Genomic DNA, 49,252 nt, shown 5'->3' on the forward strand with positions numbered 1-49,252 from the left:
GCCCGTCGCAACCGCGGCCTGAACTCCAGCTTCATCGTGCGCAAGATCTCCAACGGCGAAGGCGTGGAGCGCACCTTCCCGCTGTACAGCCCGCTGATCGCCAAGATCGAAGTCAAGCGCCGCGGTGACGTGCGCCGTGCCAAGCTGTACTACCTGCGCGAGCGCAGCGGCAAGTCGGCCCGCATCAAGGAAAAGCTGGGCGCCAAGGCCGCGTAAGGCCTCGCCTCACGGCTCCCTTGAAGAAAGCCGCTCCCCGGAGCGGCTTTTTTGCGTCTGGCCCTGCCACAGCGCGGGGCACGGCCTGTCGCTATGCTCCAGCCCACATGACCCAGCTCCTGCCCGCCTTTGACCCCCGCCTTGTGCCCATCGTGGCCGACGAGGACGACGAGATGCTGCAACCCGCGCAGGCGCAGCGCCTCACGCCCGCGGGCCTGCGCGAGCTCTTCGCCCGCCCGCCGGTCTGGACGCCCGAACTGCGCCGTGAGCCGAAATTTGCCGATCGCCCGCCCGCCGAAGCCGCCGTGCTGCTGCCGCTGGTGATGCGCAAGGAACTCACACTGATCCTGACGCAGCGCACCACACACATGTCCACTCACTCGGGGCAGATTGCCCTGCCGGGCGGCAAGCTCGACCCGGAAGACGCCGACGCCACGGCCGCGGCGCTGCGCGAGGCACACGAGGAAATCGGCCTGGCGCCCGAGCGGGTGGAGGTGCTGGGCACGCTGCCGGTGTACGTCACCGGCACCTCGTTCAGCGTCACGCCGGTGGTGGGGCTGGTGCAGCCCGGTTTCGAACTGGTGCCCAACCCGTACGAGGTGGACGATGTGTTCGAGGTGCCACTGGCCTACCTGATGAACCCGCTGCACCACCGCCGCCACGCGCTGGCGTTCGAGGGCGTGGTGCGGCAGTGGTACTCGATGCCCTACCAGGACGGCGATCGCGAGCGCTTCATCTGGGGCGCAACGGCCGGCATGCTGCGCAACTTCTACCGCCTGCTCAGCGCCTGACACCGGCGAGCTCGCCACTATGATGGCGCCATGAGTTTTTTCGCCATCCTCGTTGCCCTGCTGCTGGAGCAGGCGCGCCCACTGGCTTTCGACAACCCGGTGCATGCCGGGCTGCGCGGCTGGGCGCGCACCGTGCGGCGCAACCTGGATGCCGGCCAGTCCTCGCACGGCTGGGTCGCGTGGTCGCTCGCTGTGGGTGTGCCGGCCGCCATTGCGGGCCTGGTGTACGGGGGCCTGTGGCAGTTCAGCTCGGTGCTCGCGTTTGCCTGGGCCGTGGCCATCCTGTACGTCACGCTCGGGTTCCGCCAGTTCAGTCACCACTTCAGCGAGATCCGCCAGGCGCTGGACGAGGGCAACGAATTGCTGGCGCGCGAGAAGCTCGCGCGCTGGCTGCGGGTCGATGCGTCCAGCCTGCCGCGCGCGGAGCTGCTGCGCCAGGTGATCGAGCAGTCGGTGCTGGCCGCGCACCGACATGTGTTCGGCGTGCTGGTGTGTTTCGTGGTGTTCTGGGCACTGGGCATGGGGCCGGCGGGCGCCGTCTTCTACCGCCTGGCCGAATACCTCTCGCGCAACTGGCGCGCGCGGCCCGACGGCACGCCTAGCCTGGGTTTGCAGCACGCCGCCGCACGGGCCTGGGCCTGGGTCGACTACGTGCCGGCGCGTGCCACGGCCCTCGGCTTTGCCGTGGTCGGCAATTTCGAAGAGGCGCTGGCGAGCTGGCGCGGCGATGCCGAACGTTTCGCGCCCGGCAGCGACGGTGTGGTGCTGGCCGCCACCTCGGGTGCGCTCAACGTGCGACTGGCACCGCAGCCCGACGCATTCGCCTTGCCGGAAGAAGGCGACCCGGGCCACCGGCCCGAACCCCAGCTGGCCCACCTGGGCAGTGTCGTGGGTCTGGTGTGGCGCTCGGTGGTCTTGTGGATGCTGCTGCTCGCACTGCTGACCCTGGCCGGGCTCTAGTACCGGCGCTTGTCCGAGAGCTCTGCGAACAGTTCGCGATAGAGGCGGTAGCGGTTCTCGCTGATCGCCAGTGCGTCGGCGCCAGGCTGATCCGCGTCGCCCGTCTGCACATGCGCCACCACGGCGCAGCCCGGTTCGTGCAGGTGGGTGCAGTTGTAGAACCGGCAGTCCCCCAGCGTGGCGTTCAGGTCGGGCATGAGCTGGGCGAGCTGCATGGGCTCGATGTGGTTCAGGCCGAATTCCTGGAAACCCGGCGAATCGATCAGGGCGGTCTGGCGCGCCGCGTCCACCCAGTACCAGGTCGTGCTGGTGGTCGTGTGCTTGCCCGAGTTGAGCGCGCGAGAGATCTCGCCTGTTTGCGCACGCGCTTCGGGCACCAGCCGGTTCACCAGCGTGCTCTTGCCCACGCCCGACGGGCCCAGCACCAGTGTGCGTTTGCCCTCCAGACGCTCCTGCAGTGCGGCCAGGCCGTCATCCGGTCCTTCGCCGGCCTTCAGGCGCAGGGGCAGCACCGCGCAGCCCATGCGCCGGTAGGGCGCCAGCCGTGCCCAGGCGCGGTCGAATGCGGGTTGCAGGTCGCTCTTGTTGAGCACGATCAGCACGTCGATGCGCTCGGCCTGCGCCGCGATCAGCGCGCGTGTGAGCTGGCTCTCGGAGAACTCCGGGTCGGCCGCGACCAGCACCAGCACCTGGTCCAGGTTGGCGGCGAACGACTTGGTGCGCATCTCGTCCTGCCGGTAGAACAGGTTGCGCCGCTCGTCCACGCGTTCGATGCTGCCCTCGTCGCCCGTGACCTGCCATTGCACGCTGTCACCGACCACCACCGCGTTCTTCTTGCCGCGCGGGTGGCAGATGCGGCGTGTGCCGTCGGGGCTTTCCACGAGGCAGTGGCGCCCGTGGGCGGCCACCACCAGTCCGGGTTGCAGGCCGGCGGCCATCAATCCTTCTGCAGTGCGTCCACCGCGGCGGCGCAGTGGAAATCGCTGACCGAGATGCCACCCACGTCGTGCGTGTTGAAACGCACCGTGCAGCGGCTGTAGCTCACCGCCAGATCGGGGTGGTGGTCTTCGCGGTGCGCGATCCAGGCCAGCGCGTTCACGAAGGCCATGGTGGCGTGGTAGTTGGCGAAGGTGTAGGTCTTCTCCAGGGCGCCGTCGATCAGCTTCCAGCCCTGGGCGTCGTCGCCGTTGAGCTGGGTGAGACGGGTGACGATTTCGGTGGCGGAGAGGGCGCGGCGGTTCTGGTGGATCGGGTTCATGGCAGGGGTGGTCGTGCGGTCAGGCAGCGGGTTGCAGGCGCGCAATGCGCTCGCTGGCAGGGGGATGGGAGTAGTAGAAGCGGGCGTACACCGGGTCGGGCGTGAGCGTGCTGGCGTTGTCCTTGTAGAGCTTGAGCAGCGCGCTGGCCAGATCGGTGCCGCTGGTGTGCGCGACGGCATAGGCGTCGGCCTCGAACTCGTGCTTGCGCGAGAGCTGCGCCATCAGCGGTGAGAGGAAGAAGGTGAACAGCGGCACGACCATCAGGAACAGCAGCAGGGCAAGCGCGTCGTTGGGCGTGTCCATCGAGGGTGTCACGCCCAGGCCGCTGTAGAACCAGGCCTGGCTGGAGACCCAGCCCAGCGCGGCAAAGCCGGCCAGGCTCAGCGCGAACATCAGCCCGATGCGCTTGAGGATGTGGCGGCGCTTGTAGTGGCCGAGCTCGTGCGCGAGCACGGCGTCGATCTCGTCCGGGCTCAGCTGCTTGAGCAGGGTGTCGAAGAACACCACGCGCTTGGCGGCGCCGAAGCCGGTGAAGTAGGCGTTGGCGTGCGCGCTGCGCTTGCTGCCGTCCATGACGAACAGGCCTTTCGCGGCGAAGCCGCAGCGCTGCATCAGCGCATTCACGCGGGCCTTGAGCGCCTCGTCCGACAGCGGCTCGAACTTGTTGAACAGCGGCGCGATCACCGTCGGGTAGAGCACCAGCGCGAGCAGGTTGAAGACCATCCACACGCCCCAGGCCCAGAGCCACCAGGCCGGGCCCGCCGCGCCCATCAGCCACAGCACCACCGCCGCGATCGGCAGGCCGACCAGCGCGCCCACCAGCGTGCCCTTGAGCAGGTCGGCCAGCCAGAGCGAAATCGTCATCTTGTTGAAGCCGAAACGCTCTTCGATGCGGAAGGTGGCGTACCAGCTCAGCGGCAGCGTGATCAGGCTGCCGATGAGCACGAAGGCCGCGATCAGCGCGAGCTGCTGCACCAGGCCGCCGCCCAGCGCACCCAGCAGCGTCTGGTTCAACCAGTCCAGGCCGCCGAGCAGCGTCCAGCCCAGCAGCAGGGCTGCCTCCAGCGCGGTTTCCAGCAGGCCGAAACGGGTCTTGGTGAGGGTGTAGTCGGCTGCCTTCTGGTGCGATTCGACCGAAATGGTGTCGCTGAAAGCGGCCGGCACCGCGCCCCGATGGCGCGCCACATGGCGGATCTGGCGGCTGGCGAGCACGGTGCGCACGACCAGACCCAGCACCAGCAGGGCGCAGAAGAGGGCGGTGAAAGAGAGCGAGGCGGTGTCCATGGGGCCGAGTCTATCGAAGACGGCCACGGCGACCCGCTGTCAGGGCCAAGCGGCGGATCGGCGAAAATCCCCGCCATGACCTCTGCCAACCCCCCGGCCACCGCCGCCGCGGCGATGCCCGCCACCGACACTCCCACCCCCACCCTCGCCAAGAGCGACCAGAACCTGGTCTGGCTCGACTGCGAGATGAGTGGCCTGGACCCGGAGAAAGAGCGCCTGCTGGAGATCGCGGTGGTGATCACCGGCCCGCTGCTCACGCCGCGCATCGAAGGCCCGGTGATCGTGATCCACCAGAGCGATGCCCTGCTGGGCGCCATGGACGCCTGGAACAAGGGCACGCACGGCCGCAGCGGGCTGATCGACAAGGTCAAGGCCAGCACGGTGGACGAAGACGCCGCGCAGGCCGAACTGCTGGCCTTCATCGGGAAATACGTGCCGAAGAACGGCTCGCCCATGTGCGGCAACACCATCAGCCAGGACCGGCGCTTCCTGGTGAAGTACATGCCCAAGCTGGAGGCGTATTTCCACTACCGCTGCCTGGACGTGAGCACGCTCAAGGAGCTCGCCAAGCGCTGGCGGCCCGAGGTCTACAACGCCTTCAAGAAGCAGCAGAAGCACACCGCGCTGGCCGACGTGCACGAGTCCATCGATGAACTCGAGCACTACCGCACCCATTTCCTGCGTTGAGCCTGCATCGGGCGCCGCCCGGGCCGGGCAGGGCGCCACGTGCCTGGCCGGGTGCCGCATGCCAGAATCGTGACAAATCCGTGATACCTGTATGACAAAAAAATCCCGCTCCCGCTTCGTCGCGAAACACCAGGACGTGCTCCAGCTCGGTGCCGCGCTGCTGTTCCTGCTGCTGGTGGGGGTGTACGCCTCGCTCACCGGCGCCTCCACGGTCGGCCTGGCTTCCTCGGCGGTGTGGCTGCTGATCGTGGCCGCGGCCGTCGGCGCCTACATGGCCATGAACATCGGCGCCAACGACGTGGCCAACAACATGGGCCCGTCGGTGGGATCCGGGGCCCTGACCATGGGCTGGGCCATCGTGGTGGCCGCGGTGTTCGAGGCGCTGGGCGCCATCGTGGCCGGTGGCGATGTGGTGGGCACCATCAAGGGTGGCATCATCGATCCGGGCCAGATCGGCGACCCGGCGCTGTTCGCCTCGGTCATGTTCTCCGCACTGCTGGCCGGCGCGCTCTGGCTCAACCTGGCCACCGCGCTGGGCGCGCCGGTGTCCACCACCCACTCCATCATCGGCGCGGTCATGGGCGCTGGCATCGCGGCCGGCGGCTGGGGCCTTGTCAACTGGGGCACCATCGGCGCCATCGTGGCGAGCTGGGTGGTATCGCCGCTGCTGGGCGGTGCGCTGGCCGCGGCCTTCCTGTACCTGATCAAGCGCAGCGTGACCTACCGCAGCGACAAGACCGACGCCGCCAGCCGCGTGGTGCCGGTGCTCATCTCCCTGATGGTCTGGGCCTACACCACCTACATGCTGGTCAAGGGCGTGAGCCAGATGGTCAAGGTCGGCTTTCTGGTGGCCCTGCTGGCGGGCGCGGTGGTGGCGGCCCTGGTGTGGTGGCTGATCCGCAAGCCGATCGCGCGCATGGCCATGCGCCAGCACAACAGCAAGGACGGCGTCAACCGCCTGTTCACCTGGCCGCTGATCTGCTCGGCCGCGCTGCTGAGCTTCGCGCACGGCGCCAACGACGTGGCCAACGCCATCGGTCCGCTGGCAGCGATCTACGAAGCGGTGAAGGAAGGTGCGATTGCCACCAAGGCCGGCACGCCGCTGTGGATCATGGTGCTCGGTGCGCTGGGGCTGTCGATCGGCCTGGCGCTGTATGGCGCGCGCCTCATCCGCACCGTGGGCAAGGAAATCACCGAGCTGGACAACATGCGCGCGTACTCCATCGCGATGTCCGCCACGCTCACGGTGATCATCGCTTCGCAGCTGGGCATGCCGGTGTCGACCACCCATATCTCCATCGGCGCGGTGTTCGGTGTGGGCTTCCTGCGCGAGCTGCTCAAGGTGAACTACGCCAAGATGGAAGCGGTGGTGTTCGCCGGCCACCAGGGCGCCGACCGCGACGAGGTCGAGGCCTACCTGAACCGGTTCGAGGCCGCCGAGGTCAGCGAGAAGAAGCGCATGCTGGCCGACATGAAGCGCCGCGCCAAACAGCGCGAGGCGGCCGAAACCGCCCTGGGCGCGGTGTTCGCCAAGAAGGAACAGAAGGCGTTCCGCAAGGCCTACAAGAAGGAAATCGTCAAGCGCTCGGTGGTCATGCGCATCGTGGCCGCCTGGATCATCACCGTGCCCGCCACGGCGGTGGTGGCGGCGGTGCTGTTCCACATCGTTCGCGCCGTGTTGAGTTGAGGGCGCAGAAAGATTCAGGGTTTTCCCTGAATCTGTGCCATAATCGCAGGCTTCGCAGGCAACTGCGATGATTTGTGCATCTGCCTCACACACCAGGCCCCCCGCATTGCAGGACGGGGCCTTCGCTCCCGGCGTCACGTTCTCCCTTTTTGTGACCCATGGCGCGTCGATCGTTTGATGGTTGATGTTTTGTAACCACGAACGGATCCGACGCCCCCGGAGCTGCCACCCTGTCAGGGTCGGCCGTCATCCCAGCGTTTGCATTCGATCAGTTGCGCCTTCTGGCGCATGGACGAACATGAGCGACTCTTTTGAAGCCCGCGGCGATTTCTCGCCCGAAACCCTGTCTGCCGAAACGGACGCGGACACCTCCACCCCCATGACCACCGAGCCCGTGGTGCCCGCCGGCCCCAACGGCTTCGAGTTGCTGGGCCTGGCGCCCGAGCTGGTGCAGGCCTGCGTGGACCTTGGCTACGTGCAGCCCACCGGCGTGCAGAACAACGTGATCCCCAAGGCCATGGTGGTCGGTGGCGAACAGCGGTTTGCCGACCTGATGGTCTCCAGCCAGACCGGCAGCGGCAAGACCGCCGCCTTCCTGCTGCCCGTGCTGCACACCCTGCTGCAGCAGCGCGCCGAAGCCGACGCCAGGGAACGCGCCGCGCGCGAACAGGCCGTGGCCGACGCCCTGGCCCGTGGCGAAGCCCCGCCCAAGGCCCCCAAGCGCAAGGACCCGACCAGCCCGCGCAACTTCAAGGCCGCCACGCCCGGCGCCCTGATCCTGTGCCCCACGCGCGAACTCGCGCAGCAGGTGGCCAACGACGCCATCGACCTCGTGCGCCACTGCCGCGGCCTGCGCATCGCCAACGTGGTCGGCGGCATGCCTTACCAGCTGCAGATCGCGCGCCTGCAGAACGCCGACCTCGTCGTCGCCACGCCCGGCCGCCTGCTGGATCTGCAGCGCTCGCAGCAGCTCAAGCTCGACCAGGTGCAGTTCCTCGTCGTCGACGAGGCCGACCGCATGCTCGACCTCGGCTTCTCCGACGACCTGGCCGAAGTCAACGCACTGACCAGCCAGCGCCGCCAGACCATGATGTTCAGCGCGACCTTCGCGCCGCGCATCCAGCAGCTCGCCATGCGCGTGATGCACGACGGCGGCAAGCACGTGCAGAAGGTGCAGATCGATTCGCCGCAGGAACAGCACGCCAACATCAAGCAGGTGCTGTTCTGGGCCGACCACGCCGACCACAAGCGCAAGCTGCTCGACCACTGGCTGCGCGACACCACCATCAACCAGGCCGTGGTGTTCTGCAGCACGCAGATCGAATGCGATGGCCTCGCCACCGACCTGCAGCAGGCCGGCTTTGCCGCAGTCGCGCTGCACGGCGCGCTCAACCAGGGCATGCGCAACCGCCGCCTGCAGGCGCTGCGCGCCGGCCAGGTGCAGATCCTCGTGGCCACCGACGTCGCCGCGCGCGGCATCGACGTGCCCACCATCACCCACGTCTTCAACTTCGGCCTGCCGATGAAGGCCGAGGACTACACGCACCGCATCGGCCGCACCGGCCGCGCCGGCCGCGACGGCCTGGCCGTCACGTTCGCCGAGTTCCGCGATCGCCGCAAGATCGGTGATATCGAGGCCTACACGCGCCAGCGCATCAACGTCGAGACCGTGCCCGGCCTCGAGCCGCGCCAGCGCGCGCCGCAACCCGAATTCGGCCGTGGCCGCCCGCCCGGCCGCCCCGGTGGTTACGCCGACCGCAGCGGTTTCAACGACCGCCGCAGCGGCCCCGGCCCGCGTGGCCCGCGCTTCGAAGGCCGCCCCGAAGGTGGTGGTCGTTTCGACGCACCCCGCGTCGACCACAGCCGCCCCGAATCGCGCTTTGACCCGCGCTTCGAAGGCCGTTCCGACCCGCGCGCCGAACAAGGCCGCTTCGAGCAACAACCGCGCAACGACTACCGTGGCGGTGGTGACAACCGCGGCTTCGGCGGCGGCGACCGTGGCGCACCCGCGCGCAAGCCGGGCGGCTTCTCCAGCTTCGGCCGCAGCGACAAGGGCGGCGAACAACGCGGTGGCTTCAGCGACCGTGGCAACGCCGAACGCGGCGCCATGCGCGGCGGCGAATTCGCCCCGCGCCGCAACGAAGGCGGCCCGTCCCGCCCGATGGCGCGCCGCACACCGCGCTGAGCCCGTTCAGCTCCACACAGAAAACCAGGCCGTGAGGCCTGGTTTTTTTGTCTGTGTCGCAGTACCGTCGATTGCGCGGCGGCCTGATGGTCCCAACACGATGCAGCCATGCCAATGACCCACTGGAAAACCCAGCAAATGCTCAAAGCCTCCGGCTGGCCCCTCGCCCCGGAGCTGCTGGCCGCGCCCGGTGCCGACTTCAACGCCCGGCTGGAAGGCGGCCTGGTGCCGCTGCACTGGGCGTGCACCGAAGGCAAGGCCGGGGTGTTGAAGTACATGCTGGAGCACGGCGCCAATGTGCTGGACGCGGCGGACGGCGCCGTCAGTGTGGCGGGGCGCACGCCGCTGTACATGGCCATCCATTCGGGCAACTTCCAGACCGTGATGCTGGTGATCGACCAGCTCAAGGCCATCGGCGCGCCGCCGGCGGACGAGGCGCTGAAGAAGCGGCTGACAAGCGCTTTCAGCAAGAGCCACGCGGACGCGAAGAACCGCCTGGCGCAGACGCTGAAGGACTGGGACCGCCTGGGCAGGAAGGCACCGCCATCTCCACCGCCGCCGCCCAGGGCGTCGTGACACTTCCGCCCATGCAATCCTCGCCGCCCCCTGCCGGCATGCTCGGCATCGACTTCGGCACGTCCAATTCGGCCGTGTCCTGGGCGGCGCCCGGGGGTGTGGCGCGGCTGATTCCGCTGGAGGGGGATGCCACGTCCATGCCCACGGCGGTGTTCTTCAATGTGGAGGACCGGCTGACGCACTTCGGCCGCGACGCGGTGGCGCAGTACCTGTCGGGCACGGAGGGGCGGCTGCTGCGTTCGCTCAAGAGCCTGCTGGGCAGCCCCTTGCTGCGCGAATCCACGGAGGTGAACCACCAGCAGGTGAGCTTCCAGCAGATCGTGGAGATTTTTCTGGACGGGCTGCGCGAGCGCGCCGCACAGGCGCTGGGTGGTCATGCGCCGCGCCGCGTGGTGATGGGGCGGCCGGTGCATTTCGTGGACGACGACCCGGAGCGCGACGCGCTGGCCCAGCAGTCGCTGCACGACGCGGCGCTGGCGGTGGGCTTTGACGAGGTCTCGTTCCAGTTCGAGCCCATCGCCGCCGCGCTCGACCATGAGCGCCGCCTCACGGCCGAGCGCCTGGTGCTGGTGGTGGACCTGGGCGGCGGCACGTCGGACTTCACCGTCGTGCGGCTCGGGCCGCAGCGCATGCAGCGGGCCGACCGCAGCGGCGACGTGCTGGCCACGGCGGGCGTGCACATCGGTGGCACGGACTTCGACCAGCGCCTGAGCCTGGCGCAGGTGATGCCGCTGCTGGGCTACGGCCACCATGGGCCGCAGGGGCGCGAGGTGCCCAGCCGCGTGTTCATGGATTTGTCCACCTGGCACCTGATCCACTGGCTGTACCTGCCGCGCGCCATGAGCCAGGCGCAGGCGCTGCGCGTCAACTACACGGACCGCCACCTGCACCAGCGCCTGATGCAGGTGCTGCAGCAGCGCGACGGCCACCGCATCGCGCACGCGGTGGAGCAGGCCAAGATCGGCTGTTCGCAGCAGGACGCGAGCGCGCCGATCGATCTGGCATTCGTGGAGCCCGGCCTGGCGGCGCACATCGCCCCGGCCGACATGGCGCTGCACCTGGGCACCCTGCTGGATCGCACCGTGCAGTGCGCGCGCGAATGCGTGCGCCGCGCCGGGCTGGCCGGTGCCACGCCTGACGCGATCTACCTCACCGGCGGCTCCTCGGCCCTGCGGCCGTTCCAGCGCGCATTGCAGGCCGCGTTCCCCGGCGTGCCACTGGTGGAGGGTGATTTGTTCGGCGGTGTGGCATCGGGGCTGGCGTATTCGCGGTTGTGAGGGTGCGGCCTGTTCTGGCATTCTGCGGACATGGCGCGTGGGGACGGACCCGGTGCGTGTCAATCTCTGGAGCACCCCAACCATGTCACTGAAGGGAACAGCCTGCCTGGCCATGTGGTGGAACATGGCGGCCGAAATGCGGTCCGAGTTCGAGCACTGGCACACGCACGAACACTTTCCCGAGCGGCTGGCCATCGCCGGTTTCGAGCGCGCCACGCGCTGGACGAGCGCCACCGGGGGCGAGGGCGTGTTCGTGATGTACGAGCTGGCCGACTGGGAGACGCTGGCCTCGCCGGCCTACCTGGCCGCGCTGAACGCGCCGTCGCCGTGGTCCAAGCGCATGATGCCGCACCACCGCAACATGGTGCGCAGCCAGTGCCGCGTGCGGGAGAGCCGGGGCGCGGCGGTGGCGCGGCAGGCGCTCACGGTGCGGCTCTCTCCCGCCGAAGGCCAGGCCGAGGCGCTGCACGAGGCGCTGAAGGCGCTCGCCGCCGAGCTGGTGGTGCAGCCGGGGCTGGCGGGCATGCACCTGTTGCAGCACCAGCCACCGGCCATTGCCGAGACCACCGAACAGAAGATCCGCGGCAGCGCCGACCAGGGCGCCGACTGGGTGCTGGTGGTCTGCGGTTACGAGGCGGCCGAGCTCGAGGCGCTGGCGCAGAAGCAGCTGGACGACGCCTCGCTGGAGGCGATGGGCGCGCGAGCGGGTGCGGTGCGGGGGCGCTACGCGCTGTCGCTCTCGGCCGTCACGGGCGACATGCAGTAGGCCGGCCTCGCGTGTTTCAGTGGCCCTCGGGCTCGGCGTGGCCCGAGAGCGCGCGCCGCAAACCGCCCGGCGTGACGCCGAAGGCATTGAGGAACGCGGTGGTCATGTGGCTCTGGCTGGAGAAGCCGCTGTCTTCGGCAATGCCGGCCAGCGGCTGCATGCTGCCCTGCACCAGTGCGCGCGCACGCTGCAGGCGCGCGTTGAGGATGTAGTGGTAGGGCGTGCAGGTGAAAGTGTTCTTGAACAGACGCACGAACTGCGTCTTGCTGAAACCGGCCGCTTGCGCGAGCTCGCCGATGCTCAGGTTCTGCGCCAGCCGCGCCCGCACCAGCGCCTCGACGCGGCCTGCCTGCGCGGCCGAGAGCCGGCCACGTTCGCGCGGCGTGGTGTAGCGGCTGGCCGCGCGCTGCTGCAGGCGCATGGCCACGCCCAGCGACAGCGATTCGGCGTAGAGCGCGCCACGGGGGCAACCGTCGGCCACCTCGTGCACCATCGCGCGCAGCACGCCGGCGAGGTCGTCGTCGTGGAATTCGATTTCGGTGCGCAGGGGCATGCGGGCGAGCTGCTCCGACAGCACCGTGTCGTCCAGTTGCGCCTGGTCGAACTGCAGCATGATGCGGCGCACCCTGTCGCAGCGCCAGCGCGAGACGTCGGCGTGCCCGCCGGGCGCGAACAGGCCGATGGCGCCCGCGCCCAGCTCGTGCTCGGTGGAGCGGTGCCCGTAGTGGAATTCGGCCCGGGCGCGACCGCAGTCCAGCATGGCCAGCAGCGTGTGGCCGGCCGTCTCGCACGAACCCGAGAGATCGGGCACCGCTTCGACCCAGCCGAGAGAAAGGCCGGCCCAGCGGGACACGGCCTCGGTGCTGAGCAGGTTGCGTTCTTCCAGCGGGTTGACCGGTGCTGCGCGCGCGTGCGTTCGTGCCATGCGATGTCTCCTGTGCGCGTTCGCCGATGAGGCGATGGATGCGACCACCGAGTCTGACACCTGCAGCCCCTTTGCGGCATACCACTTCGCTATAGCTGCTAGCGCGATTCCTCTTTGGGGGTATCCCTAGGTTCGTGGTGCGTTGCTGAAAACCTGGTCCGATGTTGAAAGACGCGCCAGGGCACGCGCGATGCAATGCGGTCTCCCGATCCACCTACAACGAGGAGACACACGTGAACCAGGACAACAAACACCAGCCCCTGCGGCGCCGCGGCTGCGCGGCGGGTGCGGTGGCCGCCCTGCTGCTGGCCGCCTGCGGCGGCGGCGGCGGTGGCGACGCGGCCAGCACCCCGACCACGCCGGGCGTGGACTTTGACAACATCTCCATCAACCCCAGCAACACCTGCGACATGGCCGGCATCGGCGCGACCGTGCTGACAGCGGACGCGCCCGTCACGGTGCTGGAGGTGTCCACCGGCACCACCGCCAGTGGCGATGCGCGCGACCGCGACTACTGTCTGGTCAAGGTGCGCGTGGACCAGGCCGTCAACATCTGGGTCTCGCTGCCCACATCCAACTGGAACGGGCGCTTCCGTGCCGAAGGCAATGGGGTGTACGCGGGCTCTTCGCAGCTTGGCGTGGCCACCGACTCGGTGCGCCAGGGCTTTGTGGGCGTGAAAACGGACACCGGACACCCCGACTTCTTTCTCTCGGGTGCCTTCGGCATGCTCTCGCCGGGCAACCCCAATGTGCCTTTGCAGGAAGACTTTGCGCACCGCTCGATGCACCTGATGGCGGTGATCGGAAAGCAGCTCACCAGGGCCTACTACGCCGCAGACCCGGTGCGCTCCTATTGGTATGGCTGCTCCACCGGAGGGCGCCAGGGGCTGATGATGGCGCAGCGCTACCCGGAGGATTTCGACGCCATCCTGGCGGGCGCACCGGCCATCCACTGGGACCGCTTTCAGGCGTACCACATCTGGCCGCAGATCGCGATGCGCGAGGACGCGGGCGGACCGGTTGCCACCGCCAAGCAGACCCTGGCCACCGAGCGCGCCGTGGCCGTGTGCGACGCAGCCGACGGTGTGACGGATGGCGTGATCGACGACCCACGCACCTGCGACTACGACCCCACCAACGACCTCACCATCACCAACGCGGCCTGCGCGGACAACACCTGCCTCACGCCCGGCGAAGCCAGCGCCATCAAGAAGATCTGGGGCGGTGCGCGCGGCGCGGGCGGCAACCTGCTGTGGCCCGGCCTGGAGCGCGGCACCAGCCTGGCCGCCCTGGCGGGCGCCACGCCGTTCCCGATCCCGATCGAGCAGGCGCGCTACTGGGTGTACTTCGACCCGGCCTGGGACTGGAACACGCTGGACTACCTCAACTACGAAAGCTTCTTCAGCGACAACATCGCCCAGGTGGGCCCGCGCATGGCCACCGACAACCCGGACCTTTCGGCCTTCCAGGCGCGCGGCGGCAAGCTCATCCTGTACCACGGCTGGTCGGACAACCTGATCATGCCCAGGGGCACCACGCAGTATTACGAGCGCGTGAAGCAGACCATGGGCGACGCGAACGCCAGCGACTTCTCGCGCCTGTACATGGTGGGCGGCATGGGCCACTGCAGTGGCGGGACCGGCGTCAACCAGTTCGGCCAGGGCTCCAGCGGTGCAGTGCCGATGGAGCCGAAGACCGACATCTTCCGCGCGCTCATGGCATGGTCCGAGAAGGATGTGGCGCCGAACGAGATCGTGGCCTCGCGCATCGACGCTGGCGTAGTCACCCGCACGCGGCCACTGTGCCCTTATCCCCAGGTGGCGAAGTACACCGGATCGGGCAGCACCGACGAGGCGGAGAACTTCCGCTGCGAGAGTCCCTGAACAACAGAGGCAGGAGGGGGAGATGGGGGCACAGGCACACCCGGCCGAGCGGATCGTTCACGCCCTGGCGAGCGCGCAGACCCTGGGCGTGGCACAGGCGGCCCGGGTTCACGGGGTCAACGTCTCCACCGTGTACGCCTGGCGCCGCCGCTTTGGCGGCATGAGCGCGGCCATGATCGAGCGCGTGAGAGGGCTGGAAGCCGAAAACGTGCGCCTGATGAACGCGGTGGCCGCGCTGGAGCAGGCGCTTCACGAACTGCGCAACGCCGCCGCCCCGGCTGACGCGCCGGTGTTCGGCAGGCGGCACTGATCAGGCCGCCCTGACGCGCCCCGGCGCGCGGCGGTTCAGCCGCCCCTGCGGTGCATGCCGCCCTGCATGCCTTCCATGCACTTCGCCGGGTCCATGCCCTCGTGCATGGCCTTCATGTGCGCGTTCATCAGGGCCTGCCGCTCTTCGGGCGTTTTCGCATTCTTCATCTGCTCGTGAAAGGCCTGCATTTCGGGCGTGTGCTGCATGCGACCGTGCATGCGGCCCTGCATGGGGCCGGGCATGCCGTCCGCTGACGCGGCGGCCTGGTGGGCGGCGTGGTTTCCGCCGAAGGTCGTTGCGCCAGCGCCCGCGCATGCCGTGAGCAGGGCGGCGCTGGACACGGCCAGAAGGGTGTAGAGAGGTCTCATCGGTGGCTCCTTGTGTTGCAGGTGCCGGTTGGGCACTGTTACCGGGCCATTGGTTCCGGCCTGGCTCGGGGATCTCGTGCGGAGTTGACGCAGGTCAATGGGTGGTGCGTCACGGCGTGCCGTGGGGAACTTTGGCCCCGCGCAGCCGCAGCGCATTGCCGATCACCGACGCCGAACTCAGGCTCATGGCCAGCGCCGCGATCATGGGCGAGAGCAGCCAGCCGGTGAAGGGGTACAGCAGGCCCGCAGCCAGGGGAATGCCCAGCGCGTTGTAGAGGAACGCAAACGCCAGGTTCTGCTTCATGTTGACCACGGTGTCCTCCGACAGGGTGCGGGCCACGGCGATGCCGCGCAGATCGCCCTTGATCAGCGTGAGCTGCGCGCTGTTCATCGCCACGTCGGTGCCGGTGCCCATGGCAATGCCGACATCGGCGCGTGCCAGCGCCGGCGCGTCGTTGATGCCGTCGCCGGCCATGGCTACGACGCGGCCTTCTGCCTGGAGCTTTTCGACGAGTGCGAGCTTGTCGGCCGGCTTCACTTCGCCGTGCACCTCGTCGATGCCCAGGCGCTCACCGACCGAACGCGCGGTGGTCAGGCCATCGCCCGTGGCCATGATCACGCGGATGTGCGCCTCGCGCAGCGAGTCCAGCGCTTCGGCCGTGATGGCCTTGACCGGGTCCGACACGGCCAGCAGGCCGGCCAATGCCTCGTCCACCGCGAGGTGCATGACGCTGGCGCCGCGTGCGCGCAGGGCCTCGGCCTCGCGCGCCAGGGGCGCCACGTCCACACCGATCTGCTGCATGAGCGCCGTGTTGCCCAGGGCCAGCGACTTCGATTCCACCACGCCCTTCACGCCGATGCCGGAGGCCGAGTCGAAGCGCTCCGGTGCCACCAGGGTCAGCCCCTGGTCCTTTGCGGCGGCCACGATCGCGGCGGCCAGCGGGTGTTCACTGCCCTGGTCCAGGCTGGCCGCAAGGCGCAGCACCTCGTCTTCGGAGAAGTGCCCGTGGCCCACGGCGCGTTCGAAGCGCGGCCGCCCCTCGGTCAGGGTACCGGTCTTGTCGACGATGAGCGTGTCGACCTTGCGCAGGTTCTCGATGGCGGCGGCGTCGCGAAACAGCACGCCGCGCGTGGCGCCGCGCCCGGTGGCCACCATGATGGACATCGGCGTGGCCAGCCCCAGCGCACAGGGGCAGGCGATGATCAGCACGGCCACCGCGTTGATGAGCGCGTACACCCAGCTGGGTTCGGGGCCGAACAGGCCCCAGCCGAAGAAGGTGAGCAGCGCCGCCACCACCACGCCGACGACGAAGTAGCCCGCCACCTGGTCGGCCATGCGCTGCATGGGCGCGCGCGAGCGCTGCGCCAGGGCCACCATCTGCACGATCTGCGACAGCACCGTGCCCGAGCCCACGTGTTCGGAACGCATCACCAGCGCACCGCTGGTGTTGAGCGTGGCACCGATCAGCTTGTCGCCAACGCGCTTGCTCACCGGCAGCGGTTCGCCGGTCAGCATGGATTCGTCCACGGCGCTGCTGCCTTCGACCACGGTGCCGTCGGTGGGCACCTTCTCGCCGGGGCGCACGCGCAGCAGGTCGCCCACATGCACGTGGGCCAGCGGCACATCTTCCTCCTGCCCGTCGGCCGAGATGCGCCGCGCGGTCCTGGGCGCCAGGCCCAGCAGCGAGCGGATCGCCGCCGAGGTCTGGGAACGCGCCTTGAGTTCCAGCAACTGCCCCAGCAGGGTGAGCGAGATGATCACCGCCGCTGCTTCGAAATACACCGCCACCCGCCCCATCGAGACGAACGACTCGGGAAACACCTGCGGCGCCAGCGTGGCGACCACGCTGTAGACGAAGGCCGATCCCGTGCCCAGGCTGATCAGCGTCCACATGTTGGGGCTGCGGTTCAGCACCGACTGCGCGCCGCGCACGAAGAAGGGCCAGCCCGCCCACAGCACGATGGGCGCGGTCAGCACGAGTTCGATCCAGCTTTGCGTGGCCATGTCGAACCAGCCGAGGTCGTGGCCGAACATGGCCAGCACCGTGACGACGACGCTCAGCGGCAGCGTCCACCAGAAGCGGCGCTGGAAGTCCGCCAGTTCGGGGTTGTCGTCCTCCTCCACCGACGGCATGAGCGGCTCCAGCGCCATGCCGCACTTGGGGCAACTGCCCGGGTGGTCCTGCCGGATCTCCGGGTGCATGGGGCAGGTGTAGACCGTGCCCGCCGGGTCCTGGCCGCCGGTGGACGCTGCCGGGGCCTGGCCGTGCGCGGGGTGGTGGCCGTGGTCATGGTGATCGTGATGGGCGTGGGTGTTCATGGTGTCGTCTCCCTGGCTTGATCGGCCTGGTGCACCTGCACCCCACGCATCCAGGCCATGAGATCGATGGGGCTGGAGCCGCCACTGTGGTGCCCCTGACTGGGCGCGCCACCCTTGCGCAGTTGTGGCTTGTGGGCAGGCTGGTGCTGCGCCGGGCTGTGCAGCGACAGCTTGTCCAGTATGGCGCAGTGGGGCAGCTCGTTGCCGTGGCAGGCCTTCACCAGTACCGACAGGCCGTCCATCATTTGCCCGATTTCGCGCCGCTTGTCTTCAAGATCGGCCAGGTGGCGCTGCGCCACGGCCTTGACTTCGCGGCTGGTGCGTTTCGAATCGCCCCACAAGCCCATGAGCTCGGCAATCTGCGGCACGGAAAACCCCAGCCGTCGCGATTGGCGGATGAAGCGCAGCACCGACACATCGCGTTCGCCGTACAGGCGGTAGCCCGATTCGCTGCGCTCGGCCGCGGGCAGCAGGCCGATCTGCTCGTAGTGGCGGATCATCTTGGCCGACACGCCGGCAGCGGTGGCGGCGTCGCCGATGTTCATGAGAGTGAGGGTCATGGGTCGCTCCGTGGGTGCTGGGTTTGTTGGGGTGCAGCGTGCGCTTTGACACCATGGGAAGGTCAAGACCCGGGCCGGGTCTCGACGAACGGTCGTCAGGCGGGCGGATAGCCGGCTTCGTTGAGCGCCTCCACGAGCGCGGCGCGGTCTTCTTCGCTGCGCACGCTGACCTTGTGCTGCGACAGATCGACCTGGACGTCGCAGGCCGGGTCGAACCGCTTGAGGGACGTTCTGACCTTGGAGACGCAGTGGCCGCAGGTCATGTCGGGGATGAGGAATTCGTGCATGGATGACTCCAGAAAGGGTTGAGGGAATCCGTACTCTGTGCCTTGCCACGGGGGCAAGGTCAAGGCGCGCACGCGCTTGCGCTTGACACCGTGGCAAGGCCGAGCATCCGGTTTCCCAACCCCACCCGGAGAACCGACATGAACACCGCCACCGCGTCCCTGGTCGAGCACCAGTTCCCCATTGAAGGCATGACCTGCGCGTCGTGCGTCACCCGCGTCGAGAAGGCCTTGAAGGCCGTCGCCGGCGTCAGCGAGGTCAGTGTCAACCTGGCCACGGAGCGCGCGACCGTGCGAGCCGCCGGCACGGCGATGGGCGCGCTGGTGGCCGCGGTGGAGAAAGCCGGTTACCACGCCGCGCCGGTTGAACCGGGCCGCGACTCCCGGCCCGCCACCCGCAACGGTGAGCCCTGGTGGCCGGTGGCGCTGGCTGCAGCGCTTTCCCTGCCGTTGACGTTGCCCATGCTCGGCATGCTGTTCGGCGCCGAATGGACATTGAATGGCTGGTGGCAGCTCGCGCTGGCCACGCCTGTGCAGTTCTGGCTGGGTGCGCGCTTTTACCGCGCGGGCTGGAAGGCCGTGCGCGCTGGCGCCGGCAACATGGATCTGCTGGTGGCCCTGGGCACCAGCGCGGGCTACGGCCTGAGCGTCTACCTGCTGTTCAAACACGCCGAACACGGCACACCGCACCTCTATTTCGAGGCCTCGGCGGTGATCGTCACGCTGGTGCTGCTGGGCAAGTGGCTGGAGTCGCGCGCCAAGCGCCAGACCACCGCCGCCATCGCGGCGCTCAACGCCCTCAAGCCCGAGGTGGCGCGCGTGCGCATGCCCTATGGCGACGTGGACGTCGCCATTTCGCAGGTGAGGGTGGGTGACATTGTGGTGATCCGCCCGGGTGAGCGCATCGCAGTGGACGGTGTCATCACCATTGGCTCCAGCCAGGTGGACGAATCGCTGATCACGGGCGAGAGCCTGCCGGTGGCCAAGTACGCGGGTGACAAGGTCACCGGCGGCGCCGTCAATGCAGAGGGCCTGCTGCTGGTGGAGACCACCGCCGTGGGCGCCGAGTCCACGCTCTCGCGGATCGTGCGCATGGTCGAGTCGGCCCAGGCGAAGAAGGCCCCGATCCAGCGTATCGTGGACCGTGTGAGCGCCGTCTTCGTGCCGGTGGTGCTGTTGATCGCCGCGCTCACACTGCTGGGCTGGGGCCTGGCCACCGGTAACTGGGAGCAGGCCATCCTGAACGCGGTGGCGGTGCTGGTGATCGCATGCCCGTGTGCATTGGGACTGGCCACGCCCACGGCCATCATGGCCGGGACGGGGGTGGCGGCGCGTCAGGGCATCCTGATCAAGGACGCCGAAGCGCTGGAGGTGGCGCACCGCATCGACACCGTGGCGTTCGACAAGACGGGCACGCTCACCGAAGGCAGGCCCACGCTGGTCGCGGCGCTGGCCGCTCCGGGCCACGACGATGTGTTGCTGTCCTGGAGTGCCGCCATCCAGGCGGGCAGCGAACACCCGCTGGCACGTGCTGTGATGAACGCCGCCGAGCAGGCGGGCCTGGCGCTGCTCCCGGCCGCCAAGGTCAGTGCCGTGCCCGGGCGTGGCATGTCGGCCGAAGTGCAGGGCCGCGCGCTGCGCTTGGGCAGCCCGCGCTACATGCAGGAGCTGGGTGTGGACACGGCCGTGCTGGGCGAGGCGGCGCGCCAGCTCCAGGACGACGGGCGCACCGTGTCCTGGCTGGCCGACGTGACGGCCGCGCCGGTGCTGGTGGGCATGCTGGCCTTCGGCGATACACCCAAGGCCAGTGCCGTCACCGCCATCCAGAGCCTGCAGGCCCTGGGCATCCGCACGGTGATGGTCACCGGCGACAACCTGGGCAGCGCTCGGACGGTGGGCCACGCACTGGGCATCGACCACATCGAGGCCGAGGTGCTGCCGGTGGACAAGGCGGCGATCGTGCGCCGGCTCAAGGACGGTGGCCGCTCGGTGGCCATGGTGGGCGACGGCATCAACGACGCACCGGCGCTCGCATCGGCCGACGTGGGCATCGCCATGTCCACCGGTACCGACGTGGCCATGCACGCCGCCGGCATCACGCTCATGCGCGGTGACCCGGCGCTGGTGGCCGACGCGATAGACATCTCGCGCCGCACCTACCGCAAGATCCGCCAGAACCTGTTCTGGGCCTTCGCGTACAACGTCATCGGGATTCCGCTGGCGGCGGCTGGCTTGCTCAACCCGGTGGTGGCCGGTGCCGCCATGGCGCTGAGCAGTGTGAGCGTGGTGAGCAACGCGCTGTTGCTGCGCGGCTGGCGCCGAAAGGCCGCGCACGCAGCTGCACGACGGGTGTTTGTCTGACACGCTGCGCCCCCCGGGCGGCCTAACATGCGGCATGCAGGTGCTGACCGTGAACATCCACAAGGGCTTCGACATTTTCAACAACCGATCGGTGCTGCACGAGCTGCGCGCAGCCGTGCGCGTGGTGGGCAGCGACGTGGTGTTCCTGCAGGAGGTGCAGGGCGCCAGCGGACCCAGCGGTGCGCAGTACGAGTTCCTGGCCGATCAGATCTGGCCTGAGCATGCCTACGGCCGCAATGCCGTGGCCGAGGGCCAGGACCATGGCAACGCCGTGCTCTCGCGCTACCCGGTGCTGCACAGCGAGAACCACGACCTGTCGATCCCCGGTGCCGAGCCGCGCGGTCTGCTGCACTGCGTGCTGGCCGTGCCGGACGAAGGCCCGGAGCTGCACGTGATGTGCGCGCACCTGGGCCTGCGCGAGTCGCACCGTCGCCTGCAGCTCGCCCGGCTGTGCGACACCGTGGGCCGCCATGTGCCCGACGACGCGCCGCTGGTGGTGGCCGGTGACTTCAACGACTGGCGTCTGCGCGCCGACGAACAGCTCACGCCCTGCGGCCTGCGCGAAGTGTTTCGCGAGGCGCACGGGCACCACGCGCGCAGCTTTCCCTCGCGCTGGCCGCTGCTGCGGCTGGACCGCATCTACGTGCGCGGCGTGGCCTCGGCCCTGCCTGTGCCCATGGCGCGCCGCCCCTGGGATCGGCTGTCCGACCACGCGCCGCTGGCTGCCGACATCGAACTGCTGGAGGGCAGGCCATGAATTCGCATTGGGTCCCCGGCAACCGCATCACCTTGCTGGAGAACGGCGAGGGCTACTACCCGCGCGTGTTCGCCGCCATTGCCGCGGCCAGGCAGGAGGTGCTGCTGGAAACCTTCATCCTGTTCGACGACAAGGTGGGCCGGCAACTGCAGCAGGCCCTGCTGAGTGCCGCGGCGCGCGGTGCCGCCGTGCACGTGCTGGTCGACGGCTGGGGTTCGCCCGACCTGCCCGCGTCTTTCACGCGGCCGCTGCTCGATGCGGGCGTGCGCCTGCGCAGCTTCGAGCCCGCGCAGCGCCTGTTCGGTGCGCGCATCAACCTGCTGCGCCGCATGCACCACAAGCTGGTGGTGGTGGACGGCCAGCGTGCCTTCGTGGGCGGCATCAACTACTCGATCGACCACCTGGCCGAGCACGGCCCGCTGGCCAAACAGGACTATGCGGTCGAGATCGAAGGGCCGCTCGTGGGCCAGGTGCAGGCCTTCTGCCGCGCCAACGTGGAAGCGCCGCAACCAGCGCGGCGCCAGTGGCTGCGGCGCTGGCGCGCCGGCCTGCGCCGCAAGGATCTGGAGGCGCCGGCCGGAGAAGGTGCGCTGGCCGCATTCGTCACGCGCGACAACCACGCGCACCGCACCGACATCGAGCGCCACTACCGCGCAGCGATCCGCAGCGCGAGTGAGCGCATCCTGATCGCCAACGCCTATTTCTTTCCGGGCTACCGCCTGCTGCGCGACCTGCGCCGCGCCGCGCGACGCGGTGTGCAGGTCGATCTGATCCTTCAGGGCCGCCCGGACATGGTGTGGGTGAAGCGCGCCAGCGAGCTGCTGTACCGGCACCTGATGCGCGCGGGCGTGCGCATCCACGAATACACCGAGCGGCCGCTGCACGGCAAGGTCGCCGTGGTGGACGACCGCTGGGCCACGGTGGGCTCCAGCAACCTCGACCCGACCAGCCTCAGCCTGAACCTGGAGGCCAACGTGATCGTGCGCGATGAGGCCTTCGCGCGCCACCTGCGCGAGCGCCTCGACGAACTGCTCGAAACCTGCTGCGAGCGCGTGGAATTGCCGACGCCGGGCCGGTTGCTCTCGGCCTGGATCGTGCTGCGCAGCATGGTGGTGTTTCACGCGCTGCGCCGTTTTCCGGACTGGACGCGGCGGTCGTCCCGCCAGGCGCCGCGCGTCGTGCCGATGCAGCCGGAGCAACAGCCATGAGCTTGGCGGGGAGACTCGCACACCAGGCCTGGCACTGGTTCAGGCGCATCGCGCCCTGGGCGCTGGCGGTGCTGGTGCTCACGCTGGTGGCGCGGCAGGCCGGCACGGTCGACTGGCCGCAGGTGTGGCAGGCGCTGCAGGCGCTTTCAGCCGCGCGGCTGGCGGTTGCGGTCGGCGTCGCGCTCATCGCTTACACCGTGTACGCCGGCTTCGACCTGGTGGGCCGCCACCTCACACGCCATGGCCTGTCGGTGCCGCGCACGCTGGGCACGGCCGCCATCAGCTATGTCTTCAACCTCAACTTTGGCGCGCTGGTGGGCGGCTTCGCGATGCGCCTGCGCCTGTACACGCGCCGCGGCCTGAAGGCGGCCGTGGTGGCGAAGGTGATCGCGCACAGCATGGTGACCAACTGGCTCGGCTACCTGTGGGTGGCGGGTGCGGTGCTGCTGTGGTCACCGCCGCAGCTGCCCGGCGAATGGGCGCAGAGCGACGCCGTGCTGCGTGGCCTGGGCGTGGCGATGGTCGCGCTCGCCGCAGCCTACCTGGTGCTGTGCGGCGTGTCGCACGGGCGGCGCACGCTGCGCTGGCGCTCCCACGAGCTGGCGCTGCCCGGTGGCCAGCTGGCGCTGGTGCAGGCGGCCACGGGCGGTGCGAGCTGGCTGCTGATGACCGGCATCGCGTGGCTGCTGTTCGACGGGCGCATCGACTACCCGGTGGTGCTGGGCGCGCTGCTGCTGGCCGCCGTGGCCGGTGTGATCACGCACGTGCCCGCGGGCCTGGGCGTGCTGGAGGCCGTATTCGTGGCCGTGCTGGCCGGCCACCTGCCCGCCGCCGAGGTGCTGGCGGTGGTGCTGGCCTACCGCGCCATCTACTACCTGCTGCCGCTGGCCCTGGCGCTGCCGGCCTATGCGTGGACGGAGGCGGTGGCGCGGCGGCCCGTGGGCGCGCGGGCCTGACGGGACGAACGCCGCGGCGCGCTCAGGCTGGGCTGGCCGGGGCGTGCTGCTTGCGCCAGCCCGCCGGTGTGGTCTGGTGCGCGCGCTTGAAGGCGCGGTGAAAGGCCGGCTCCGACTCGTAGCCGGCGTCGCTGGCGATGCGCGCGATCGGGTCGCTGGTTTCCACCAGGCGGCGCGCGGCCTGGCGCAGGCGCCACTGGCTCAGGTAGCGCATGGGCGGTTCGCCCACCAGGCCGGTGAAGCGCTCGGCGAAGGCCGAGCGCGACAGCCCCACCTCGCGCGCCAGGGTTTCGGTGGTCCAGGCGCGCTCGCGCTGGCCGTGCATCAGCGCCAGGGCCTGCCCCACCATGGGGTCGCGCAGGCCGGCCAGCCAGCCCTGGCCGGGCGCGTCGGGGTCGCGCAGGTACTGGCGCACCGCCTCGACGAACAGCAGTTCGGCCAGCCGGCCCAGCCGCGCGGGCGAGACGTCCTCGCCCGCCGACATGCCCAGCGCGGCAAAGCGCAGCGAGCTCTCGATCCACTGGCCGGTCGTGGTGTTGGCCACGCCCAGCCGCAGCACGCGGGGCAGGGCGACGAGCAGCGGGTCGTCCGGGTGGTCGTGCGCCAGAAAGCCGCAGAAGAAGTGCGCGGCCGGCGTGCCTTCGCCATGCGCCAGCCGCGCCAGGGGCGCCCCTTCGCCCGGTGGCTGCACCAGTTCGGCCGCCGGCAGGGGCTTGAGCCGCGTGTCGCTGCCCAGGCGGTGCGCGTCGTTGCGCGGCAGCATGACGATGTCGCCGGCGGCGACGCGCACCGGTGCCTCGCCCTCGACCTGCAGCAGCATCTCGCCCGCGCACACGTAGTGGTAGGCGATGAAGTGGCGCGGCACCGGGTTGAAGCCGGCGCAGTCGCCGGGCTCCACCTGCGAGACCACGCACCAGGGCGCGGCCAGTTCGGCCTCGAGAAACACGCCGCCCATCAGCCGCAGGGCTCGCAGGATGTCGGCCAGGGGATCGGTGTGCATGGTGGCCTGCTCGGTGTGAATGGGGTCCCAGGCCGCGCAGGCGTTTCGGCAAGAAATGCCGGCGCCTTGGCGATTGTCCGCGGGGCAGGGGGCTCCTAGAGTACATCCACCGGCATGACGGGCGCAACCGGCGCCCGGAACGCCATCGTGTTCGCCGCCGGTTTCACCCTGCACACATTCAAGGAGTTTCGAGATGATCACCGACATCCAGGGCCACGCACTCAGCGGCGCCAGCCAGGGCGCCGCGACGGCCTACGAACAGGCCGTGGCCGCCTTCCAGATCTACCGCGGCGACCCCATGACCCGGCTGGACGAAGCCATTGCCGCCGCGCCTGCCTTTGCCATGGCGCACCTGCTCAAGGCGCACCTGCTGGCGCTGGCCACCGAGCCGGGCGCCGTGGCCATGGCGCGCGAGGTGCTGGGTGCGGTGCGCCAGGGCATGGCGCTGGATGAGCGCGAGGCCTCGCACGCGGCCGCGATCGAACTCGTGCTGCAGGGCGAATGGACGCAGGCGGCCCTGGCCCTGGATCGCCACGGCATGCAGCACCCCTTCGACGTGGTGGCCCTGCAGGCCGGTCACCTGATCGACTTCTACCGCGGCAACGCGCGCAACCTGCGCGACCGCATCGCGCGCGTGCTGCCGCACTGGTCGAGCGACATGCCGGCCCACTCCATCGTGCTGGGCATGCACGCCTTCGGCCTGGAGGAGTGCGGCGACTACGCGCGCGCCGAAGCCGTGGCGCGCGAGGCCCTGGCGGGCCAGCCGCTGGACAGCTGGGCCCACCATGCCGTGGCGCACGTGATGGAGATGCAGGGCCGGGCGCAGGACGGCATCGGCTGGATGCGCGCGCGCGAGCCGCAGTGGTCGGGCGAGGACAACTTCTTCAAGGTGCACAACGCCTGGCACGGTGCGCTGTGCCACCTCGAACTGGGTCAGGCGGCCGAGGTGCTCGCGCTGTACGACGGCCTCATCCGCGCCGGGCGCAGCGCCGTGGTGCTCGACATGGTGGACGCCTCCGCGCTGTTGTGGCGGCTGCACCTGAGCGGCGTGGACGTGGGCGATCGCTGGGTCGAGCTCGCGCAGGCCTGGGACGCGCATGCCGACGGCGTGCTCTACCCGTTCAACGACTGGCATGCCGTGATGGCCTACCTGGGCGCCGACCGCCCGCGCGACGTGCAGCGGCTGCGCGATGCGATGCGCGGCGCTGGTGGCGCAACGGAAGTCGCGCGCTGGGCCGCCGACACGGGCGCCGACCTGATCGAGGGCTTCGTGGCGCACTGGCAGGGCGACCACGACACGGCGGTGCAGCGCCTCTACCGCGCACGTCCCATCGCGAACCGCTTCGGCGGCAGCCACGCGCAGCGCGACATCATCGACTGGACGCTGACCGAATCCGCGCTGCGCGGCGGGCAACGCGGCATGGCCGAGGCGCTGGCGCACGAACGCCTGGCGCTGCGCCCGCACAGCCCGGTGAACCTGGGCTTTCTGCGGCGCGCCCGCGGGCTGGCCGCCGGCGGCGCGGGTCGCCAGCGGCGCGAGCGCGTGGTCGCTGCGGCCTGAAGGGGGCGTTGCGCCTCAGCGCTGCCCGTCGTGCACCGACACCTGCTCGCGGGTCAGGCCGCCCAGGCGCGCGTGGATGCGCCCACCGGTGCCCACGACCAGCGCGAACAGGATCTCGTCGGGGCGGGGAGCGTCCTGGATGCCGATCTCCATGCTGTTGTAGTGGCTGCGCACGTAGGCCGCATGGATGTAGTGCAGCGGCACCATCAGCCGGTAGCCGGTGGCGGCCACTACCTTGGAGGCCGGCACGATGGCCTTGGGCTCGCCCAGTACGGCGCGTATGGCCCAGCCGCCGGCCTCGTGCCAGACGGCAGCGTGCTCCAGCTCCCCGTTGACGCCGACGATGGCGGCCTTGCTGTACACCTGCACCTGCTCGCGTCCCAGGGTGTCCACCAGTTCCTGTGCGAGCAGCGTGCCCAGGGCGCGCAGTTCGGCCATGAACGGCATCAGGTCCGGCTCGTAGCGCCCTGCGTACGGATTGCGGATGACCGCGCAGGATGCCGCGAGCCTGAGCGGTTCGTCCGGTGGCGGGCCGCCCTCGTGGTGGATGGTCTCGATGGTCAGGCTGCGCTTGCGGATGTCGATCAGGGACATGGTCGTTTCAGGTGGGTGGAGGTGGGTGTCGTGTGCGGCCGCAGGCGCACTATTGTTTCGGGATCTTCGCCTCGGCGATGACCTGCGACCAGCGCTGTGTTTCGCTGGCCACCATGTTCTTCATGTCTTCCGGCGTGCTGCCGCGCGCCTCGCCGCCCATTTCTTCGAGCCGCGCCCTCACGTTCGGCAATTGCAGGGCGCGGTTGATCTCGGCGTTGAGCCGCTCCAGCACGGCTTTGGGCAGGCCCACGGGTGCCATGACGCCCGCCCAGGAGCGCACGTCGTAGCCGGCCACGCCCTGCTCGGCAACGGTGGGCACGTCGGGCAGGCCCGGCCAGCGCTGTGGTCCGGTGGCGGCCAGGGCGCGCAGCTTGCCCGCCTTGATGTTGGGCAGCACGGCCGTGGGCGGCGCGATGATGAGTGGCACATCACCAGCCAGTAGCGCGGTCAGCGACGCCGCGTCGCCCCGGTAGGGCACGTGCAGCATCTGGATGCCGGCCATTTTTGCCAGCAACTCGCCAGCGAGGTGGTGCGTCGAGCCGATGCCGGCGGTTCCATAGCTGAGGGCGCCGGGCGTTGCGCGGGCGGCGGCCAGCACGTCGGCGAAGCTGCGGAACTTGGCGTCGGCCTGGGTCACCACGAGAAAGGGGAAGAACGTGATGGTGGAGACGGCGTCAAAGTCCTGCACGGTGCGGTAGGGCAGCGAGTTGTACAGTGCGCCGGCCACTGCGTGGCCACCGGTGGCCAGGAGCAGGGTGTAGCCGTCTGGTCTGGCACGGGCCACGGTGGCCGAAGCCAGGGTGCCGCCAGCGCCGCTTTGTGATTCCACGACGATGGGCTGGCCCAGCGTCTTGCCGATCTCGATGCCGATGGCGCGGGCGATGTTGTCCGCGTTGCCACCTGGCGCGAATCCCTGGAGCATGCGGATCGGGCGCTCCGGATAGTCCTGGGCGTGGGCGATGAGCCAGGGCGAGAGGGCAGCGGCGGCGCCTGCCTGCATCAGTTGTCTGCGTTGCATGGAATGTCTCCTTTTCGGGTGGTGAGGGCAGCGGCGGCACCGGTGCGTGCCGGGGCGTCGTTCCGCGAGGCGGGGAATCAGGTCAGGGTCTGAGAACGATCTTTCCGGTGGTGCTCCCTGCGTCCAGCAGCACATGCGCCTGGCGGGCCTCGGCCAGCGGCAGCAGGGTGGGTTGGGGGGCTTGCACGTGGCCGGCGGCCATCAACGCGATCGCACCCTGCATCAGGGCGCGGCGGCGTTGCACGTCTTCGTCGAAGGTGTGCATGGAGAAACAGCGCACGGCCAGGCTGCGCCCGAGCAATTGGCGCAGGGTGCCGAACACATCCTGCGATGGCGGCCCGGCGACGATGTTGTAGGACACCGCGGTGCCCAGCGGGGCCAGGGCATGCAGGCAGTCGATGAAGGTGCTCCCGCCGATCGGGTCCAGGGCCAGGTCCACGCCGAGGCCGTCGGTCAACGCCCTGACGCGACCGGGCAGGTCCGGCTCGCCCGGGTCGAGCACGGCGTCGAAGCCGTGCGCCAGGGCGTAGGCGCGCTTGTCGGGCGTGCGCGCCGTGCCCAGCACCCGCATGCGGTGGTGGCGCGCGAGTTGCGCCAGCATCGTGGCGACGCCGCCGGACGCACCCGTGACGAGCACGCTGCGGGCGTCCGCGCGGCCGCCGTTGAGGCCGAGCAGCAGCGCCTGCGCGAGTTGCAGGTTGGGCAGGCTCACGGCATCGGTGAAGGCGATGGCCTCGGGCAGGCGGTAGGGCGCGGCCCGGGGCACCACGATGGACTGCACGTAGCAGCCGCCGCGTTGCGGCAGATCGCGTGCGCTCACCAGCACGCGGTCCCCTTCGACCCAGTCGCTCACACCGGGGCCGACCTGGTCCACCACGCCGGCCAGTTCGGCGCCCGGAATGGCCGGCAGGGGCGGCATCCACTTGTAGGTGCCGTTGCGGATCAGTGCGTCCGGGCGCCCGACACCGAGGGCCTGCGCGCGCACCCGCACCTCGCCGGCGCTGGCCTGCGGCTCGGGCAGCTCCACCACCTGCAGGGCATCGGGCCCGCCGGGTGAAAAAACCTGTATGGCCTGCACGCTGCGCTCCGTGCGGCTCAGGCCTGCGCCACGATGGGGTTGACCAGCGTGCCGATGCGCTCGATCTCGACTTCGCAGACATCACCCGGCTTCATGAACCACTGGGGCTTGCGGCTCCAGCCCACGCCAGCCGGCGTGCCGGTGGCGATCACGTCGCCCGGGACCAGCGTGAAGATGGTGGAGGCGTAGCTGATGAGCCGCGCGATGGGGAAGATCATGTGGCCGGTGTGGCTGGACTGCACCACCGTGCCGTTGAGCCGCACCTCCAGCTTGAGCTGCGCGTCGGGTTCGATCTCGTCGGCGGTGACCATCCACGGGCCGAAGCCGCCGGTGGATTCGAAATTCTTGCCGGAGGCGATCTGCTTGGCGTGGAACTGCCATTCGCGCACGCTGCCGTCGTTGTAGCAGGCGTAGCCGGCCACGTGATCGAAGGCGTCGGCCTGGGCAATGTCGCGGCCCCCCTTGCCGATGATCACCGCCAGCTCGCCCTCCCAGTCCAGTGTTTCGGACACGCGCGGGCACACGATGGGCTTGCCGTGCGCGACCTGCGAGCGCCAGACGCGCAGGAAGATCGGCGGCTCTTCGGAGAGTTCGCGCTGCATGCCCGCGGCCAGCACCTCCTGGTGGTGGTCCATGTAGTTGCGCACCGCGCAGACGATCTTCTCGGGACGCGGGATCACGGGCAGGTAGTCCACCGAGGCCACGGTGCCGTCTACCGGCTGGCCCTGCGCGTCCTGCGCGGCCTGCTGCCAGCGGCCCGCGCCCAGGTAGTCGGCGAGCGTGGGGTACTGCGGGAAGGCGCGGCTGAGGTTGACGACGTTCTCGCCCAGGGCGGCGCCGTAGCTCTCTTTGCCGTTGTGCAGGTAGGACAGCAATCGCATGAAATCTCCAGAGGTATGAACAGAGGTGTTCGTCGGGGTGTGTGGGAGGCGGATCAGGCGCCTGGCGCCGTGCGGGAGAACTTCGCCTTCCACTCATCGACGGGCATGAAGGTCGGGTCTGCGCGGCAGATGGCTTCGGTCTCGCGCATCAGTTCTTCGTCGCTCTTGCCGAGGTCCAGCGGGTCACCGTGCGGCTGGGCCACGTAATAAGGCGTGTCGATGTAGACCTCGACCGTGTTGCCCTCGGGATCCGAGAAGTAGATGGACAGCGCATTGCCGTGGTTGAGCCCGCGCATGTTCGTGGCGCCCGCGTCCAGTGCGGACTGGCGGATCTCGCGCATGGACTGGATGCTCGGCACCACGAACGAGATCTGCATCACGGTGCTGAAGGTGGCCTCTTTCGGCCGCCCGCCGGCGATGACGAGCTGGTGGTGCTGGTCCTCGCTGGCGCTCAGGAAGATGAGGTCGCCCGGGAAGGTGCGGCCCTTGCCGCGGTCGGTCATGGTCAGGCCGAAGACCCGGGTGTAGAAGTTCACCAGCAGTTCGGTGTCGGTGGCGTAGATGCCGAAGTGCGAGGGCGTGGGACGGCTGACGGAAAGCATGTTCAGTCCTTCTGGAAAGCGGGGGAGACGCGGTGCGTCAGTTGGTGGCGTTGCGCATGCGTTGCATGGCCGCTTCCACGTTGCGCTGCGTGCCTTGCGTGTGCTCGGCGAGCAGGGCGCAGGCGGTGTCGGCGTCGCGCTTGAGCACGGCTTCGAGCAGGCGCTTGTGTTCGCGGCTCTTGCTGCGCGAGCCCACGCGGTGGCGCGCGGAGAAGCGGCGATAGCGTTCGGCCTGGTCGAACAGGCTCGCGCAAAGCGCGCGCTGGCGCTGCGACGGACAAGCCGCCAGCAGGCTCATGTGGAAGTCGCGGTGCAGCTGGCTCCACTGGTCGTCGAGCACCAGGGGCCCGTCGCTGAGCTGGCTTTCCGCTTTTTCGAGCCGGTGGGCGGCGGCCACCACGGCAGCTTCCCAGGCGTCGTCCCCGCATTCGATGGCCAGGCGCAGCGCAGGCACTTCCACCATCAGCCGCATGTGGGTGAGGTCGGCCAGGTCCTCGGCGGTGATCAGCGCCACGCGAAACCCGCGGCGGTCGTCCGCCTTCACCAGGCCTTCCTGGCTCAGCCGGTTCAAGGCTTCGCGCAGCGGGCTGCTGGAGTAGCCATAAGCCTCCTGCAGGTCTTCCACCTTGAGCTTGACGCCGGGTGCGTGGTCGCAGCTGATGACGTCGCGCCGCAGGCGCAGGAAGGCCTGTTCGGACAGAGTCTGCCCGGTGGGTGAAGTTGAATCGGATGAATCAGTTTTGTGCATGAAACAGATTATGTGCATAAAAAGTGATTTGTGCAATAAATCATTCGAAAACCGGATCAGCTTCCTCGTGCGCGCTGCTGCCGAGCCCTTTCCTGCGCAAGACGACATGCATGCGGCGTGACCCCATACGGAGGGAAGTCAGGTAGGCTTCGGCGATGAGTCAGTTCAGTTTCGAATTCGATGCGCCGCCCGCGGCGACACCCCAGCCGGCACCCTCGCCGGCCCCCGCCGCCTCACCCACTGCACCCACGCCGGCGGCTGCCAGCCTGGAGGACATGGCGCGCACGCTGGAGCAACACGCCGACTACCGCGTGCTGCGCCGCCTGGTGCCCGTCAACGATTTCGGGCCCGCGCCAGCGGACCCGCAGGCCGGCGTTCGGCAGGTGCTGCTGCTCGACACCGAAACCACCGGCCTGTCGCACCCGGCCGACCGGATCATCGAACTGGCCATGCTGCTGGTGCAGGTGGACGTGGCCACGGGCCTGCCGTTCGGGCCGGTGGCATGTTTCGAGGGCTTCGAGGACCCCGGCATGCCGATCCCCGCCATCGCGCGCGAGGTGACCGGCATCAGCGACGACATGGTCCGGGGGCAGCGCCTGGACGATGCGCAGGTGCAGGCGATGGTGGCGCGTGCCGACCTGGTGGTGGCTCACAACGCAGGCTTCGACCGCCCCTTCGTGGAAGCGCGCTTCCCGGTCTTTGCCGACAAGGCCTGGGCCTGCTCGTTCGCGGACATCGACTGGAAGGCCGCGGGCGCCGGGTCGTCGAAGCTGAGCGCGCTGGCGCAGGACCAGGGCTGGTTCTACGACGCCCACCGCGCGCAGGTGGACTGCCATGCGCTGCTGCAGGTGCTGTGCCGGCCGGTCGGCCCCACCGGGGGCACGGGCCTCGGGCAACTGATGGCGCTGGCCTCGACGATCAGCTACAGGCTGCGCGCGACCGGTTCGCCGTTCGAGTCCAAGGACCTGCTCAAGGCGCGCGGCTACCGCTGGGACGCCGACGCCAAGGTGTGGATCTGCAGCCTGCCGGACGAAGCGCGATTGGAGGCCGAACTCGCGTGGCTCAAGACCGAGGTCTATGGCGGGCGGCACAGCGCGCGCGTGGAGGTCGAGCGCCTGGACAGTGGGGTGCGCTACTCGAAACGGCCGGGCAGCATGTCGCGACGCGAGCTGTAGCACCGCCCCCGTCCTCGTCCCCGGGACCGCTTGGCCGGTTTCGCACCCGCCGCACCGTGCCGTGCGGCTTTTTTTTGCCCGTCGCCCCACCCCGGGGCGCGTGGACCCCTGGGAAAGGCCCGGGCTAGGGTAAATCCCAGTGGCATAGTCATAACGTCGTCATACCATCACACCACTGCGTGAGACGGACTTTCCTGTCTGCAGACCCTCAGGCCGCTCCTGGCGAGGGTGAAACCACCGATGGAGAACACGATGAGCGCAAGAATTGCGTTGTTTGGAGCAGGCGGAAAGATGGGTGTGCGCCTGTCGCAGAACCTGAAGAACTCACCCTACGAGGTACGCCACGTCGAGCCCGGCGCGGTGGGGCAGAAGCGCTTGCGCGACGAAGTGGGCGTGGAGTGTGTGTCGCGGGCCGACGCCCTCAAGGATGTGGACGTGGTCATCCTGGCGGTGCCCGACAACCTGATCGGCAAGCTCGCGGCCGAGATGTCGCCCGAACTCAAACCCGGCACCATGGTCATGACGCTGGACGCAGCCGCGCCGTTCGCGGGCCATCTGCCCGCGCGCGACGACCTGGTGTACTTCGTGTGCCACCCCTGTCACCCATCCATCTTCCACCCGCGGGTTCACACCAGTGGCGCACCGGACTACTTTGGCGGCGTCGCCGCGCCCCAGTCCATCGTCAGCGCGCTGATGCAGGGCCCGGACTCGGCCTTCGAGCTCGGTGAGGCCATTGGCAAGACCATCTACCAGCCGATCGAGCGCGCCTACCGCGTCACGGTGGAGCAGATGGCGCTGCTCGAGCCGGGCCTGTCGGAAACCGTCTGCGCCACCTTGCTCGATGTCATGAACGACGCCATGAACGAAGTGGTGTCGCGCGGCGTGCCTGCGGACTGTGCCCGCGACTTCCTGCTGGGGCACATGACCATCCTGAGCGCGGTGATCTTCAAGCAGATCCCCGGCCAGTTTTCCGACGCCTGCAACAAGGCCATCACCTTCGGCAAGCCCCGCCTGCTGCGGGACGACTGGAAGAACGTGTTCAACCACGACGAGATCACCGAGAGCATCCGCCGCATCACCTGATGCCGGTGGGCCAAACAACCCCCATCCACCCTGGAGACACAACATGAGATTCGCCCACATCGCCACAGCCGCCGCCCTCTGCCTCACCGGTGCCGTTCAGGCGCAGACGGTGTTGAAGATCGGGTATTCCAACTCGATCAATTCCCACTACGGCCTGGGCTCGGTCGCGTTCTGCGACGCGGTCGAGAAAGGCACGGCAGGCCGCTACAAGTGCCAGCAGTTTCCCAACGCCGCCCTGGGCGGTGAACGCGAGATGATCGAAGCCGTGCAGTTGGGCACGCAGGATCTCGTGAACGCCTCCACCGGCGCCCTGGGCAATTTCGTGCCCGAGGTGAAGATCGTGGACATTCCGTTCCTGTTCCGCGACTACGACCACGCGCGCAAGGTCATGGACGGCCCGGTCGGTCAGGACCTGCTCAAGAAGATCAGCGCCAAAGGCCTGATCGGTCTGGCCTGGACGGAGAACGGATTTCGCCACATGACCAACAGCAAGCGCGCCATCCACACGGCCAGCGACGCGGCCGGACTGAAGATGCGCACCATGGAGAACAAGGTGCACATGGATGGCTACAAGACCTTTGGCATCCTGCCCACGCCCATGGCCTGGCCCGAGGTGTTCACCGCGTTGCAGCAGGGCACGGTCGACGGCCAGGAGAACCCGATTCCGGTGATCCTTTCGGCCAAGCTGGCCCAGGTGCAGAAGCACCTCTCGCTGACCAAGCACGTGTATTCGCCGTCCGTGTTGCTGCTCTCGCCCGGCATCTGGAACAAGTTGTCCGACGCGGACAAGAAGGTGTTCCAGGACGCCGCCCGCGTTGGCGCGGCGGTACAGCGCAAGAAGGTCAACGACGACGAGGCCAATGGCATCGCCGAATTGCGCAAGGATGGTATGGAAGTGATCGAGAACGTGGACGGTGAGAGCTTCCGCAAGGCGGTGTCCGCGGCCTACCCAGGCTATGCCAAAGAGTTCGGCGCCGACCGGATCGCGGCCATCCAGGCCGTGAAATAAGCGGCCGCCTCCCAGCGGCTCTTTCCGGGTCTCGTTTCGCGACACGCCGCCAAGGCGTGTCGCGCCCAATCGGGTAGGCACGCCATGAAATCCCTGATCCTGAGTATCGACCGACGGCTCACGGGCCGGTGTCACGACCTGGCCTGTGTGCTGCTGGCCGTCATCGCCACGCTGGGTCTGTGGCAGGTGGTGACCCGCTTCGTCTTCTCCCAGCCGTCGGTGTGGACCGAAGAGGTCATGCGCCGTCTGTTGATCTGGACCGTCATGCTCGGCGTCGTGGTGGCGGTGCGCAAAGGCGCGCTGGTATCGGTCGACCTGACCCTGCGCCTCTCGCGCGGGTCATGGCGGCGTGTCGTGCGCGCCATCATCACAAGCGTTCATGTCGCATTCTTTGCGGTGCTGATCTGGTTTGGCGCCGACCTGGTCTGGCGCGTCCGTTTCCAGACCTTTGCCAGCATGGACCTCTCCATGTCCTGGGCCTACGCGGCTGTGCCGGTCTGTGCCCTGCTCGGCATCGTGGCCGCGCTGGCGCAGCACCTGGACCCGCACAACGAAGAGATGGAGAACGCGCAATGACCGCGTTCGCACCGGCGCGCACCGTGCCTGTCCACTGAAAGAGAAGCCCCATGTCCCTGACCCTTCTCGTCACCATGCTGGTGTGCTTCGCCTTCAGCATCTCGATCGCGGTGGCCATCGGCGGCTCGGCCGTGCTGGGCATCGCCCTCTTCGATAGCCGGCAGATGATCCTCGTGCCCAAGGAGATCTTCACCGCCATCGACAAGTTTCCCCTGGCGGCCGTGCCCTTCTTCATCCTGGCGGGCAACCTGATGGAGAACGGCGGCATCTCCCGCCGCCTGGTGAACTTCGCCAAATCCCTGATCGGGGGTGTGCAGGGCGGGTTGCCCATGACCTGTGTGCTCACCTGCATGATTTTCGCGGCGGTCTCGGGCTCGTCGGTGGCCACCACCTTTGCCATCGGCGCGATCCTGATTCCCGCATTGATCAGGCACGGATATCCGGTGGGCTTCTCGGCCGCGCTGCAGGCCACGTCGGCCGAGCTGGGCGTGGTGATCCCACCGTCGATCCCGCTGATCCTGTACGGTGTGTCGGCCGAGGTGTCCATTGGTGAACTGTTCATTGCCGGATTCGGCCCGGGCCTGCTGATCGGCTGCGCCCTGATGCTGTTCGTCCATCTGTGGTGCCGTTTCAAGGGACTGGGCAAGAACGATGGCGACGGCCGCGCGCCCTTGCTCACGGCCACGCGCGAGGCCGGCTGGGCCTTGCTGATGCCCGTGATCATCCTGGGAGGCATCTATGGCGGCGTGTTCACGCCCACCGAGGCCTCCGTGGTCGCGGTGTTCTACGCGCTGATCGTGGGGCTGGGCGTTCACCGGGAACTCAAGCTGGCGCAGCTGGTGGCCGTGTTCCGCAAGTCGGTGATCTCCAGCGCGGTGATCATGTTCATCATCGCCAACGCCGGCCTGTTTGCCTTTCTCATCACGCGCGCCGGCATTCCGGATGCCATCGGCGTGTGGCTGGCCGAGGTGCTGCAGTCGCCGGCCTGGTTCCTGCTCGGTGTGAACGCGGCGCTGTTCCTGATCGGCATGTTCATCGAAACCTCGGCCGCGATCATCGTGCTGGCGCCCATCCTGGTGCCGGTGGCGATCCATTTCGGGGTGGACCCGGTGCACTTCGGCCTGATCATGGTCGTGAACCTGGCCATGGGCATGATCACGCCGCCCTTTGGCGTCAACCTGTTTGCCGCCTGCACCGTGGCCCGAATTTCGCTGGACCGCATCGTCGGCCACCTCGTCCCCTTCGTGCTGGTGATCACGGCCTGCCTCATGCTGATCACCTATGTGCCGTCCATCTCCCTGGCGCTGCGCGATCTGGTGTACGCGCCGGCGGCCACCCTCGCACCGTCGGCACCTGCCACCTTCAGCCCCCAGTGACTTCCACACGAACCTGATCATGTCCGACCGCATCCACGCTTCCTACTGGCTGGAAACCAGCGACAGCCCGGCGCGCGCCGCCGAGGTGATCGCCGGCGAACAATCCAGCGGCACCTTTCTCGCCCTTGCCAACGAAACCCCCGAACTCAAGGAGCGCAGTGGCGCCCGGGTGGAAAAGCTGGAGATCATCGACGTCGCAGACCGGCCCAGCCTGCCCGGCCGCTACGAGGCGGGCGCCCGTTTCACGCGCTGCCACCTCGAACTGTCCTGGCCCGTGGACAACATGGGCCACTCGCTGCCCAATGTGCTGGCCACGGTGGCCGGCAACCTGTTCGAGCTGCAGTGTGTCTCCGGCCTTCGCATCACCGGGCTCGAGCTGCCCGAATCGTTTGCGCGGCATTGCCCCGGCCCGGCCTTCGGCATCCAGGGCACGCGCCGCCTCGCCGGCGTGCCCAGCGGCCCGCTCATCGGCACCATCATCAAGCCCAGTGTCGGCATGAACCCGGCGCAAACCGCGGCCGAGGCGCGCAAGCTGATCCAGGGTGGCATCGACTTCATCAAGGACGACGAGCTGCAGGCCGACGGGCCGCATTGCCCCTTCGACGAGCGGGTCGTCGCCGTGATGCGCGAGGTGAAGGACGCCGAGCAGCGGCTGGGACGCAAGGTCATGGTGGCTTTCAACCTGACGGGCGAACTCGACGAAATGAAGCATCGCCACGACCTGGTGCTGTCGCAGGGCGGCACCTGCGTGATGGTGAGCCTGAACGCCGTGGGCCTGAGTGGCCTGCGCGAACTGCGGCGCCACAGCGCTTTGCCCATCCACGCCCATAGAGGTGGCTGGGGCAGCCTGAGCCGTTGCCCCGCGCTGGGCTGGGACTACGCGCCCTGGCACAAGATCTGGCGCCTGGCTGGTGCCGATCACCTGCACGTCAACGGCCTGGGCAACAAGTTCAGCGAGAGCGACGAGGAGGTCGGCCGCTCGGCCCGCGCGGTGCTCAAGCCCCTCTGGCCTGACGTGCCCATGGCGGCCATGCCGGTGTTCAGCTCCGGCCAGACCGGTCTGGTGGCGGCGAGCACCTATGCCGCGACCCAGGGCTCGGCCGACCTCATCTTTGCCGCCGGTGGCGGCATCTTCGGCCACCCCGGCGGCGTGGCCTCGGGCGTGGCCGCGTTGCGCAGCGCATGGGACGCGGCCATCGCGGGCATTGCGCTGACGCAGCAGGCGCAGCAGTGCCCGGAGCTGCAACAGGCCCTGGGCTTCTGGTGAGCACCAGGACGATGGACGCGATCTCCTCCCCGACCTTGTTGTCCGACGCCCTGCCGCCGGGCGCCCTGCTGGCCTATTACGGTGATGACTTCACCGGTTCCACCGACGTCCTGGAGGCATTCACCGCATCGGGCGTGCCCACGGTCCTTTTCCTGCGCCCTCCCGACGAGGGCTGGGTGAGGCGGTTCGCACACATGCGTTGCGTGGGCCTGGCCGGCACCGCCCGCGGGCAGTCGCCGCAATGGATGCGCGAGAACCTGCCCGCCGCGTTCAAGAGCCTGCGCGCGTTTGGCGCACCCATCCTTCAGTTCAAGGTCTGCTCCACCTTCGACTCCAGCCCCGAACAGGGGTCGATAGGTCAGGCGATCGACCTGGGAACCCGGTTCTTCGACGCGACGTGGTCTCCCATGGTGATCGGCGCACCCCGACTCAAGCGTTATCAGGCTTTCGGCCACTTGTTTGCGGCGGTCGATGGCACGGTACACCGTCTCGACCGACACCCCACGATGTCGCGCCATCCCGTGACGCCCATGACCGAATCCGACCTCCGGCTCCACCTGAGTCGCCAGACGACCAGGCGCATCGAGCTGATCGACCTGGTCGAGATGCAGGCGGGACGCGGTGCCGCCGCACGCCAGGCGCTCTCGGGCGCCGACCAGCCGGTGGTGATGCTCGATGTCATCAACGACGACACCCTGTCCGAAGCCGGGCGTCTGATCTGGGACAACCGGGGCGAGGGCCTCTTCTCCGCCTCATCTTCCGGGCTCGCATACGCCCTGGTGAGCCATTGGCAAAGAGCCGGTCTGTTGCAGGCAGCCCCGCCGTTGCCGCGGACGCCGCGCGTCCCGCTCATTGCCGCCATCAGCGGCAGTTGCTCTCCCGTCACCGCGGCCCAGATCGAATGGGCGGCACGGCACGGCTTTGCCACGATCCGGTTGAACGTCGATGCGGTGTTCAGCGACGCGCAGCAGGCCCGCGAAATCGGGCGCGCGCTGAACCTGGCCGTCCAGGCGGTGAACGCCGGCCAGAGCCCTCTGGTGTATTCGGCCACCGGCCCCGATGACCCCGCCGTGACCGGGTTTCCCGCAGCGGCACGGGCCTCGGGCATGGCCCTGGCCGAGGCCAATGCCCGCGTCGGAGCGAGCCTGGCCGGGGTGATGCGTGGTCTGGTGGAGAGAACCACGCTGCAACGGATCGCCATCGCCGGAGGTGACAGCTCGGGCGCGGTCGCCAGCGCGCTGGACATGGCGGCACTCACCGTCAGTGCGGGCTTGGCGCCGGGCGCTCCGTTGTGCCGGATCTGGTCGGATTCAGCCCGCATGGATGGCGTCGAGGTGGTGCTCAAGGGAGGCCAGATGGGCACGGTGGATTTTTTCGGCAAGGTCCTGGGAGACACGGCCTGATCAACGAGGCTGTCCTGGCTGGGCGTGCCGGCCCTGCGGTATGCTTTTCACCATGACCGACCAACCCATTCAACGCCGCAAGATTTCACACGAGGTGATGGACCGGCTGCTGTCGCGCATCCGCAGCGGCGAGTGGGGGCCGGGCGATCAGTTGCCCTCGGAGCGCGACCTGATGGAGACCTATGGCGTGGGTCGCCCTGCGATCCGGGAAGCGCAGCAGGACCTGGCCCGTTCGGGCATTCTGGAGATCACCCATGGTGAGCGCGCGCGGGTTGCCGTGCCCACCGCCGAGGTGCTGATCGAGCAGATTGCCGGTGGCGCCCAGCATCTGTTGCGCATGCAGCCGGACATGCTGGGCCACGTCAAGGACGCGCGCATCTTCCTGGAAACGGGGCTGTGCCGCATCGCGGCCGCCAAAGCCACGGACGACGATGTCGCGCGCCTGCGCGCACGGCTGGAAGACCACCGCGCGGCGCTTGACGAGTTGGACCAGTTCCTCCACCGCGACATGCTGTTCCATCGGGAAATTGCCATCATCGTGGGCAACCCCATATTCCCGGCGGTGGTCGAGGCGCTGTTCGGCTGGGCCCGGGCGTACTACAGCACCATTGTTCGTGCGCCGGGGGCCGAGCAGGTGACCTTGCAGGAACACACCCTCATCTACGAGGCCGTGGCGTCTCGCGATCCGGAGGCCGCGGCCGAAGCGATGCGCCTGCACCTCACCCGTGCCAGCGTGCTGTACCGGAATTCGCAGCCCCCGGCGGTGGCACCCTAGGGCAGGCCGGCCCGACCCGGACCGATCCGGGCGCGACTACCCGTTCAGCGCGGCCGAGCTGTTCCGCTTCGGCCACGAGCACCAGTTCAACCTTCTCGACCCGGGGGCGGTTCACGCCCCTGTGTCATGAGACGCGAGCGGGCCTTGCCCAGGGCGTCACACATCCTGTCGTCGCCGAACCGGTAACCGACCGGTCCGCGAGGTGTTCCGGCGCTCCGCCTTCAAGGGTTTGACCTGATGTCTGTGGTCAATTGATGCATTAACGTATGCATTAATGAATCCGCAAACAACGACATTGTCCAGCGCCCGCGACGCCGTGCGACTCGACGCGCTCGGGGAAACCGGTGCCAACCTCGCGCGACCCGAGTGCGTGCTGGCCACCCGAAGTGGCCACCTGTACACCGCCGACTGGCGAGGTGGTGTGGCCCGCACCAGCCCCGATGGCCGGCAAACCCTGTTCACCGGCACCATGCCGGACGGGCTGGTGGCGCGCCCCAATGGCATTGCCCTGCTGCGCGATGGCAGCTTCCTGCTGGCGCAACTGGGCGACAAGGACGGGGGGGTCTACCGGCTCACCCGCGAGGGGCAGATCGCTCCCTGGCTGCGGCGGGTGGACGGCGTGGACATGCCGCCGACCAACTTCGTGGTGCAGGACGCCGCGGGCCGGACCTGGATCACGGTCAGCACCACATGCTCGCCGCGCAGCGAGGCCTATCGGGCGGATGTGGCGGACGGGTTCATCGTCTGCGTGCAGCCCGACGGTCACGCCGCCATCGTCGCCGACGGCCTGGGTTACACGAACGAGGTCGCACTGCACCCCGACGGGCAATGGCTGTATGTCAACGAAACCTTTGCGCGCCGGCTCTCGCGCTTTCGTGTGGACGCCCACGGCGCGCTGAGTGACAGGCAGACCGTGGCGGAATTCGGCCCCGGGACCTTTCCGGACGGCCTCGCGTTCGACGAAGAGGGCGGTGCCTGGGTGGTCAGCATCGTGAGCAACCGGCTGATCCGCGTGGCGCCCGATGGCAAGCAGCAGGTCTGGCTTGAGGATGCGGACCCGGCCCACCTTGCGTGGGTGGAGGCGGCCTACCTGGACGGTTCGATGGGCCGTCCGCACCTCGACGGCATCCGCAGTCAGCGCCTGCGCAACATCTCCAGCATCGCGTTTGCCGGCCCGGACCGCCGCACCGGCGTTCTCGGTTGCCTGCTGGGTGACCGACTTGTTTCCCTGTCCATGCCCGTGCCGGGCGTGGCGCCATTTCACTGGAACTTTCCATGAGCCAACCCAACCCCGCGCAGTCCATGGTGGATGTGGCGTACGAACAGATTCGCCGCCGCATCCTGGACAACGTCTGGCCTCCCAGCCACCGTGCCCTCGAACAGGAAGTGGCGCTGGCGCTCGGCATGAGCCGCACGCCGGTGCGCGAGGCGCTGGTGCGCCTGCAGAACGACGGTCTCGTGGAAGTGGTACCGCGCCATGGCATGCGTGTGCTGCCGGTCTCGCCGACCGACATGAGGGAAATCTACGAAATCCTCACAGCGCTCGAGTGCATGGCCGCCGAGATCGTGGCCAGCCGCCACCCTTCGGAGGCCGAACTCGCGCCGCTGGTGCAAGCCACCGCCGACATGGACGCGGCCCTCAAGGCCGACGACCTGGATGCCTGGGCTGCGGCCGACGAGCGCTTTCACGCAGGCCTGATCGAACTCGCGGGCAATCGCCAGCTGGCCGCCACCGTGTGGAACTACTGGGACCGCGCCCACCGCGCCCGCATGTTCAGTCTGAAGCTGCGCCCCAAGCCGGTGAACTCCACGCGCGAGCACATGGCCCTGGTGGACATGCTGCGTGCCGGAGACGCCAGGGGCGCGTCGGAGATCAACCGCGCCCACCGAGCCCGCGCCAGCAGCGAGCTGCTGGGCATTTTCGAGCGCTTCAAGCTCGCCCAGATGTGAAGACAACATGAAAGAACTTTCGATTGCCGTGCTCGCGGGCGACGGTATTGGTATAGAGGTGATGGCCGCGGCCACGCAGGTGCTTCAGGCCGTGGCGCCGCGCATCGGGCGCGCGTTTCACTTGCAGCCGCATCCGGCCGGCGCACAGCACTACGTGGACGCGGGGGAGTCCCTGCCCGAGGCGACGCTGGCGGCCTGCCGCGCGGCCGACGCCATCCTGTTCGGCGCCATGGGCCTGCCTCATGTGCGCGGCGCGGACGGCACGGAAATCATTCCGCAGCTCGATATTCGCTTTGCGCTGGACCTGTACGCCGGCGTGCGCCCGGTCAGGACCTGGCCTGGCCTGCCGGTGCCGCTGAGCGACCCGCGCGCCACGGGCATCGACCTGGTGCTGGTGCGTGAGAACACCGAGGGCCTGTTCTGGGCGCGCGGGCGTGGTGTGGTGGATGGCGACGCGGTCTGCGACACCATGCGCATCTCGCGCGCCGGCACGGGCCGGGTGGTGGACTTCGCGCTCAGGCTCGCACAGAAGCGCCGCGAGCAAGGGCGCCCCGGGCGGGTCACCAACGTGGACAAGGCCAACGTGTTTCGTTCGATGGCCTTCTGGCGCGAGATTTTCGTCGAGCGTGCCGCCGCCTTCCCAGACGTGCAGACCGAGCACGCCTACGTGGATGCCATGGCACTGAACCTGGTGCTCAAGCCCTGGGCCTATGACGTGCTGGTGACCGAGAACATGTTCGGCGACATCCTCTCGGACCTGATCGCTTCGCTGGTCGGCGGCATGGGCATGGCGCCGTCCGGCGACATCGGCGACCAGCATGCGCTGTTCCAGCCCGCGCACGGCACCGCGCCCGACATTGTGGGCAAGGGCATTGCGAATCCGACCGCCATGATCCTCTCGGCCGCAATGATGCTCGAGTGGCTGGCTCAGCGCGACGGTGACACCGCGCTGGCCGATGGTGCGCAGGCCATCGAGTCCGCCGTGCGCGGGGCCTTTGAAAGCGATGGTGTGCGCCCCTACGAGATGGGTGGGCGCAGTGGCACGGCCGACATCACCCGCGCGGTGCTGGAGCGGCTGTGAGCATCGAACGCGTGGCCGTGGTCGGTGCTGGGTTCTTCGCGGCATTCCAGCTGGAGGCCTGGCAGGCCCTGGGCGTGGAGGTCGCGGGCATCTGCGACACGGACGCCACGCGCGCCGAGGCCATGGCGCACCGCTTCGATATTGCCCGCACCTACGCCGATGCCGCCGCGATGTGCGACGAACTGCAGCCCGCGTTGCTCGACATCGTGACGCCACCTGCGGCGCATGCTGCGCTGGTGGGCATCGCGTTGCAACGCCGCATTCCCACCATCTGCCAGAAGCCGTTCGGCGACGATCTGCGGCAAGCCGAGGCCATGAGCGAGCAGGCTCAGCGCCTGCAGGTGCCGCTGATCGTGCACGAGAACTTCCGCTTCACGCCATGGTTCCGTGAATGCCGCCGGCTGCTCGATGCTGGCCAGATCGGTCGTGTGCACGCCATCAGCTTTCGCCTGCGCCCGGGCGACGGGCAAGGCCCACGCGCCTACCTGGATCGCCAGCCCTATTTCCAGACCATGCCGCGCCTGCTGGTGCGCGAGACGGCGGTGCACTTCGTTGACACCTTTCGCCACCTCATGGGCGAAGTGCTGGCCGTCACCGCGCGGCTGCGTCGCATCAACCCGGTGATCGCGGGGGAAGACGCAGGCTACGTGATCTTCGAATTCGAGGACGGCAGCACCGGCCTGTTCGACGGCAACCGCCTCAACGACCACACCGCCGGCAACCCTCGACGAACCATGGGCGAGATGTGGCTCGAGGGCAGTGCGGGTGTGCTGCGCCTCGACGGCGACGCGCGCCTGTGGTGGAAACCGCACCACGGCGACGAACAGGAACACCGCTACGACCGGGGCGGTGAAGCCGCCTTCGGCGGCGCCTGCCAGGCCTTGCAGGCCCATGTGCTGCAACACCTGCGCGAAGGCGCTCCCTTGCAGAACAGCGCACAGGACTACGTGCGAAATCTGCAGATCCAGAGCGCCATTTACCACTCGCACTCGACGGGGCGTCGGGTGGACATGCGCACTTTCAATCCCCACCACCCCTGAAGAAGGAGACAACGATGAACCACAAGAAAGCCATCGCGATCGCCGCCGCCGCAGCGGCACTGAGCCTGGTTGGAATGCCTGCCAGCGCACAGACGATTCTGAAATTCAGCCACACCGATCAGCAGTCCGGTGCCCGCCAGGCCGCCGCGCAGGTCTTCGCCAAGAAAGTCGAGGAACTCACGCAAGGCCGCTACAAGGTACAGGTGTTCTGCTGCAGCCAGCTCGGCAACGACCCCAAGAACATCGAGCAGCTCGCGCTCGGAGGCATCGACTTCACGGTGTCGGCCACGGGCTCGTACGCGCCCCACGTGCCCAGCCTGAACCTCACCATGATGCCGTTCCTGGTGGACAACTACGCCCAGGGCTGGAAGCTTTACGACGAGAGCAAATGGCTGCAGGAACAGTTCGACAAGGCACCCGCCAAGGGCTTTCGCTTCCTGGCCACCTGGGAGGCTGGATTTCGCAGCATGACCACGCGCGATCCACTCATGTCACCGGACGACGCCAAGGGCAAGAAGCTTCGCACCTTCCCCAACGAGATGATGCGCTGGACGCTGGAGTCCATGGGTTTCAACATCCAGATCATGCCGTTGCCCGAGGTCTATCTGGCGATCCAGCAAGGGGCCGTGAGCGGCCAGGAGAACCCGGTCGACACCATCTTCTCCAACAAGTTCTACGAGGTCGCGCCCAACGTCACCCTGACCAACCACGTCTACAGCCCGATCCCGCTGGCCATCAGCGAGAAGACCTGGCAGAAGCTCTCACCGGCCGACCAGAAGGCGATGGTGGAAGCCGGGCAGGCCGCAGCCAAGGTCAGCCGAGAGATGATTTCGGGCAACGACGCCAACCAGCTCAAGGAGATGGCGGCCAAGGGCGCGAAGATCAACGCCAGGCCCGACGTGGCTGCATTCCGCGCGGCTGTGCAGCCGGTGTATGGCAAGGCGCGCGAGAAATATGGCGCTGATGTGGATGCCTTCCTCAAGGACGCCGAGATGGTCCGCGCCACGGTGAAGTGACGCATGACAGCCGGACCTTTGCTCTCGCCGGTGGCGGCTGCGCCGCTGCCGATCCGCTGGATGGGCCGCCTGGTGGACTGGGCCGTGATCGGCATCGGCGCCACCATGGCGACCCTGGTGTTCATCAACGTGGCCCTGCACGTGGTGGGCAAGGATCTGGCCTGGGTCACCGAGCTCGGTGAGTTGCTGATGGTATGGGTGACCTTCCTGGGCGGCGCCTGCGCCGCCCAGCGGGGCGCGCACATGAGCATCACCGAGTTCATCGACAAGCTGGGCACTGCCCGCCGGCGCTGGGCCGATGCCGCGGTTCAGGTGGTTTGCCTGGGCGTGCTGGCGATTCTGGTGCGCTTTGGCTGGAACCTGGTCGAAGGCAACTGGGGCAACCAGCTCACGGTGCTGCAGTGGCCCATGGCCTGGCAGTACATGGGCATGGCCCTGGGCTGCAGCCTCATGGCGGTGTTCGTGGCCTTCGACTTCCTGCAGACGCTGCGCGGCGTGCCGCGCGAGGCGCGCTACCCCTGAGACGCCGAAAAAGACTTCACCATGCTCGCACTCACCCTGTTCGGCGTCTTCTTCGCCATCGCCCTGGCCGGCGTGCCCCTGCTGTTCTCCATCCTGGCGACCACGGTCGGCATCATCTGGTGGCAGGATCTTGGCCACCCGCTGGAGTCGATCCTGCTGTCCTTCGTGGGAGGCGTGGAGCCTTTCATCCTGCTGGCGGTTCCCTTGTTCATCTTCGCTGGCGAACTGCTCGCACACGGCGGCGTGGGCCAGCGCATCGTGGCCTTCGCGCGTGTGCTGTTCGGCTGGATGCCGGGCGGCCTGGGCGTGGTCACCGTGATGAGCTGCACCATGTTCGGCGGCGTCTCCGGGTCGGCCATCGCGGACACCGCGGCCATTGGCTCACTGGTGATCCCGGCCATGATCGCGCGCGGCTATTCGCGCGGCTTTGCAGCGGCCCTGCTGGCGGTGGCGGGCACCATCGCCCTGCTGATGCCGCTGTCGATTCCGTTCCTCGTCTACGCCTTCATTTCGGGTGTGTCGATGCGCAGCCTGTCGATGGCAGGGTTGCTGCCCGCCCTGGCTACGGCGATCGCCCTCATTGTGGTGTGCATCTGGCACGGCAAGCGAACCGGCTGCGACAACGGCGAGGACCGGTCGAGCGCGGCGGAAATCTGGGCTGCCACGCGTGCCGCAGGCCCTGCGCTGCTCATGCCGGTCATCATCATCGGCGGCATCTGGACGGGCTTCTTCACCCCGAGCGAGTCCGCGGCCATTGCGGTTTTCTACGGGCTGGCGATCTCGCTGTTCTATTACGGCGACCTGAGCTGGCGCCAGATCCCGCAGCTGCTGCTCAATGCCTTCATGACCAGCGCCACCGTGATGCTGGTGATCGGCGCGACCGGCGCCATGGCCTGGCTGATCACCATCGAGCAGGTGGCCGTGCAGATGGCCGAGTGGATCCAGCTGGTGGCCACCGAGCCCTGGATGTTCCTGATGCTGTTCAACATCTGCCTGCTGCTGCTGGGCATCTTCATCGAGCCCCTGCCGGCGATGTTGCTGTGTGCGCCGCTGTTCCTGCCGCTGGCCCGACATTTCGAGATGGACATGGTGCACATCGGCGTCGTGATGACGGCCAACCTCGCCATCGCGCTGTACACGCCCCCGGTGGGCGGCACCCTGTTCGTGGCCGCCAAGCTGGCCAGGGCCGGCATCGGCGAGATCACGCGCCACCTGTGGCCATTGATGGTGGCCACTTTTGCGGTGGTGATCCTCATCACCTACATGCCCTCGCTGTCCACCTGGCTGCCGCGCTTCATCCTCTCTCTGTAACCGCATCCGTTCACAGCCACACGTCCATGAACAACCTCGTCCTTGTCGTCGAATTTCACATCAAGCCCGAGCACGTTGCCGCGTTCGACGCAGCCATCCGTGAGAACGCGCGCCAGTCTCTGGCCACGGAGCCGGGGTGCCAGTGTTTCGATGTCTGCACCGATCCCCTGGTGCCGCAGCTGTTCTACCTGTACGAGGTCTACGACGACGAGGCGGCCATCCAGGCCCACCTGGCGTCGCCGCACTTCCTGGCGATGGACGCAGAGACCGCGGCGTGGGTCGAACGCAAGCAGGTGCGCAAGCTGGTCCGGGTGGCGGCATGACGGGTATCGCACTCGGCTGCATCGCCGACGACTTCACCGGCGCCACCGATCTGGCGAACAACCTCGTGCGTGCAGGCCTGCGCGTGGTGCAGACCATTGGCGTGCCGCGCCGGCCGGTGCGCGATGCCGACGCCGTCGTCATCGCGCTGAAGTCGCGCACGGCCCCCGTGGCCGAGGCGGTGTCCGCATCGCTGGGCGCGGCGACGTGGTTGCAGGCACAGGGCGCAAGGTGTCTCTACTTCAAGGTCTGCTCGACTTTCGATTCGACCCACAAGGGCAACATCGGCCCGGTGGCCGAGGCACTGGCCGACCTGGTAGGCGCGCGCTTCGTGCCGGTGGCACCTGCGTTCCCCGCCAATGGACGCACGGTGTTCCAGGGCCACCTGTTCGTGGGCGACCAGCTGCTGTCGGAGAGCCCGATGCGCACGCACCCGCTCACCCCCATGACCGACGCCAACCTGATGCGGGTGTTGCAGCCGCAGTTGGCCAGCCGGCGTGTCGGGCTCGTCGCCCGGCAGCATCTCGCGGGCGGCGCGGCGGCGGTGCATGAACGGGCCGGGAATCTCGCCGAGCAGGGCGTGCAGATGGCCATCGTCGACACGGTCGAGCAGCCTGATCTGGCGGTGCTGGCCGCTGCGGTGGCGCAAGGCAACTGGCCGCTGGTCGTCGCCGGTTCGGGACTGGCGATCGAGCTGCCCGGGGCCATGGGCCTCAAGCGCCACACACAGGCGGATGCGCTGCCCGCCACCGATGGCGCACGCGCGATCGTCTCCGGCAGTTGCTCGGCCGCCACCAACGCGCAGGTTGCCGCATTCATGGCGCGCGGTGGCAGCGCTTTTGCCATCGACGGACTGCGCCTGGCCGCGGGCGCCGATGCACTGGTGGACGAAGCCCTGGCCTGGGCCGCTGCACACCTGGGGGCACAGCCGGTGCTGTTCTATGCCACGGCGCAGGCCGAGACGGTGCGTTCCGTCCAGCAGGCCCTGGGTGTCGAGCGAGCGGGTGAACTCATCGAGCAGGCACTGGCGCGGATCGCGCGCGGGCTGGTCGATCGCGGCGTGCGCCAGCTCGTGGTGGCCGGTGGCGAAACCTCTGGCGCGTGCGTCAAGGCGCTGGGCATCGAGCAGTTGCGCATTGGCGCGCAGATCGACCCGGGCGTGCCCTGGTGCCATGCCGATCCACCGGGCCTGCGCATCGCGCTCAAATCCGGCAACTTCGGTGGCACCGACTTCTTTCACAAGGCGTTTGCCACCACATGACCGCCGAGCGAGATCTGCGGCAAGCCATCTGCGATGTGGGCCGCAGCCTGTTCGACCGCGGCTACGTGCACGCCAGCGCCGGCAACATCAGCGCGCGGCTGACGCACGGCTACCTGATCACGCCCACCGACGCCTGCCTGGGACGGATGCATCCTGATGACATTGCCCTGGTCGATTCATCGGGGCAACAACGCAGTGGCCGCAAGGCCAGCAAGACGCTGGAACTGCACCGGGCCATCTACGACAGCGACCCATCCGCGCAATGCGTGATCCACACCCACAGCACGCACCTGGTGGCCTTGAGCCTTCAGGGCGTGTGGCGCCCCGACTGCGTGTTGCCGCCGATCACGCCCTACCAGGTCATGAAGGTGGGCCCGGTGCCGCTGGTGGCCTGCGACGTGCCGGGCGCGAAGCGGGTGGCGCAGGCCGTCGCCGGGTTGATCCGGGAGCGGCCCATCCGTGGCGTGCTGCTGGAGCGACTGGGCCCGGTGGTCTGGCACACCTCACCCGAATCGGCGAGCAATGTGCTCGAGGAACTTGAAGAGACGGCGCGGTTGTGGCTGATGGCCCAGGGACGGGTCGAGCCGCTGGACCGCGCTCAGCTGGCCGGCTTGCGCGAAGCCTTCGGTGTGGAATGGCCCGACGGCAGCGAAAACCCGCCGTCTTTCCCTGCGGCGCGTGACGGTGGGTCCTGAAGCACTGCGTCGCTGAAGACGCGGGCCTTGAGCAGGTTCAACGCCTCCGGTCCAGGCATCCGATGTCAACGGCTGATGGAGACGGAGAGGATCTCTACCAACGGCCCTTCAAGGCCTGTACATTCCCGCTGCCACGCGCCTGCCGCGGCGACCAGTTGACCTACCAGCGAGGAGGGCACAAGTCTGGTGACACGCCGGGACCATTCCATCTGAAAAGATGCTCGGGATACCCCATCAGAACAGCAACCCGTCGGGCATTCGCAGGTTCAGAACCTGCACCATCAACAGG

General features: G+C 68.6%; 49 protein-coding genes (1 of these 49 cut by a window edge). 34 read left to right on the forward strand and 15 right to left on the reverse strand.

What is annotated here, in order from left to right; genetic code table 11:
• The 3 genes from rplS to K5880_RS18215 all read left to right on the forward strand — a co-directional run.
• Positions 1 to 216 carry the 3' portion of a 50S ribosomal protein L19 gene (gene rplS, locus K5880_RS18205; RefSeq protein ID WP_297655605.1) on the forward strand. It extends 150 nt beyond the left edge of the window, so the window shows 216 of its 366 coding nt (coding positions 151-366); the start codon falls outside the window, past its left edge; it ends in the stop codon at positions 214 to 216.
• A 107-nt stretch (positions 217 to 323) separates the two neighbouring features.
• Positions 324 to 1,007 (forward strand): CoA pyrophosphatase, encoded by a 684-nt coding sequence (locus K5880_RS18210; RefSeq protein ID WP_297655608.1) that lies wholly within the window; start codon positions 324 to 326, stop codon positions 1,005 to 1,007.
• Between the two features lie 30 nt (positions 1,008 to 1,037).
• On the forward strand, positions 1,038 to 1,967 hold the full coding sequence (locus K5880_RS18215) for a CobD/CbiB family protein (protein ID WP_297655611.1): 930 nt from the start codon (positions 1,038 to 1,040) through the stop codon (positions 1,965 to 1,967).
• Here the strand turns inward: K5880_RS18215 and rsgA are convergent.
• From rsgA to K5880_RS18230, 3 genes are read right to left on the reverse strand one after another with little or no spacing between them, the layout of a single operon-like run.
• A complete protein-coding gene (rsgA, locus tag K5880_RS18220) occupies positions 1,964 to 2,905 on the reverse strand; it encodes a ribosome small subunit-dependent GTPase A (protein WP_297655614.1) in 942 nt (313 codons plus the stop codon). The two genes, K5880_RS18215 and rsgA, sit on opposite strands and share 4 nt — an antisense overlap.
• Complete coding sequence (locus tag K5880_RS18225) at positions 2,905 to 3,225, reverse strand: 4a-hydroxytetrahydrobiopterin dehydratase (protein WP_297655617.1); 321 nt, start codon at positions 3,223 to 3,225, stop codon at positions 2,905 to 2,907. Before K5880_RS18225 ends, rsgA begins: the two co-directional genes overlap by 1 nt.
• A 19-nt stretch (positions 3,226 to 3,244) precedes the next feature.
• The gene (locus K5880_RS18230) at positions 3,245 to 4,510 is read right to left on the reverse strand and encodes a M48 family metallopeptidase (protein ID WP_297655619.1); all 1,266 of its coding nucleotides are present in this window, start codon (positions 4,508 to 4,510) and stop codon (positions 3,245 to 3,247) included.
• Between the two features lie 114 nt (positions 4,511 to 4,624).
• Between K5880_RS18230 and orn the strand changes: the two genes are divergently transcribed.
• The 6 genes from orn to K5880_RS18260 all read left to right on the forward strand — a co-directional run bounded on the left by orn (position 4,625) and on the right by K5880_RS18260 (position 11,688).
• The gene (orn, locus tag K5880_RS18235; RefSeq protein ID WP_297655738.1) at positions 4,625 to 5,197 is read left to right on the forward strand and encodes an oligoribonuclease; all 573 of its coding nucleotides are present in this window, start codon (positions 4,625 to 4,627) and stop codon (positions 5,195 to 5,197) included.
• A 91-nt stretch (positions 5,198 to 5,288) separates the two neighbouring features.
• Positions 5,289 to 6,884 carry an inorganic phosphate transporter gene (locus K5880_RS18240; RefSeq protein ID WP_297655624.1) on the forward strand — a complete coding sequence of 532 codons (1,596 nt, stop codon included), beginning with the start codon at positions 5,289 to 5,291 and terminating at the stop codon, positions 6,882 to 6,884.
• A gap of 298 nt (positions 6,885 to 7,182) precedes the next feature.
• Positions 7,183 to 9,069: a DEAD/DEAH box helicase gene (locus K5880_RS18245; protein WP_297655627.1), complete on the forward strand. Its 1,887-nt coding sequence runs from the start codon at positions 7,183 to 7,185 to the stop codon at positions 9,067 to 9,069.
• Between the two features lie 108 nt (positions 9,070 to 9,177).
• The gene (locus K5880_RS18250) at positions 9,178 to 9,645 is read left to right on the forward strand and encodes an ankyrin repeat domain-containing protein (protein ID WP_297655629.1); all 468 of its coding nucleotides are present in this window, start codon (positions 9,178 to 9,180) and stop codon (positions 9,643 to 9,645) included.
• Positions 9,646 to 9,656: 11 nt separating this feature from the next.
• Positions 9,657 to 10,922 carry an Hsp70 family protein gene (locus K5880_RS18255; RefSeq protein WP_297655632.1) on the forward strand — a complete coding sequence of 422 codons (1,266 nt, stop codon included), beginning with the start codon at positions 9,657 to 9,659 and terminating at the stop codon, positions 10,920 to 10,922.
• 82 nt (positions 10,923 to 11,004) lie between these two features.
• Complete coding sequence (locus K5880_RS18260) at positions 11,005 to 11,688, forward strand: hypothetical protein (protein WP_297655635.1); 684 nt, start codon at positions 11,005 to 11,007, stop codon at positions 11,686 to 11,688.
• 16 nt (positions 11,689 to 11,704) lie between these two features.
• On the opposite strand, the gene K5880_RS18265 is transcribed toward K5880_RS18260, so the two are convergent.
• Positions 11,705 to 12,613, reverse strand: a complete 909-nt coding sequence (locus K5880_RS18265) for an AraC family transcriptional regulator (RefSeq protein ID WP_297655638.1) — start codon at positions 12,611 to 12,613, stop codon at positions 11,705 to 11,707.
• 233 nt (positions 12,614 to 12,846) lie between these two features.
• Here K5880_RS18265 and K5880_RS18270 point away from each other — a divergent pair, with 233 nt between their 5' ends.
• Positions 12,847 to 14,496: a tannase/feruloyl esterase family alpha/beta hydrolase gene (locus K5880_RS18270; protein ID WP_297655641.1), complete on the forward strand. Its 1,650-nt coding sequence runs from the start codon at positions 12,847 to 12,849 to the stop codon at positions 14,494 to 14,496.
• 22 nt (positions 14,497 to 14,518) lie between these two features.
• Entirely contained in the window at positions 14,519 to 14,806 is a 288-nt protein-coding gene (locus K5880_RS18275; protein ID WP_297655644.1) for a transposase, read from the forward strand.
• 35 nt (positions 14,807 to 14,841) lie between these two features.
• On the opposite strand, the gene K5880_RS18280 is transcribed toward K5880_RS18275, so the two are convergent.
• The 4 genes from K5880_RS18280 to K5880_RS18295 all read right to left on the reverse strand — a co-directional run bounded on the left by K5880_RS18280 (position 14,842) and on the right by K5880_RS18295 (position 18,341).
• Positions 14,842 to 15,174, reverse strand: coding sequence for a hypothetical protein (locus tag K5880_RS18280; RefSeq protein WP_297655647.1), 333 nt, complete (start codon positions 15,172 to 15,174; stop codon positions 14,842 to 14,844).
• Positions 15,175 to 15,283: 109 nt separating this feature from the next.
• On the reverse strand, positions 15,284 to 17,494 hold the full coding sequence (locus tag K5880_RS18285) for a copper-translocating P-type ATPase (protein WP_297655650.1): 2,211 nt from the start codon (positions 17,492 to 17,494) through the stop codon (positions 15,284 to 15,286).
• Entirely contained in the window at positions 17,491 to 18,054 is a 564-nt protein-coding gene (locus tag K5880_RS18290; RefSeq protein ID WP_366883210.1) for a Cu(I)-responsive transcriptional regulator, read from the reverse strand. The genes K5880_RS18285 and K5880_RS18290 overlap by 4 nt, the downstream gene beginning before the upstream one ends.
• A gap of 95 nt (positions 18,055 to 18,149) precedes the next feature.
• The gene (locus tag K5880_RS18295) at positions 18,150 to 18,341 is read right to left on the reverse strand and encodes a heavy-metal-associated domain-containing protein (protein ID WP_297655652.1); all 192 of its coding nucleotides are present in this window, start codon (positions 18,339 to 18,341) and stop codon (positions 18,150 to 18,152) included.
• Positions 18,342 to 18,479: 138 nt separating this feature from the next.
• On the opposite strand from K5880_RS18295, the gene K5880_RS18300 reads away from it, so the two are divergent.
• From K5880_RS18300 to K5880_RS18315, 4 genes are read left to right on the forward strand one after another with little or no spacing between them, the layout of a single operon-like run.
• On the forward strand, positions 18,480 to 20,699 hold the full coding sequence (locus K5880_RS18300; protein WP_297655655.1) for a heavy metal translocating P-type ATPase: 2,220 nt from the start codon (positions 18,480 to 18,482) through the stop codon (positions 20,697 to 20,699).
• Between the two features lie 34 nt (positions 20,700 to 20,733).
• Positions 20,734 to 21,456: an endonuclease/exonuclease/phosphatase family protein gene (locus K5880_RS18305; RefSeq protein WP_297655657.1), complete on the forward strand. Its 723-nt coding sequence runs from the start codon at positions 20,734 to 20,736 to the stop codon at positions 21,454 to 21,456.
• Complete coding sequence (clsB, locus tag K5880_RS18310) at positions 21,453 to 22,664, forward strand: cardiolipin synthase ClsB (RefSeq protein WP_297655660.1); 1,212 nt, start codon at positions 21,453 to 21,455, stop codon at positions 22,662 to 22,664. The genes K5880_RS18305 and clsB overlap by 4 nt, the downstream gene beginning before the upstream one ends.
• Entirely contained in the window at positions 22,661 to 23,620 is a 960-nt protein-coding gene (locus K5880_RS18315; protein ID WP_297655663.1) for a lysylphosphatidylglycerol synthase domain-containing protein, read from the forward strand. The genes clsB and K5880_RS18315 overlap by 4 nt, the downstream gene beginning before the upstream one ends.
• Positions 23,621 to 23,642: 22 nt before the next feature.
• Here K5880_RS18315 and K5880_RS18320 read toward each other — a convergent pair whose 3' ends face one another.
• A complete protein-coding gene (locus tag K5880_RS18320; protein ID WP_297655666.1) occupies positions 23,643 to 24,620 on the reverse strand; it encodes an AraC family transcriptional regulator in 978 nt (325 codons plus the stop codon).
• A 193-nt stretch (positions 24,621 to 24,813) separates the two neighbouring features.
• Here K5880_RS18320 and K5880_RS18325 point away from each other — a divergent pair, with 193 nt between their 5' ends.
• Positions 24,814 to 26,181: a tetratricopeptide repeat protein gene (locus K5880_RS18325; protein ID WP_297655670.1), complete on the forward strand. Its 1,368-nt coding sequence runs from the start codon at positions 24,814 to 24,816 to the stop codon at positions 26,179 to 26,181.
• Between the two features lie 15 nt (positions 26,182 to 26,196).
• On the opposite strand, the gene K5880_RS18330 is transcribed toward K5880_RS18325, so the two are convergent.
• The 6 genes from K5880_RS18330 to K5880_RS18355 form a co-directional block, all read right to left on the reverse strand.
• Positions 26,197 to 26,775 carry an amino acid synthesis family protein gene (locus tag K5880_RS18330; RefSeq protein WP_297655673.1) on the reverse strand — a complete coding sequence of 193 codons (579 nt, stop codon included), beginning with the start codon at positions 26,773 to 26,775 and terminating at the stop codon, positions 26,197 to 26,199.
• A gap of 49 nt (positions 26,776 to 26,824) precedes the next feature.
• Entirely contained in the window at positions 26,825 to 27,793 is a 969-nt protein-coding gene (locus tag K5880_RS18335) for a tripartite tricarboxylate transporter substrate binding protein (RefSeq protein WP_297655676.1), read from the reverse strand.
• A gap of 82 nt (positions 27,794 to 27,875) precedes the next feature.
• Positions 27,876 to 28,871 carry a zinc-dependent alcohol dehydrogenase family protein gene (locus K5880_RS18340; protein WP_297655679.1) on the reverse strand — a complete coding sequence of 332 codons (996 nt, stop codon included), beginning with the start codon at positions 28,869 to 28,871 and terminating at the stop codon, positions 27,876 to 27,878.
• 17 nt (positions 28,872 to 28,888) lie between these two features.
• Positions 28,889 to 29,752, reverse strand: coding sequence for a fumarylacetoacetate hydrolase family protein (locus K5880_RS18345; RefSeq protein ID WP_297655682.1), 864 nt, complete (start codon positions 29,750 to 29,752; stop codon positions 28,889 to 28,891).
• 53 nt (positions 29,753 to 29,805) lie between these two features.
• Entirely contained in the window at positions 29,806 to 30,354 is a 549-nt protein-coding gene (locus K5880_RS18350) for a VOC family protein (RefSeq protein WP_297655684.1), read from the reverse strand.
• Between the two features lie 37 nt (positions 30,355 to 30,391).
• Positions 30,392 to 31,102, reverse strand: a complete 711-nt coding sequence (locus K5880_RS18355) for an FCD domain-containing protein (protein WP_297655687.1) — start codon at positions 31,100 to 31,102, stop codon at positions 30,392 to 30,394.
• Positions 31,103 to 31,257: 155 nt separating this feature from the next.
• On the opposite strand from K5880_RS18355, the gene K5880_RS18360 reads away from it, so the two are divergent.
• The 18 genes from K5880_RS18360 to K5880_RS18445 all read left to right on the forward strand — a co-directional run bounded on the left by K5880_RS18360 (position 31,258) and on the right by K5880_RS18445 (position 48,963).
• A complete protein-coding gene (locus tag K5880_RS18360; protein ID WP_297655690.1) occupies positions 31,258 to 32,277 on the forward strand; it encodes a 3'-5' exonuclease in 1,020 nt (339 codons plus the stop codon).
• A gap of 252 nt (positions 32,278 to 32,529) precedes the next feature.
• The gene (locus K5880_RS18365; protein ID WP_297655693.1) at positions 32,530 to 33,360 is read left to right on the forward strand and encodes a phosphogluconate dehydrogenase C-terminal domain-containing protein; all 831 of its coding nucleotides are present in this window, start codon (positions 32,530 to 32,532) and stop codon (positions 33,358 to 33,360) included.
• A 43-nt stretch (positions 33,361 to 33,403) separates the two neighbouring features.
• Positions 33,404 to 34,369: a TRAP transporter substrate-binding protein gene (locus K5880_RS18370; RefSeq protein ID WP_297655696.1), complete on the forward strand. Its 966-nt coding sequence runs from the start codon at positions 33,404 to 33,406 to the stop codon at positions 34,367 to 34,369.
• A gap of 84 nt (positions 34,370 to 34,453) precedes the next feature.
• Positions 34,454 to 34,945 carry a TRAP transporter small permease gene (locus K5880_RS18375; protein WP_297655699.1) on the forward strand — a complete coding sequence of 164 codons (492 nt, stop codon included), beginning with the start codon at positions 34,454 to 34,456 and terminating at the stop codon, positions 34,943 to 34,945.
• Positions 34,946 to 34,995: 50 nt separating this feature from the next.
• The gene (locus K5880_RS18380) at positions 34,996 to 36,321 is read left to right on the forward strand and encodes a TRAP transporter large permease (protein ID WP_297655702.1); all 1,326 of its coding nucleotides are present in this window, start codon (positions 34,996 to 34,998) and stop codon (positions 36,319 to 36,321) included.
• Positions 36,322 to 36,340: 19 nt separating this feature from the next.
• Complete coding sequence (locus tag K5880_RS18385) at positions 36,341 to 37,588, forward strand: ribulose-bisphosphate carboxylase large subunit family protein (RefSeq protein WP_297655705.1); 1,248 nt, start codon at positions 36,341 to 36,343, stop codon at positions 37,586 to 37,588.
• An 11-nt stretch (positions 37,589 to 37,599) separates the two neighbouring features.
• Positions 37,600 to 38,991, forward strand: a complete 1,392-nt coding sequence (gene oiaK, locus K5880_RS18390) for a 3-oxo-isoapionate kinase OiaK (RefSeq protein ID WP_297655709.1) — start codon at positions 37,600 to 37,602, stop codon at positions 38,989 to 38,991.
• A gap of 52 nt (positions 38,992 to 39,043) precedes the next feature.
• Positions 39,044 to 39,766, forward strand: a complete 723-nt coding sequence (locus K5880_RS18395) for a transcriptional regulator NanR (protein WP_297655711.1) — start codon at positions 39,044 to 39,046, stop codon at positions 39,764 to 39,766.
• Between the two features lie 274 nt (positions 39,767 to 40,040).
• The gene (locus K5880_RS18400; protein WP_297655713.1) at positions 40,041 to 41,045 is read left to right on the forward strand and encodes an SMP-30/gluconolactonase/LRE family protein; all 1,005 of its coding nucleotides are present in this window, start codon (positions 40,041 to 40,043) and stop codon (positions 41,043 to 41,045) included.
• Positions 41,042 to 41,716: a GntR family transcriptional regulator gene (locus K5880_RS18405; protein ID WP_297655714.1), complete on the forward strand. Its 675-nt coding sequence runs from the start codon at positions 41,042 to 41,044 to the stop codon at positions 41,714 to 41,716. The genes K5880_RS18400 and K5880_RS18405 overlap by 4 nt, the downstream gene beginning before the upstream one ends.
• 7 nt (positions 41,717 to 41,723) lie before the next feature.
• Entirely contained in the window at positions 41,724 to 42,797 is a 1,074-nt protein-coding gene (locus K5880_RS18410) for an isocitrate/isopropylmalate dehydrogenase family protein (protein ID WP_297655717.1), read from the forward strand.
• On the forward strand, positions 42,794 to 43,837 hold the full coding sequence (locus K5880_RS18415; protein WP_297655720.1) for a Gfo/Idh/MocA family oxidoreductase: 1,044 nt from the start codon (positions 42,794 to 42,796) through the stop codon (positions 43,835 to 43,837). Before K5880_RS18410 ends, K5880_RS18415 begins: the two co-directional genes overlap by 4 nt.
• Positions 43,838 to 43,851: 14 nt before the next feature.
• The gene (locus K5880_RS18420; RefSeq protein ID WP_297655722.1) at positions 43,852 to 44,853 is read left to right on the forward strand and encodes a TRAP transporter substrate-binding protein; all 1,002 of its coding nucleotides are present in this window, start codon (positions 43,852 to 43,854) and stop codon (positions 44,851 to 44,853) included.
• 3 nt (positions 44,854 to 44,856) lie between these two features.
• On the forward strand, positions 44,857 to 45,375 hold the full coding sequence (locus K5880_RS18425; RefSeq protein ID WP_297655725.1) for a TRAP transporter small permease: 519 nt from the start codon (positions 44,857 to 44,859) through the stop codon (positions 45,373 to 45,375).
• A 21-nt stretch (positions 45,376 to 45,396) separates the two neighbouring features.
• Complete coding sequence (locus K5880_RS18430; RefSeq protein WP_297655727.1) at positions 45,397 to 46,686, forward strand: TRAP transporter large permease; 1,290 nt, start codon at positions 45,397 to 45,399, stop codon at positions 46,684 to 46,686.
• A 26-nt stretch (positions 46,687 to 46,712) separates the two neighbouring features.
• Positions 46,713 to 47,009 (forward strand): putative quinol monooxygenase, encoded by a 297-nt coding sequence (locus tag K5880_RS18435; RefSeq protein ID WP_297655728.1) that lies wholly within the window; start codon positions 46,713 to 46,715, stop codon positions 47,007 to 47,009.
• On the forward strand, positions 47,006 to 48,268 hold the full coding sequence (gene otnK / locus K5880_RS18440; protein WP_297655730.1) for a 3-oxo-tetronate kinase: 1,263 nt from the start codon (positions 47,006 to 47,008) through the stop codon (positions 48,266 to 48,268). The genes K5880_RS18435 and otnK overlap by 4 nt, the downstream gene beginning before the upstream one ends.
• Entirely contained in the window at positions 48,265 to 48,963 is a 699-nt protein-coding gene (locus K5880_RS18445) for an aldolase (protein ID WP_297655732.1), read from the forward strand. Before otnK ends, K5880_RS18445 begins: the two co-directional genes overlap by 4 nt.
• Positions 48,964 to 49,252: the final 289 nt, after the last annotated feature.

The organism is Hydrogenophaga sp. (assembly GCF_025699295.1).
Lineage (GTDB): Bacteria > Pseudomonadota > Gammaproteobacteria > Burkholderiales > Burkholderiaceae_C > Hydrogenophaga.

Bases quoted from the DNA above. Each gene is read 5' to 3' on its own strand.
- K5880_RS18210 (WP_297655608.1), top strand. From the start codon at position 324: ATGACCCAGCTCCTGCCCGCCTTTGACCCCCGCCTTGTGCCCATCGTG.
- K5880_RS18215 (WP_297655611.1), top strand. From the start codon at position 1,038: ATGAGTTTTTTCGCCATCCTCGTTGCCCTGCTGCTGGAGCAGGCGCGC.
- rsgA (WP_297655614.1), bottom strand. From the start codon at position 2,905: ATGGCCGCCGGCCTGCAACCCGGACTGGTGGTGGCCGCCCACGGGCGC.
- K5880_RS18225 (WP_297655617.1), bottom strand. From the start codon at position 3,225: ATGAACCCGATCCACCAGAACCGCCGCGCCCTCTCCGCCACCGAAATC.
- K5880_RS18230 (WP_297655619.1), bottom strand. From the start codon at position 4,510: ATGGACACCGCCTCGCTCTCTTTCACCGCCCTCTTCTGCGCCCTGCTG.
- orn (WP_297655738.1), top strand. From the start codon at position 4,625: ATGCCCGCCACCGACACTCCCACCCCCACCCTCGCCAAGAGCGACCAG.
- K5880_RS18240 (WP_297655624.1), top strand. From the start codon at position 5,289: ATGACAAAAAAATCCCGCTCCCGCTTCGTCGCGAAACACCAGGACGTG.
- K5880_RS18245 (WP_297655627.1), top strand. From the start codon at position 7,183: ATGAGCGACTCTTTTGAAGCCCGCGGCGATTTCTCGCCCGAAACCCTG.
- K5880_RS18250 (WP_297655629.1), top strand. From the start codon at position 9,178: ATGCCAATGACCCACTGGAAAACCCAGCAAATGCTCAAAGCCTCCGGC.
- K5880_RS18255 (WP_297655632.1), top strand. From the start codon at position 9,657: ATGCAATCCTCGCCGCCCCCTGCCGGCATGCTCGGCATCGACTTCGGC.
- K5880_RS18260 (WP_297655635.1), top strand. From the start codon at position 11,005: ATGTCACTGAAGGGAACAGCCTGCCTGGCCATGTGGTGGAACATGGCG.
- K5880_RS18265 (WP_297655638.1), bottom strand. From the start codon at position 12,613: ATGGCACGAACGCACGCGCGCGCAGCACCGGTCAACCCGCTGGAAGAA.
- K5880_RS18275 (WP_297655644.1), top strand. From the start codon at position 14,519: ATGGGGGCACAGGCACACCCGGCCGAGCGGATCGTTCACGCCCTGGCG.
- K5880_RS18280 (WP_297655647.1), bottom strand. From the start codon at position 15,174: ATGAGACCTCTCTACACCCTTCTGGCCGTGTCCAGCGCCGCCCTGCTC.
- K5880_RS18285 (WP_297655650.1), bottom strand. From the start codon at position 17,494: ATGAACACCCACGCCCATCACGATCACCATGACCACGGCCACCACCCC.
- K5880_RS18290 (WP_366883210.1), bottom strand. From the start codon at position 18,054: ATGACCCTCACTCTCATGAACATCGGCGACGCCGCCACCGCTGCCGGC.
- K5880_RS18295 (WP_297655652.1), bottom strand. From the start codon at position 18,341: ATGCACGAATTCCTCATCCCCGACATGACCTGCGGCCACTGCGTCTCC.
- K5880_RS18300 (WP_297655655.1), top strand. From the start codon at position 18,480: ATGAACACCGCCACCGCGTCCCTGGTCGAGCACCAGTTCCCCATTGAA.
- K5880_RS18305 (WP_297655657.1), top strand. From the start codon at position 20,734: ATGCAGGTGCTGACCGTGAACATCCACAAGGGCTTCGACATTTTCAAC.
- clsB (WP_297655660.1), top strand. From the start codon at position 21,453: ATGAATTCGCATTGGGTCCCCGGCAACCGCATCACCTTGCTGGAGAAC.
- K5880_RS18315 (WP_297655663.1), top strand. From the start codon at position 22,661: ATGAGCTTGGCGGGGAGACTCGCACACCAGGCCTGGCACTGGTTCAGG.
- K5880_RS18320 (WP_297655666.1), bottom strand. From the start codon at position 24,620: ATGCACACCGATCCCCTGGCCGACATCCTGCGAGCCCTGCGGCTGATG.
- K5880_RS18325 (WP_297655670.1), top strand. From the start codon at position 24,814: ATGATCACCGACATCCAGGGCCACGCACTCAGCGGCGCCAGCCAGGGC.
- K5880_RS18330 (WP_297655673.1), bottom strand. From the start codon at position 26,775: ATGTCCCTGATCGACATCCGCAAGCGCAGCCTGACCATCGAGACCATC.
- K5880_RS18335 (WP_297655676.1), bottom strand. From the start codon at position 27,793: ATGCAACGCAGACAACTGATGCAGGCAGGCGCCGCCGCTGCCCTCTCG.
- K5880_RS18345 (WP_297655682.1), bottom strand. From the start codon at position 29,752: ATGCGATTGCTGTCCTACCTGCACAACGGCAAAGAGAGCTACGGCGCC.
- K5880_RS18350 (WP_297655684.1), bottom strand. From the start codon at position 30,354: ATGCTTTCCGTCAGCCGTCCCACGCCCTCGCACTTCGGCATCTACGCC.
- K5880_RS18355 (WP_297655687.1), bottom strand. From the start codon at position 31,102: ATGCACAAAACTGATTCATCCGATTCAACTTCACCCACCGGGCAGACT.
- K5880_RS18360 (WP_297655690.1), top strand. From the start codon at position 31,258: ATGAGTCAGTTCAGTTTCGAATTCGATGCGCCGCCCGCGGCGACACCC.
- K5880_RS18365 (WP_297655693.1), top strand. From the start codon at position 32,530: ATGAGCGCAAGAATTGCGTTGTTTGGAGCAGGCGGAAAGATGGGTGTG.
- K5880_RS18370 (WP_297655696.1), top strand. From the start codon at position 33,404: ATGAGATTCGCCCACATCGCCACAGCCGCCGCCCTCTGCCTCACCGGT.
- K5880_RS18375 (WP_297655699.1), top strand. From the start codon at position 34,454: ATGAAATCCCTGATCCTGAGTATCGACCGACGGCTCACGGGCCGGTGT.
- K5880_RS18380 (WP_297655702.1), top strand. From the start codon at position 34,996: ATGTCCCTGACCCTTCTCGTCACCATGCTGGTGTGCTTCGCCTTCAGC.
- K5880_RS18385 (WP_297655705.1), top strand. From the start codon at position 36,341: ATGTCCGACCGCATCCACGCTTCCTACTGGCTGGAAACCAGCGACAGC.
- oiaK (WP_297655709.1), top strand. From the start codon at position 37,600: ATGGACGCGATCTCCTCCCCGACCTTGTTGTCCGACGCCCTGCCGCCG.
- K5880_RS18395 (WP_297655711.1), top strand. From the start codon at position 39,044: ATGACCGACCAACCCATTCAACGCCGCAAGATTTCACACGAGGTGATG.
- K5880_RS18400 (WP_297655713.1), top strand. From the start codon at position 40,041: ATGAATCCGCAAACAACGACATTGTCCAGCGCCCGCGACGCCGTGCGA.
- K5880_RS18405 (WP_297655714.1), top strand. From the start codon at position 41,042: ATGAGCCAACCCAACCCCGCGCAGTCCATGGTGGATGTGGCGTACGAA.
- K5880_RS18410 (WP_297655717.1), top strand. From the start codon at position 41,724: ATGAAAGAACTTTCGATTGCCGTGCTCGCGGGCGACGGTATTGGTATA.
- K5880_RS18420 (WP_297655722.1), top strand. From the start codon at position 43,852: ATGAACCACAAGAAAGCCATCGCGATCGCCGCCGCCGCAGCGGCACTG.
- K5880_RS18425 (WP_297655725.1), top strand. From the start codon at position 44,857: ATGACAGCCGGACCTTTGCTCTCGCCGGTGGCGGCTGCGCCGCTGCCG.
- K5880_RS18430 (WP_297655727.1), top strand. From the start codon at position 45,397: ATGCTCGCACTCACCCTGTTCGGCGTCTTCTTCGCCATCGCCCTGGCC.
- K5880_RS18435 (WP_297655728.1), top strand. From the start codon at position 46,713: ATGAACAACCTCGTCCTTGTCGTCGAATTTCACATCAAGCCCGAGCAC.
- otnK (WP_297655730.1), top strand. From the start codon at position 47,006: ATGACGGGTATCGCACTCGGCTGCATCGCCGACGACTTCACCGGCGCC.
- K5880_RS18445 (WP_297655732.1), top strand. From the start codon at position 48,265: ATGACCGCCGAGCGAGATCTGCGGCAAGCCATCTGCGATGTGGGCCGC.